Genomic DNA, 57671 nt, shown 5'->3' on the forward strand with positions numbered 1-57671 from the left:
TCGAGCCCAGCGGTAATCATCGGGTCAATGGCGGAGCGACCGTCGGCATTGTAGGCAACTCCGGCCCCGGCGTAGGGGTAAAGAGCCTGATCGAGGGCGTAGTCGACAGAGATAGGCAGCCGCAGTTCGGTGCTGTTGTCAAAGACGAGGGAGGGACGCACTGAGAGCGTGGTGCGATCGCCCAATTCAGTAATTCTAGCCTTAGAGTCAATCACAAATGAGGCGCTGTCGTTAAACCCAGCGCGCACACCAGCACCCACATAGTAGTCGGGGACTTGCTGGGCCTGGGCTTGGGATGCCACAGCACCCACCACCGCCACAGACAATAGGGCTACATTCAGTTTCATCATCACTCCTCCTCACTAACAGGTTGAGTCAAGCTTGCTTGCTTGATCAGTTCGATTTTCAGCCGCTTTGGGGCAAAATCCTGCCAAAATTTGGATTAGAGCGGGACGCCTAGGTAAAGGTTTTGTGAGGTTTCGCTGACGGCGGAGGCTAAAGCAAGCGATGTCAAAGACAGGTCTGGATGGCGATCGCCGTCGGCAACCGATGACAATAGATGCGATCGACTAGACACAGGGCAGTAGCACTGATAGGCCAGCGGTGAATATTCACCAAAAGTAGCGGGCTAGGGCGATCGCCCACAACAAAATTTGGGTTCACAGGGACCAGGCCAGCCTCGTAGCGATGAGTCCTAGGACGTGTAAAAGCACTTTCATAATTCCTTGGACCGCAGCTTAAACATTGGCCAATCTGGCTTTAATGTATTGAGAATAGCCACAAAAATTGGCCCATTTCTTGCATAGAAAGCCGCTAAGTTTAAGCCGGCATGACAATCCGTTTTGCCAATCTCTTGGCACACTAGAATAGTGATTCCCTTACTATCGTGCCAACCGCGTGCTAGACCTCGCCAAATTATTTCCCTTTCCCCTCGATGATTTTCAATACCAGGCGGCGGCGGCGCTCGATGCCGATAAGTCTGTGGTGGTGTGCGCCCCCACTGGCTCTGGCAAAACCCTCATCGGCGAATATGCCATTTACCGTGCTTTAGACCACGGCAAGCGAGTGTTTTACACCACTCCCCTTAAAGCACTCTCTAACCAAAAGCTGCGCGATTTTCGCGATCAGTTTGGCTACGAAAAGGTTGGTTTGCTAACGGGCGATCTTTCCATCAATCGCGACGCCCCGATCGTGGTGATGACCACTGAAATCTTTCGCAACATGCTCTACGGCACTCGCATTGGCGAGACGGGTACCACGCTGCAACAGGTAGAAGCCGTGGTGCTCGACGAATGCCACTACATGAACGATCGCCAGCGCGGCACCGTTTGGGAAGAGTCAATCATCTACTGCCCACCCGAAATTCAGCTTTTGGCCCTCTCCGCCACAGTTGAGAACAGCGGCCAGCTCACCGACTGGCTGCAAAAAGTTCACGGCCCTACCGAGCTAATCTATTCTGACTTTCGCCCAGTGCCGCTACAGTTTCACTACTGCACCGGCAAGCGACTCGTACCGCTGCTAGACGCGTCTCAAAAGGCCATGAACCCCCAGCTTAAAAAGCAGCGGGCTCCCCAGCGCCAGCCGGGCAAGCGGGGCAGCGGCCGGGTGAGCCTCCCCTTTGTGGTAGGTCAGCTGCAAGAGCGGGATATGCTGCCCGCCATCTACTTTATTTTTAGCCGCCGGGGCTGCGACAAAGCTGTGGATGAGGTCAGCTATATGTCGCTGGTAACGGACGAGGAAGCGCAAGAACTCAAGCTCCGCATTGATACCTTTCTCGGCCACAACCCCGACGCCGGCCGGGCCGGTCAGGTGGGGCCGCTATACCGAGGCATTGCCGCCCACCACGCAGGCATTTTGCCCTTGTGGAAAGGGTTGGTCGAAGAATTGTTTCAGGCTGGGCTGATCAAGGTGGTATTTGCCACTGAGACCCTGGCCGCAGGCATCAACATGCCCGCCCGCACTACGGTAATCGCCAGCCTCTCCAAGCGCACCGACAGCGGCCACCGCCTGCTCACCTCCTCAGAATTTTTGCAGATGGCGGGGCGAGCCGGACGGCGCGGCATGGATCTCCAGGGTCATGTGGTCACTGTCGAAAGCCCCTTTGAAGGGTCGCGAGAGGCGGTGCACCTGGCTACCTCTGGGGCCGATCCATTGGTCAGCCAATTTACCCCTGGCTACGGCATGGTGCTCAACCTGCTGCAAACCCATTCGCTAGATGAAGCAAAGGACCTGATCGAGCGCAGCTTTGGCCAGTACCTCGCCACCCTGCATCTAGTGCCCCAGCAGCAGGAGATCGATCGGCTGGAGGGGGCGATCGCCCATCAGCAGGCCCAGCTCGCTGCCTTCGACGAGGGGTTGCTAGCTGAGTACGCCAAACTCAAAGAGCGCCTGAAGGAAGAACGGCGACTACTGAAAACCTTACAGCAGCAGGCGGCCCAGGTGCTGGCCGACGACGTAGCCAAGATGGTGCCCTTTGCGATCGCCGGTACGTTGCTTTCCCTCAAGGGCAAGCACATTCCCGTCAGTGAGCCGGTACCCGCCGTGCTGGTCACCAAGGTGCAGGGCTCAGGCCAGTTCCCTTATCTGGTATGCCTGACCAAAACCAATCAGTGGTGCATGGTCACCGCCGCCGATGTGGTCGGCCTGCACGCCGATATTCCCCGCTTGCAGTCGGTCGATACGCTGGCCCCACCGACGGATCTCGCCCCCAGTCCGGGCCAGCGCCGCCGGGGCGATGACTACACCGCTGCGATCGCCGCTACCATGGCCACGCCTCCCACCCTCGAAATGCTGGCCCCCGAAGTGCAAGACCAGCTCGATCGCATGCGCGAGGTCGAGCATACCTTAGCCATGCACCCCGCCAGCCAGTGGGAAAACGCCAAGGGGCTGCTCAAGCGCCAAAAGCGGCTGCGCGATCTAGAGGACGAATGGCGCGATCGCCAGCAAAAACTCTCCCAGTACACCGGCCGCTACTGGCAAGAATTTCTCCACATCATGGAGGTGCTGAAGCACTTTGGCGGCCTTGAGGACAACCGCCCCACCAAGCTGGGCGAAATGGCCGCCGCCATTCGCGGCGACAATGAGCTGTGGCTAGCCCTGGCCCTAGAGTCGGGCGAGTTTGACCATCTCGATGCCGCCCAGCTAGCTGCCGCCTTCGCGGCTTTAGTCACCGAAAATTCGCGCCCCGACAGCTGGTGTCGCTATAAACTCTCCGGCACCGTTGAAGAAGCGCTGGGTGGCTTGCACAGCCTGCGCCGCCAGCTCTACCAGCAGCAGCACCGCCGCCACATCACCGCCCCCCTCTGGCTGGAGTATGACCTGGTAGGCTTAGTCGAGCAGTGGGCCCTGCAAGTCGATTGGGTCACCCTATGCAGCAACACCAGCCTCGATGAAGGCGACATCGTTCGCATTCTGCGTCGCACCCTCGATGTGCTATCTCAAATTCCCCACGTGCCCTACATCAGCGACAGATTGCGCACCGCCGCCCGCGACGCCAAGGACCTCATGAACCGCTTCCCAGTTAACGAGGAAATCGGCTGAGCCACGGCGATCGCATCGGTCAACCTTAAGGTCAGCGGCGAAGGTGGGCAAGCTATAGGAGTGCGTTTCCGTTCTAGGTATAGCCATCGCCACTTGGTGATGACCAGTGAAGACAACACGCAGTAAGTAGCGTGGCGAGCCAGATAACGTTCCGTTTTTTGGCTTTGTTAGCTTCTCTAGTCCTCAGCTATTTGGCCAGCGCTATAGATACTCCCTGGCCGCTGGCCCCGTTTGGCTCCGTAGACCCATGCTCGACCACCGTCCCAAGCCCGTCGCTGAGCCTCCTGTTGCTGTGGGGGCACGACCCAAAATTTCAATTTTAGTCAGTGATTTGTCGAGTCGGGGCGCTGGACGCTGGGGCAGCGCCGTGCGACCCTTTTTGCTGGGGCAAGCCCTGCAAGGCATGGGCTATGCAGCAGAAATCGTGGGGTTTTTGACAGAAGGCGATCGCCAAACTGCGCCTTTAGAACCTTCCGCCACCGCCATCCCCCTGCATACCATTGCCATCCCCTCGCCCTACCCAGGGCCCAAGGCGGTGGGCGAATTATTTCAGCAGCTCAGCGGCGATATTATCTACGCCTACAAGCTCAAAGCCAGCAGCTTTGGCTTAGCTTTGGCCCATCGTATGCGCCACCGCCGCGCCGTTATTCTCGACATTGACGATTGGGAACTCAGCTGGCATGGGGGAGACAGCTACCGCTACCGTCCTTCTGCCCGACAGCTAGGGCGGGACCTGTTGAAGACGGGCGGCGCTCTGCGAAATCCCGACCATCCCCTCTATTTACGGTGGATGGAACGCTGGGTTGCTCAGGCTGACTTGGTGACTACTCATAACGGGTTCTTGCAACGGCGCTTTGGCGGCACGATCATCCCCAACGGCAAAGATACCGAGCTATTTGACCCCGATCGCTACTCCCCCGCCGCCAGCCGCGCTACCTACAATCTGGCCGGCTACCGAGTGCTCATGTTTCCTGGTGCGCCCCGCCCCTACAAAGGCGTGGAGGATCTGCTGACGGCCATGGATCGGCTGAATGAGCCCGACCTAAAGCTGGTCATTGTGGGCGGCAGCCCCTACGACGACTACGATCGCACCCTCTGCAATCGCTGGCCCCAGCACATTATTCACCTGGGCAAGCAGCCTTACGAGGAGATGCCCAGGGTGATCGCTGCTGCCCACGTCATCGTCGTGCCCCAGCGCCAGACCCCCGCCGCCCAGGCCCAGTTTCCGCTGAAGCTGACCGATGGTATGGCGATGGCAAAACCGATTCTGGCGACGCGAGTGGGCGACATTCCCGAAATTCTTGGCGGCTGTGGGTATATGGCCGATGCCGATGCCCCAGCGCAGCTTGCAGCGCAGATTACCGCCATTTTTGCCAACTACGACCATGCCCTTGAGTTGGGGAAACGAGCGCGCGATCGCTGCCTCACCCACTACAGCATGGCCGCCATGGGCGTAGGTCTGCACCAAGCTATTCAGCAAAACATTCTCGCAAAGGTGCATCGGCAGAGCAATATTTTGGGACATGCTAACCCACCCTGACCGCCGAAATTCTCAGAATTGGTGCATTGGCGGAGCAATGTCCTGGGAGCATCCCTACTTTCCCTGACCGCCGAATGCACCCTACCACCCCTTACCCATTCACTCCCCAACGCTCCATGACCGCCCAAAAGCTGCTCTTCAACCACGCAAAACGCTACCCCTGGCGAATTCTGGCTGCCATCGGGCTGGGTTTTTCGGGAGCGGTATTTAACGGGGTGGGCACCACGCTGATTGTGCCAGCGGTGTTTGAGCTGTTGGGCACCGGGGCCGGCAGTGCTGGGGCGATCGCTCTACCTCCCCTGCTAGAAAAGCTGCTGGAACCCGTTTTGGGCATCCCTGGGCCGGGGCGAGCGGTGCTCATGCTGAGTTTTATTGTGTTGACCATTCTGCTCAAAAACCTGGCCAACTACCTCAGCAGCGTCACCAGCGAGGGGCTCAGCCGCCGCCTCACCTGCGATCTGCGCCGAGATGGGCTCGACCTGCTGCTTAAGGTCGATATCGACTACCACAACACCATGCGCACTGGGGATATTATCCAGCGGCTGAACGATCAAATTGGCCGGGCGGTAGCCTCCATCAACGCGGTGATTAACCTGCTGCGGGCGTCGCTGAATATTTTGTTTTTTACGGTGGTGCTGCTGTCGATTTCGGGGTCGCTAACGCTGGCCGCGGTGGTGCTGATGGTCGGGGTGCTGCTGCTCAACCGCTACGTGATCGCCCGCGCCCGTGAGCACGGCAAGGCCCTGGCGGAGGCTTCTAAAGACTATTCGGTGCGCACCCTAGAAATGCTCAACGGCATGCGCCTGGTGAAGGCCACCGCTAACGAAGCAGCAGAATTCGCTCAGGTAGAAGCGCTCATCGAGCAGCGCGAGCAGGCCGCCCTGCGATCGCAGATGAACACCGCCATCATCGGTCCGCTGAACGAAATTCTCAGCATTTTGGCTCTGGTAGCAATTATTTTGATCAGCCAGTTTTGGCTGGGCAGCGGCTCGGCGGCCTCGGCTACCCTGCTGCTGACCTTTTTGTTTGTGCTGTCGCGGGTGATTCAGTTTGTGGGACAGCTCAACTCGGCCCGCAGCCAGCTAGCCAACAGTTCCGCCAGCGTTGACCTGGTCTACGACTTTTTGCGCCGCGACAACAAAGCGTTTATGCCCCAGGGCGATCGCCACCTCACGGCCCTCAGCCAGGGCATCACCTTCGAAGGCATCGCCTTTAAATATCCCACTGCCAAGGATTGGTCGCTCCACGACATCACTCTCTCGCTGCCCAAGGGCACCACCCTGGCCCTGGTGGGGGCCTCCGGCGCGGGCAAGTCCACCCTGGCCGATCTGCTGCCCCGCTTCTATGACCCGATAGCGGGCCGCATCGCCATCGATGGGATAGATTTGCGCGAGTTTGACTTAGGCAGTCTGCGTCGGGCCATGGGCATTGTTAGCCAAGACACGTTTTTGTTTAATGCCACCGTGCGCGACAACATCGCCTACGCCCAGTCGGCGGCCACCGACGCTGAGGTGGTGCAGGCCGCCCAGCAGGCCAACGCCTACGAATTTATCAGCCAGCTCCCCCAGGGCTTTGACACCGTGGTGGGCGATCGCGGCGTAATGCTCTCGGGTGGCCAGCGTCAGCGCATCGCCATTGCCCGCGCCCTACTACAAAACCCGCCAATTTTGATCCTTGATGAAGCCACCAGCGCCTTAGATACGGTGTCAGAGCAGTTGGTGCAAGAAGCCTTGGAAGATTTGAGCCGCGATCGCACCACCCTAGTCATTGCCCACCGCCTCTCCACCATTCGCAAAGCCCACCAGATTGCTGTGCTCGACCAGGGCCGCGTCGTCGAGCTGGGCACCCATGAAGAACTGCTGCAAAAACATGGACGCTACACCTACCTTTACACCGTGCAGTTCGCCCAAGAAACCGGCTCCTGCCCCATCTCTCCAGCCATTACCAACGCCGCCTCCTACGACCTGCGCACCGGGCTGAATATTGTGCTCGGCTCCCTCCAGCTTTTGGCCGACGGCCTGGTCGAAGACGGCCCTGAAACCGAAGAACTCGTCCAAGAGGCTTACCACGCTGCCCTCAACCTCCTCCCCACTCTCGAAGCTATCGAAAAACAGACTGCCTCCGCCAGCGACCCAATCCCTTCCTCTGCCCCACCACCAGAAACTCTCGCCCACCACCCGTCCCTAACCTCCATTCCATCTCCCGTTTCAATTCAAAACTAAAAATTCAAAATTCAAAACTTGCCCCCTCCCCACCCATGACCCGCCCCTACCTCTTCTTCATTCGCGACACTCTACCCCAACCAGCAGCCCACCTGATTCAAACGGTGCAGTGCGCCAACGCTGCTGCCAACTTGGGCTACCCCACCCAGCTCGCCTTTGTCGATCGCGGCGCGACGGCTTGGCAACCCTGGCGCTGGGTCAATCCACAGCCTCAACCAGTGGATGACGCCTTCGCCCAATTTTTCAACATTCAACACCGGCTAGAACTGCTCCCCCTAGCCATGCCCTGGCCCATCGACCGGGTCAAGCACAAGCTCACCAACGCCAGCACTGTAGCCTGCAAATACTACTGGCCGCGGCACCTAGCCATCCGCACCGCCCTAGTCCACACCCGGGACTGGAATTTTGCCAAAGCCGCCCTTAAGCAGGGGGTGCCGGTGGTGTTTGAGTGCCACCACCACACCGAAAAACCCTTCGAGCTTGAAATGGCGACCCATCCTCTTTTGCAGGCGGTCGTCACCGTCATCGACACGGTGAGAGAGAGCATTGTGCGCAGCGGGGTGCCCGAGAAAAAGGTAATTACAGTGCCCAACGGGTTTAACACGCAGTTTTTGACGCGGCATCCAGCAGCAGCGCAGGAGTGGCGCGATCGCCTCCTCACTCCACCCTTCACCCAGCTCGTCGTCTACGCCGGGGCTTTGCACGAGTTCAAGGGCGTCGATTTATTGCTAGAAATCGCACCCCAATTTCCTCAGGTGAAATTTGCCTTGGCCGGTGGACCCGTTGACCAGCAGCAGCACTACCGCGATCGCATTGCGAACCTAGGCTTAGAAAATGTGGATGTGCTTGGATTTTTAGCACAGCAAGACTTAGCCAACCTGCTGCAAGCCGCCGATGCCCTGGCTCATCCCCACCTATTAGGTAAGGCTGCCACTTTTACCTCCCCCCTCAAACTATTTGATTACCTCGCCTCAGGCACTCCGGTCGTGGCCACCCGCATTCCGTCGCTCGAAAACTGGCCCCTGGCGGCACAGATTGCCGACTGGTGCGCTCCCAACCAACCCCCGGCTTTTGCCAAGAGCCTGAGGCAGGTGCTCGCCCAGCATCCCCGCCCAGCTGAGGGTTTTGCCCCCAACGTAGACGCCCTTCGACCCTACTCTTGGGAAGCTCGCACTGAGAAAATTTTGTCCCACGTAGAAGCCCGATACCACCCTCAACTGCCGGGAGGAAACCCATGACCCGTCCTATTGTTGGCATGCTGTCGAGCTACGGCGGCCTAACTCAGTGCGACTGGCTGTGGAAGCAGACGCCCGAGCCCTTTGGGATATGGGGCAACATGCAGCTGCAATCGCAGAATTCAAAGCCCGACTACCTGCTGCTGTATCAGTTCAACTTTCACGAGCGGTTGGCCCCTAAGCCCCAGTCAAAATCGCAGCGGTTACTCAACGCGTTGCCCTTTGCTAAATCTGCCGCTTCGGTGGAAGCTCTCAGCCAGCTGCCTCCCCAGTTCAGTCAAGTACCCAAAGAACGTACTGCCTTTTTGCTGCGCGAGCCGCCGTTGCCTGAGGTGCGCTCGCAAAACCTGCTCAACTACGCCTACGCCCGCGACTACTGCGGCTATGTCTCTGGCCCCGACGACTCAGCCCCAAGCCCTGCCTACATGCCCGCCATCTGGTACGTGAATGTCTCCTTCCGCGAGCTGAATGAAGCGCCACCCCCCGAAAAGCACAGCCCCTGCAGCTGGATTACCTCGGGCATCAACCGCACCGAGAGCCACCGCCAGCGCCTAGCCTTTTTGCAGCAGCTTCAGGAGAGCGGCGCGCCCGTCGAGGTTTACGGACGTGACCTGCCCCTTGGCACCCGTACGGCGGGGGAACTTAGCAATAAATGGTCGGGCATGGCTCCTTACACCTACAACCTGGCGATCGAAAACTTTGCCGACAACAATTGGTACGCCAGCGAAAAGCTCTGGGATGCCCTGCTTGCTTGGTGTTTGCCTATCTACTACGGCGGCAGTGCGGCGGATAAGCTGCTGCCCTCCGGCAGCTTTTTGCGCCTGCCCAGCCTAGACGCGAAGGGGATTGAGTACATCCGCGAAGTGACAGCCAGTCCCGATGCTTGGCTAGAGGCAAAGGATACGATCGCCGAAGCCCGCCAGGTGATCCTCCACAAACTTAACCTAATGAACTGGTTGTCAGAATGGGTGGAAAATCAGGCGTAAGTAGGAGCACAGCGAAGGAGGATGAAGGGGATGGGTGACCTACGGGCGATCGAAAAATCAGAGTTTCTAAAGCAGAAAATTGAAAAGCAAATTAGCTCCTTCAAACGGCGGAAAGAGCACAACCAAACTAAAGCCGTCAGGACGAAACTGATATCAATACTCCTAGCTGCATCAACTACCGTTTTACTTGGTCTGAAAGGGCTAAATGAGTCTGGACAGCTCATTGTGCAGAATCTTGCTTTTGTTTTGAGTGCAGCCGTCACCTTTGTGACCGGGTTAGACGCTTACTTCGACCATCAAGGGCTTTGGGTTCGCTATCAAGGAACACTTAACGATTTGTACGAGCTGAAGACAGATTTAGAGTATCTGCTGGTTCATGCTGCCGGAGAGGTGCCAGAAAACGAACTAGATCAGCTCTATCGGCGGTATCAAGTAATTTTGCGAGATACAAATTCGACCTGGTCGAGCTTAAGAAAAGAGCAGACCTCTTGAGATATCTACAGTAAAGGCAGATTATGGACGGTATTTGTATCCTCGGCAACGATCGCGTTTACGACCAAATCGTCGCCCTGATTAACAGCATTGAACTCTTCGCTCCAGAGATGCCGGTTTGCATTTACCCCTACGACGGCCAGGTGGAGCGGGTAAGGGAACTGGTGCGATCGCGCCCCCAACTCACCCTCTACGACGACACCGCCTCCATCCAGCGGTGGGATGCCTGGGTCGAGCAAATCTGGGCCACCCATCCCACCGCTCGGCAACAGTGGGATGCGATCGGCAGTGCGAGCATTCACCGCATGGGCACCCACCGCCGCTTCTGCGCCTTCGACGGCCCCTTCGATCGCTTCATTTATATGGATGCCGACACGCTGCTGCTGAGCGACCCAGCCCCGGTGTTCAACGCGTTGAATGAGTACGACTGGGTCACTTACGACTTTCAGCACAAAGACCTCAGCCACGTATATGACGTGCGTTCTGGCTGGATGGAGCAATTGTTTTCGGCAGAACAGCTGCAGCGGCAGGCGTTTTGCTCAGGGTTCTACGCCAGTCGTCGAGGGCTGTTTGATCCCGATCAGGGCCAAGACATTCTGAACTGGTTGCAAACTGGGGAAGCGGCGGTGCTGTACCCTATGGCTCCCGACCAGACCATTCTCAACTACTTGGTCATGCGTTGCGAGGTCAACTCCTGCAACTTGGCGCTGATATTGCCAAGCGATCAACGCACCGGCAACTCTGTTACCTCTAAACACTTCACTACTGAGAATCACCGCCTCTATGACAAGGGCGTGCCGCTGCTGTACGTGCACTACATTGGCCTGTCGTCCAAACTTTTCGCCCGCCTCTGCAATGGCGAGAACGTGGACTTGCCCTATCGCGATGTGTTTTTGCACTACCGCTATCTGCACAATCCTGAGACCCGTCCGGCTCTGCTGGGCAAACTAGTGACAGCCAAGCCCCAAGGCTGGCGACGGTACCTAAAACCCCTGGCCCAGTTGCTCCCCTGAGGATTGCTATGACTTCGCGCGGCATTTACATCACAGCCAACGACAAGGTGATCGACCATGCGATCGCCTGCCTCAACAGCATTCGTGCCCACGACCCCAGCATTCCGGTGATGCTGGTTCCCTACAACGACGACTATCACCAGGTGGCCGAGGTGCTGGGGCGCGACTACGGCGTGGAGGTCTACCCCGACCTGGAGTTCATTCAGCGGTTGTCAGAAAATTTGCACGGCATCTTTGGCGAAGGGTTCTTTGCTCGGCCCAACCAGTTTCGCAAGCAGGCCTGCTGGTTTGGCCCCTTCGATCGCTTTCTCTACATCGATACCGATGTGGTGGTGTTTAGCGCGATCGCCAAAGTGCTCGACGCCCTCGATAACCACGATTTCATCAGCTACGACTACCAACACCGGGGCGGCATTCGCAATGTGTTTGCCCCCGCGATCGTCGAGCAGGGTGTTTTCACCGCCGCCGAGCTAGAAGATATGTTTAACTGCGGCTTTTGGGGGTCCAAAAAAGGGCTAGTCAGCGAGCAAGACCTTTACGACACCTTTGCTGAATGTGCCGCCCACCCCGACTACTTCGATTTCTCTGAAAAAACCTCCGACCAGCCGATCATCAACTATTTAATTCTCAAACGGGTGGCGCGACGGTTCAACCTGGTACGCCAGCCCGGTGGTGGCCCCGGCAACTGGGCTGGCAGCCCCCACTTTGTCCAAGAGGGCATGGCCTTAAGCGATCCGAATGTGAACAAGCCCCTCGACTATCTGCACTGGGCCGGCTACCGCATTCAGCCAGGCTGCCCCTACTGGGATATCTGGGCCCACTACCGCTACCTGCGCGACCCCGACAGCCGTCCGGTGGAAGTTCCAGCAGCAGCCCCATCTCCTATGAAAACCCTAAGCCGCAAGGCAGGCAAACTGCTGAGCCGTTTGGGGAAATAGTCAGTACCATTCGGCCCTAAATTCTATCCTCGCTAAAACAAGCGACCCTGCTGAACTTCCTCCAAGGCCGATCGCGCCGTACCGGAAGACGCCAAGCGATCGGCGTAGCGAGTGGTTTCGGGCAGACGGTATTTCGTGCTGCACCGTAACACTAGGTCGATGGCAGTCTCCAGCGTTGTGTAGTGGCCGGGGGAAATGTATAGCGGTTTAGTATTGGCGCGGTTGCGCAGCACGGCTCCGATGCGATCGCCCCGGTCAACCAGCGGTACCCAGGTGCCTTTGTCGGGCGGCACCTCGATGTGGGTGCCCACCAAGCGCGACTTAGCCACGCCGACGGTGGGGCGATCGCACAACAACCCCAAATGCGACGCAATTCCCAACCGCCGAGGATGCGCTATTCCCTGACCATCACAGAGAATCACATCCGGCTCGGTTTTGAGCTGCGCCAGGGCCGCCAGCACCGCAGGCACCTCCCGAAACGACAGCAGCCCCGGCACGTAGGGAAAAACGGTAGGCTGCCGCACCAGCACCTCATCTACCGGAGTCAAGTCGGGGAACGACAGCACCACCACAGCGGCGCGGGTGGTTTCGCCCTCATCCTCAAACCCCGCATCCACTCCGGCGACATAACGAATGGGGTTAGGGATACGGTCTTTGAGGACAACCTGGGGAGCAAGGGTTTGCTGAAGGGCGATCGCCTCGGCGGGCGTGGTCGGCCAGCTCTCTGGAAACTGAATCTGCATGGTACTGTGCTTTGCCGATCCTAAATAAGTGCTTGTAAACGCTTTGTACCCTTACCCTCAATCTCAAACCCTAGACCGTAAACCCTCCAACTACTGCCATGCTAGGGTGATCATGCCCTTCACTGCCTCACCTTTATGACTAATCGTCTGGCAGATTCTTCCAGTCTGTATTTACGCAAGCATGCCGAAAACCCGATTGACTGGTGGCCCTGGTGTGACGAGGCGCTGGAGCGGGCTAGGCAGGATGACAAGCCAATTTTTCTGTCAATTGGTTACTCTAGTTGCCACTGGTGCACAGTGATGGAGGGAGAGGCGTTTTCGGATGAGGCGATCGCATCCTACATGAATGCCAACTTCATCCCCATTAAGGTCGATCGCGAAGAGCGACCCGATGTCGACAGCATCTATATGCAGGCGCTGCAAATGCTCACCGGGCAGGGGGGCTGGCCACTAAACGTGATGCTGCACCCCGAAACACGGGTGCCGTTTTATGGGGGCACTTATTTTCCGCTAGAGCAGAAGTACGGACGCCCTGGTTTTTTACAGGTGCTCACGACCCTGCGCCAGTTCTACGACACCGAGAAAGCTCGCTTAGCCGAGATCACCGAGGCGGTGATGGGCAATCTGCACCAGGGAGCGCAGCTGCCGGAAACTCCGGCAATTCCATCGGCGGATGTGCTCTATGCAGGTCTGACGACCAACGCCAAAATTCTTATCCCCTCAGGCCAGGGCACCTGCTTTCCGATGATTCCCTACGCGGCAGCGGTGCTGGGTGGGTTGCGGTTTGATCTGGAGCTGGATGTAGCCCACATCTGCGGCCAGCGGGGGCAGGACATGGCCCTGGGCGGCATTTACGACCACGTGGGCGGCGGCTTTCACCGCTACACCGTCGACCCCAGCTGGACGGTGCCCCACTTTGAAAAAATGCTCTACGACAACGGCATGATCGTGGAATATCTGGCTGACCTGTGGGCTAGTGGGCAGCAAGAACCGGCCTTTGAGCGGGCGATCGCCCTCACCCACACCTGGCTAAAGCGCGAAATGACCGCCCCAGAAGGCTATTTCTATGCGGCCCAGGATGCCGACAGCTTCGTTACCGCCAACGACGTTGAGCCAGAAGAAGGCGCATTCTATGCCTGGCCCTACAAGACTTTGGAATCGGCGCTAACCCCTGACCAGCTGCGGGGATTGGCGAACGCCTTTGCTGTGACCCCAGAGGGCAACTTTGAGGGGCAAATCGTACTGCAACGGTTCGACCTTGGCCCCCTGCCCACTGAGGTCGAGGTGGCCCTCGATCAGCTCTTTACCCTGCGCTACGGCACCCCGGCGGCAGAGCTAGAGATCTTTCCCCCAGCAACCGATAACCAGGCGGCTAAAACCCAGACTTGGCCAGGGCGCATTCCTCCGGTCACCGACACCAAGCTAATTGTGGCGTGGAATAGTTTGATGATTTCTGGCCTAGCACGGGCAGCAACGGTATTGCAGAACCCCAACTATCTAGCTACCGCTGTAACTGCCGCTGAGCACATTCGTCAGCATCAGTGGATCGGCAGTCAGCTGCACCGTCTAGGCTACGACGGTATGCCCCAAGTGCAGGCCCAATCGGAAGACTATGCCCTGCTGATCAAAGCGTTCCTCGACCTGCATCAAGCTAGCTTGGCCACGCCAGGCTCTGCCACCGATACTGACTGGCTGACGCTGGCGATCTCTACCCAGCAGGAGTTCGACCATTTACTGTGGAGTGCTGACCAGGGGGGCTATTTCAGCACCGCCGCTGGCGAAGATTTGCTGGTGCAGGAGCGCCCTTATCAAGACAGCGCGACACCAGCGGCGAATGGGGTTGCTGTTGCCAACCTCGTGCGTCTATCTCTGCTCACCGATAATTTGGACTATTTAGACCGCGCCGATCGCACCCTGCAAGCCTTTGGCACTGTCATAGAGCAGATTCCTCGCGCCTGCCCCAGTTTGCTAGCGGGCCTCAACTGGTTTCGTAATGGCACTGTGGTCAAAGCTGTGGCAGAAATTATTCCTGAACTAGCGGCAGAATATTGGCCAACGACTGTTTTCACGGTTTCCCATAATCTGTCCGCTGACGCTGTGGGCATGGTGTGCCGAGGCACTACCTGTTTAGCGGTGGCAGATTCTGTGGATAAACTACGGCAGCAGTTACAAACCCTTCGGCCTCGCTAATTTATGCCCCACAACCCAGATTTGTACCAGGTGCTGTGCGATCGCATCCACCAATCGCCCCAGGGCCGCATCCCCTTTGCCGAATTTATGGAGCTGGCCCTCTACCATCCCCAGGGCGGCTACTACAGCACTAAAGACGCCATTCTTGGGTTTGAGGGCGACTTCGTTACCTCTGCCCACTTAGGCCACGACTTTGGCGAACTGCTGGCCATCCAGTTTGCCGAAATGTGGGAGCATTTGGGCTGCCCCAATCCCTTCTCGCTGGTAGAAATGGGAGCAGGCCAGGGGCTGATCGCCGCCGATGCGCTGGGCGCTCTACAAAACCATTTCCCCGACTGCTTTGCCGCCCTGAGTTACCAGATCGTCGAGAAATCTGACCTGCTGCGGGCCGCCCAAGAGCGACGCTTATCTGGCTGGACTGGGCGAGTGAGCTGGCTAAGTTTGGAAGACATCCCTGACGACAGCATCACTGGCTGCCTGTTCTCGAACGAACTGGTAGATGCTTTGCCGGTACACCAGGTGGTGATGACAGAATCCGGCCTGCAAGAGGTCTACGTCACCCTGAGCGACAGCCCGGCATCCCTTCTGCAAGAAGCAGTGGAGACTCCTTCTACCCCGCGACTGGCCGACTACTTTGCCTTTGTCGGCGTTGACCTGGCCGATCCTCAGTACGCTCCCGGCTACCGCACCGAAGTTCACCTGGCCGCGCTCGACTGGATGAAAACCGTCGCCGCAAAGCTGAATCGGGGATACGTACTCACGGTTGACTACGGCTACCCCGCCAGCCGCTACTACAGCCGCGGCCGCGCCCAGGGTACGCTCCAGTGCTACTACCAACACGCCCACCACAACGATCCCTACAGCCATCTGGGCCACCAAGACATTACCGCCCACGTCAACTTCACCGCGCTAGAGCGTCAGGGTGAGCAGTGTGGGCTAGAAACCGTGGGGGCAACGCAGCAGGGAATGTTTTTGATGGCGCTGGGTTTAGGCGATCGCCTCGCCGCCCTGGGCCAGATTCAGGCTAACGACCCCACCACCGTCAACCTTGCCATTCAGCGGCGCGACAAGCTGCACCAGCTGATCAACCCCATGGGCCTGGGGAATTTTGTGGTGTTGGTGCAGGGCAAGGGGCTGACGTCTGCGGCCAAGACACTGAAGGGGCTGACGGTGCCGCCGCTGATGTAGAGCGCGATCGCATCCACTCAACCTTTGAAACTGGGGTCTTTAAGGGACAGGCAAGAAAATAAGTACCAGCTAACTTTCCTGCTGGTGCATTGCTTCGCGAATGCACCCTACAGTGACCAACGCTTCCGGTACTTTATTTAGGCGCACGCCCCTAAGCTCACGCTTCCCTAAGCCTCTACAGGCTCTAGCGGTTTAGCCTGCTGCTGCTCAACCCGGCGGGGTTGACCCCAAATCACGGTTTCGTGTTTGTAGATCACCATGCCGGGGCGCGCTCCCTTGGGCTTGTAGACGTGGCGGGGCTGGGTGTAAATCACCGGCACTTGGTCGGCCTGACGGGCGCGGCTAAAGTAGGCGGCTAAGTCGGCCACGTAGGCCAGGTCGCGATCGCTCGGCACATCCCCCGCCCCCAGCCGCAGCAGCACGTGGCTACCAGGAATTTCCTGGGTGTGAAACCAGAGGTCGTAGTCGGTAGCCACTGTAGAAATCAGCAGATCGTTTTGGCGGTTGTTGCGGCCCACTAGCACCGGCAAACCATCGGGGGTCTGTAGGCGACGGAAGCCTTCATCATTGGCCTTGCGATCAGTGGGGCGATAGTCGGGCGAGGCCATATAGCCCTGCTGAATCAGCTCGTTGCGGATATCGACCAGCGCCTCCAGATCCGCCGGTTCGTCGTAGGTAGGGATCTGGGTCAGGGCCGCCTCTACCTGCTCTAGGTAGGCCAGTTCGCCCTGCACCTCGGCCAGCAGTGGGGCAACCGCATCCTTCGCTCGCTTCAGTTTTTGGTGCTGTTTATAGAGGCGCTGGGCCTGCTGAATCGCCGTTTTATCGGGGTCGATGGCGAGGGTGACGGGTTCTCCGGTGTCAAAATCCTCCACCGTGAGCTGGGTGAGACCGGGCTGCCACTGGTGGCCGTAGGTCATCAGCAGATCGGCCTGCTGGCGGTACTGGTCGGCCTGGGCCGACTGATCGAGGCGCTGCTCAAAGGTGTTGGCCTTGAGCCGCAGCTTGTCGAGCACGCCCTTGAGCCGCTGCTGAATCTGGTTTTTGAGGCGATCGAACTGCTGTAGGGCAATCTCGCGGCCATAGTACTTATCCAGCAGCTGATGCACATCCGCCACCGGAGCCACCCCTTCCCAGTCGAGCACGGTGTAGCCGCCCTCGGCCCAGCCAGGATAAAACTCGCCCTTCTCAAGACAGACCAGCCAGCGCTGCCAGGCCTCAAACAGCCGATCCCAGTCACTTTGAGTCAGGCTTTCGGCGACTTGGTCAGGGGTTAAGCGGGCGGCAGAAAGGAGCGATCGCACCAGTGATGAACTCAGCCCCCCATAGCTCTGCATCAACATCTCTTTGAGCGTAGTGGGCACTAGTGTCACCCGCTCCTGCCAGGAGGCTCGGGATTCCTTCAGGCTAGGCAGCGTATTCATGATGGCTGGCGGCAGCACGTAGGTGTCGCCAGTTTGAATGGGCCGCACCCGCGACTGCTGATCGCTCACCTGGTGGGCAGCCGTAACAATCTGATTTTGGGCGTTGGCCAGAATGACATTGCTGTACTTGCCCATGATTTCGACGTACAGGTGCCACTGAGGCGGGTCGCCGGGGCGAGGGCCAAACTGCAAATCGATCGCCCGCTCCCAGGAGGCTACCGGAGCGATCGCCACCAGCGCCAGCTGGCTAATCTGGTGCTTCAACTGCTGGCTAAACGTAAACGTATCCTGCCCCTTGGGTGGCGCATCGCCCAGGTGCAGCCGCGCCGCCTGGGGATGCCATGAGATCGTCAGCCAACTGCGGCGATCGAGGGTTCTGAGCGCCAGCGCCAAGGTGGTCGTATCAATCTGCACCACTGTCTCGCAGCGGGCAGGCACCCAGTCGGCCTCAAGGCTCTGGCACAGGGCCATCAGAGTAGTAAAGTCAACCGGCTGCACAACACAATCCTCCAGGCTGAGACAGGGTAAGCAGGGCACCCCAAGGCTAGGTTAGCCAGAGATACCCAAAAAAGGGCTAAGAAGACCCGATTGGGCTGCCTTTAGGTCGAGGGATGTAGCCCAAGGAACGAAAACGCCAAAAACCTAAAATTTCGCCGGATATTCACCCTCAGCACCAGACGGATTCGTTAGTATGGCAATAAGTCATCTGGGCTCAAATGTAGAGCATAGTGCCAAAAAGCCCCGGGTTTTCTGGCTTGTCGGGGGTTAACCCTGGCGTTAGCACCAGCACCTCCCGTTATCGCCCTTCTATATATTATGGACATTAAGCTCATCAATATTGGCTTTGGCAATATCGTATCGGCCAATCGGGTAATTGCCATTGTTAGCCCCGAGTCTGCCCCCATTAAGCGCATTATCTCTGATGCCCGCGAGCGAGGGCAGCTAGTCGACGCCACCTACGGTCGCCGCACCCGTGCCGTCATTATCACCGACTCAGGCCACACCATTCTTTCCGCCATTCAGCCCGAAACCGTTGCCCACCGCTTCGTCAGCGGCAAAGATAGCGACGGCAAAGCGTAGAGAGAGATGGGGAGTAGGGGAGTGATGGGGTAGGAAGTAGGGGAGCGAGGTTAGCGTACATAACGGCCATATAGAATCCTCTTTTGGCCCTTCCATCACTCCCCTACCCCATCACTCCCCCGCCTCCACCCCATCACTCCCACTTGATAGACTACTCAAGAAACGTCTCCCCACCCGCTGCGCCATGCCCGCCGATCGCCCCGAGTCTATTGAGAAAATTGTGGCCCGCTTTCAGAAGGCCGCTGACCCTAAGCGTCGCTACGAGCAGCTGCTGTGGTTTGCCAAGAAACTCGACCCCCTGCCCGAGGAGTACAAAACGCCGGACAACAAGGTGCCGGGCTGTGTCTCCCAGGTGTTCGTGGTGGCTGATTTAATTGATGGCAAAGTAGTCTATCAAGCCGACTCTGACGCTCAGATCACCAAAGGGCTGGTGGCGTTGCTGATCAAAGCTCTCAATGGTCTTACCCCCGACGAAATCGTCACCCTCACCCCCGACTTCATCAAAGACACTCAGCTCGATGTCAGCCTGACACCGTCGCGGGCCAACGGCTTCTACAACATCTTTAAGACCATGCAGCAAAAGGCTCGAGGACTGCACGATGGGGCGGCACCAGGGGCGCTGCTGAGCTAAACTCAGCCCCGCTCTAACCAGGGCAAACGATCCACAACTCTGGCACTTCGTCAAACTTTGGTAAACTTTGGAATGCGATTCAGCCTCGGTTGAATTCTGCCTGCATTCCTTCTGCCACTGGTTGGGCCTAATTCCATGAGCGAGTACAGTATTTTCACCTCTGAGTCGGTGTCTGAAGGCCATCCCGACAAAATGGCCGACCAGATTTCCGATGCCGTTTTGGATGCCATTCTCAAAGAAGACCTGCATGCCCGAGTAGCGGTTGAAACCTTGGTTAAGACCGGTATGGCCGTCATAGCTGGGGAAGTGCGCACTAACACCTACGTCGATCTAGAAGACATTGTCCGCAATGTAATTCTGGCCATTGGCTACGACAGCTCCGATGTGGGCTTTGACGGGGCCTCCTGCGCGGTGCTCAACGCCATTGGCAAGCAGTCGTCTGACATTGCTATGGGGGTCGATGTGGCCACCGACAAAGATCTGGGCGCAGGCGACCAGGGGTTGATGTTTGGCTACGCCACCAACGAAACCGACACCCTCATGCCCGCCCCAATTTACTACGCCCATCGGCTGGTAGAGCGGCAGGCCTACCTGCGTAAGCACGGCGTGCTGCCCTGGCTGCGCCCCGACGCCAAGAGCCAGATTACCCTGCGCTACGAGCATCTAAAACCGGTGGCGGTGGAAGCGGTGGTGCTCTCGACCCAGCACGACCCCGATATTTCTCAAGCCGACATCCGCGAAGCAGTGATGGAAGAGATCATTAAGCCGGTGCTGCCCAACGGCTGGCTCCACGCCGATACTCAATATCACATCAACCCCACAGGGCAGTTCATCATTGGCGGCCCTGTCGGCGACTGCGGCCTTACCGGGCGCAAAATTATTGTTGATACCTACGGCGGCATGGCTCGCCACGGCGGCGGCGCATTCTCGGGCAAAGATCCCACCAAGGTCGATCGCTCGGCGGCCTATGCTGGGCGCTACGTGGCCAAGAATATTGTGGCGGCAGGTCTGGCCGAGCGCTGCGAAATTCAGGTCTCCTACGCTATCGGCGTGGCTCAGCCCACCTCGATCTCAATCAACACCTTTGGCACGGGCAAGATTTCTGACGGGGCGATCGCAGAGCTGGTGCGCAAACACTTTGACCTGCGCCCCCAGGGCTTAATCGACATGCTCGATCTGCGCCGCCCAATTTACCAGCAGACGGCTGCCTACGGCCACTTTGGTCGCGAGCTGCCCGACTTCACCTGGGAAAAAACCGACAGAGCTGACCTGCTCAAGACCGCTCTTTAGAGCGCGGCTCAAGCGGGTAGAACACAAAGGCGAGGGGCGGTCAGCTGACCGCCCCTCGCCTTTGTAATTGCGTTCCTAAGTTGGTAGGACCTTCTACTGATTGATGACGGTGGTCTGGTGGGGCAGAGCGCGTTCTTCGTCATGGGGCTCGCTCTGGGTGCCGTGGTCGTGGTCTTTCATATCTTCGGTGCGGCGACGGCTCAACAATTCCTTGAGGGGGTCGCGCTTTTCTTCAGACATGTGAATTTGAATGTTGGGCCCCGATCGCGCCAGACGAATCACAATGCCGTCTTCTACAGGGACCTCGGTAATGCGACGACCGTCGAGATAGGTACCGTTGGTACCGATGCTTTTCACCGCCCAGCCATTGTCGGCGCGGTGAATTTCAACGTGGTGGCGGGAGACCACAGCGCTGTATAGAACCACGTTGTTATCGGTCGATCGACCAATGCGAATCACCGATTCTTGATCAAAAGACCAGCTCTGCACTGGAGTTTTGTGGAGAGGATGGAGCAGCGAGAGGGTAATCACATTACTCAATCAAAAACGATCCCTGTAGTGTCTAATCATAGAAGAGTCTGACGAAGCCCAACCCCCATTTTAGGATTCTCAGCCGCTGACGGTCGGCAGGCGCCATTTATCTCCAGGACTGTCGAGCAGCCTGCTTAGATAATAGTTCAGCACCGCAGCAATTCAGAGAGGAGTGAAACCCCTGGTTGAAAGCTTTAGCTAGAGACCATTGCTGCCAAGTCAAGGTCGCCCACCGCTGAGCGATCGAGCAGCCAGCGCAGTTCTCCCTGGGGGCGCACCATCCGGGAGGGATAGGCCTCGTCGTCGCCATCGGGGGCAAATACCTGGGCCAGGGCGGCCTGTTTGTCCGACCCGGCTACTAAAAACATGACCCGATGGCTGTGGTTAATTAGCGGGGCGGTAAAGGTGAGGCGAGGGTCGCTGCCCTTTTGGCCCACGGCAATCAGTCGATCATTTACTTTCAGCGCCTCGGTGTAGGGAAAGAGGGAGGCCGTATGGCCGTCATCGCCCATGCCTAGCAAAATGAGGTCGAAGCGGGGCACCTGATCAGGGCCAAGGCCCTGAAGCCCACCAAAAATTGACTTGACCATCGCCTCGTACTGACGGGCCGACACGGCTGGATCCCCCTCTAGGGTAGGGGCATAGAGAATGTGGTCGGGCGGAATGGGCACCCGGTCGAGCCAGGCGGCCTTGGCCATGCCCCCGTTGCTGTCGGGATGGTCGAGGGGCACGTAGCGCTCGTCGCCCCAAAAAATGTAGAGTTTTTCCCAGGGCAGATCTTGCTCGGCCAGGCCGCTGTAGAGGGGTTTGGGGGTGCTGCCACCAGCCAGGGCCAGGGTGCAGTAGTCGTGGTCGGCTACGGCGCTGTGGATGGCCTCGACCACCAAGGCTAGGGCCCGCTGCACCAGGGCAGGCTTGTCGGACAAGATCTCAAGCTGCGGCGCGGTCATAGGCAGGGGTTACCAAATAGGGGTTCTAGCGGGTCTTGGGGGCTAGATGTTAGAACGTTTTGATTGTTTCTCATCAGCAGACTAACGTAGTTATTACCCCAGCGCCGATGGCTTAAGCTTTAATTTTGAAGCCAGAACTCAATCAGGTGAAGGCCTTGGTTGACAAGCCGCCCAAAACCTTGAAAGCTTACGGTTAGCTCTGTACCCTGCGATCGCATCTTGCCCCATGCAACTGACCCCCCAGGAAAAAGACAAGCTGCTAATTTTTACCGCTGCCCTGGTGGCCGAACGCCGTAAAGACCGCGGGCTGAAGCTCAACCATCCCGAGGCCGTTGCCTACATTTCTGCGGCCATTTTAGAGGGGGCGCGCGATGGGCGCACTGTGGCCGACCTGATGAGCTACGGCACCACTCTGCTCAGCCGAGCCGAGGTCATGGATGGAGTGGCGGAGATGATTCACGATGTGCAGGTGGAGGCTACCTTCCCCGACGGCACCAAGCTAGTTACTGTTCACGAACCCATTCGGTAGGGCAATCCATGGCTGTTTCTGGCTCTAACCCAGGGGATATTGTGCTAGATGCTGAGGCGATCGAGGCTGTGCTAGGAGCACTGGTCACCCAGCTCGATGCCTACGTATTTCCCGAGGTGGCGGAAAAAATTCAGAACGACCTTGAGCAGCGCTTAGAGGCAGGGGGTTACGGCGACTTGACCGGCGGGCAGCAGCTGGCCGATACGCTAACGGCCCAGCTCCAGCAGATGAGCGGCGATCGCAACCTGCGCCTGCACTTCAGCCCCGCCCTCCTGCCCCACCTAGAGCCTGACACAGCGCCTGATGCCGCGGAGATTGAGCGCCAGTACAAAGCCAGTCGTCGCCGCAATTTTGACTTAAACAAAGTTGAGCGCTTGCCCGGCAACGTGGGTTACATCCAGCTATTTAGCTTTGAGCCGCCAGAGTTTGCCGGCGAGACTCTGGCCGCCGCCATGACCCTGGTGGCCCATACCGACGCCCTCATCTTTGACCTGCGCCACAACCAGGGGGGCTCCCCAGCTACAGTGGCGCTGCTGTGCAGCTATCTACTTCCCGCCCATCCACCCGTTCACCTCAACGACCTGTACTGGAGCGAAACCGACGAAACCCACCAGTGGTGGACGGTGCCCTACGTGCCGGGGCAGCGCTACCTCGACAAGCCCGTCTTTGCCCTCACCAGCCCTGAAACCTTCTCAGCGGCGGAGGAGTTTGCCTACAACCTGCAAGTGCTGAAGCGCGGAGCCGTGGTGGGTGAAACCACTCGCGGTGGAGCCAATCCGGGACGCGGCTTTCGCCTACACGACCATTTCTGGGTCTTTATGCCCACGGGTCAGGCAATCAACCCCACCACTGGCAAAAACTGGGATGGTACAGGGGTGATCCCCACCGTCAAGGTGCCGGCGGAGACGGCCCTCGATACGGCTCACCTGATGGCCCTCAACCACCTGCTAGAGGCCGGGCCCGAGGGCGTGGCCCGCCGCGAGCTGGAGGAAACCCTGCCCAGAGTTGAGCGATCGCTTCAGCAAAAGCGCCAAGACTTAATTGCCAACCTAGGAGGCCCGTCATGATTCCCGGAGAACTGCTGCCCGCCGAGGGCGAAATTGAGCTGAACGCGGGCAAAGAGACAGTAACGCTGGCGGTGGCCAATACGGGCGATCGCCCTATCCAGGTCGGCTCCCACTTTCACTTTTTTGAGGTGAATGCGGCGCTGAGCTTCGACCGCGACCAGGCCCGGGGTATGCGGCTCGATATTCCTGCCGGTACTGCTGTGCGCTTTGAGCCGGGCGATGAGCGCGACGTAACTTTGGTGCCGTTGGCTGGGGAGCGACGGGTCTACGGGTTCAATGCCCAGGTCGAAGGGGCACTGTAGTCCCTAATTGTAGGCATTTCCCATGATGAAGATACTCGGGTTATCTCCCCTGCCTCCTTTAGAAAAATGGGGTGAACAATTGTGCTTGTGATGGCGGATGTCGGGGAATTTTCTGCAAGATGACCTGATTGTTGACCTTCCCCATGCCTCACAGCTCTGTTAGGGCTTCAAAGACATGGGGAAGGCGATTTGAGGAAGAATTAACAATCGAGATCAGCGGCGGTAGACAGCCTTAGGAACACATCAGCATTGTGTTCCCGTTACCACGCGGCGTTAGCTGGAGACGCTAATCCAAGCACTGAAATCCCTTTTCTCCCTTCAATTTACCGTCGAAGCTTGCGGTTTCTGTACAACCCGCCTGCCGAGAGACGGCTCCAATCAGGTAATCAGAAAAATCTGCTTTGCCCTGTTTATATCGCTGAAGGGCTTGGTCAAGGGTTGAACGGCTTTCAAACTCAAAGGCAGCGCTGTGGAGCATTGCCTCTAGAATATCGACTACTTCAGTTTTCTGAAAGCGATATTTGGCACCTCTAAGCACCCAAACCAGTTCGCACAAAACGATGTTGGCAATAAAGCAGGGTTGGTTTTGCTGAATGACTTCAGAGGCTTGCTGCCATTGCGGCTCGTGGTCACGGGTAAGGTAGCGCACCAAGATATTGGTATCAAGCCCAATCATTAGCGCCCTCAGAAATGGCAGCATCCATGTCATCTTGGGTAGCAGGGGAGGTGTTAGGCCGATGGAGGACACCTGACAAGGATTCTATGGCAACGGTGAGGGGAAAGATTTTGACCTGACCGCTTTCGTCAATGACGAACTCGACTCGACTGCCGCTGACAAGTTTGAGATGCTGCCGGATTTCGTCAGGCAGAGTGATCTGCCCAGTGTCGGTGACAGTGGTGCTGAACATAGCGAAAAGAGGGGGGTTTACTGCTATTTTAGTGGAGCTTTAGTCAAGCCAGTCGGATGAGCAAGAGCGTTGACGATGCTCATGATGTAGAGGGGCGATTAAGTGAATAATGCTAGTCCCTCACGACTTTGCCTCGGATGCGGCGGTAGATTTTTTCGGCTTCGACCCAGACAAACAGCAAGGTGCTAAAGCCAAAGCAGATTAGCAGTTCGAAGGAACTGAGCAGGTGGGTGCCAAAGAAATTTCGCAGCGGCTCTACGTAGATCAGCATGAGTTGAAGTACGCAGGTGAGAAGCACGGCCCCCAGCACAAAGGGGTTTGACCAGGGCGACATTTCTATAGTGAGGCGACTGCCAGAGCGCACAGCGATCGCGTGGCCCATCTGAGCCAGACAGAGGGTAGTAAACACCATCGTCTTCCAGCGATCGGGGTCGCCGCCCTGCTGAGCGTGCTGATAGGCCCACACCATCATCGACACCGAGATAATGGCAAACACCACGCCGATGCGCAGCATATAGGCGCCTAACCCACGGGCAAAAATGCCCTCTTGGGGGTCGTGGGGCGGCTGCTCCATCACATCGGGTTCGGCTGGTTCTACCGCCAGGGCCAGCGCTGGGAAACCGTCGGTGACCAGGTTCATCCACAAAATCTGCAGCGGGCTTAGGGGCACATCCAAGATCGGCAGCAGCAGCGGCGAGAGGGCAATGGTGAGCAGTTCGCCAATGTTAGAGCCGAGAATGTATTTCACAAACCGGCGAATGTTGGTGTAGACCACCCGACCCTCTTCGGTGGCGGCGACGATGGTGGCAAAGTTGTCGTCGAGCAGCACCATGTCACTGGCCTCTTTGCTCACGTCGGTGCCGGTAATGCCCATAGCAATGCCAATCTCGGCCTGTTTGAGGGCTGGGGCATCGTTGACACCGTCGCCGGTCATAGCGACGATCTGGTGGTCTTTTTGCAGGGCTTTAACAATACGCAGCTTGTGCTCGGGCGACACTCGGGCATAGATGTTCACCTCTTTGACTACGGCCTCTAGCTCGGCCTGGCTCATGGCCTCTAGCTCAGCGCCGCTGAGAGAGCGGGCATCGGCATCGGCAATGCCCAAGTCTTGGGCGATCGCCATGGCGGTCAGCTGGTGGTCGCCAGTAATCATCATGGGGCGAATGCCAGCGGCCCGACAGCGCTGCACCGCCACCCGCACCTCGGGCCGCAGGGCGTCGATCATGCCCACCAGGCCCAGCCACACTAGATCTCGCTCGGCCAGATCGGGGTCGCCCTCATCGGGCACGGTGGTGATGGAGCGATAGGCAAAGCCCAGTACCCGCAACCCTTGGGCAGCCATAGTGGCACTGTCGGCTAGAATGCGCGATCGCGTCTCCTGATCCAGCTCAAACTGCTCTGTTCCCTTCAGGCCGCTGGTGCAGCATTCAAGCAGCATTTCCGGCGATCCCTTGGCCAGCATGAGGTAGGGGGCGTTAGAGAGGTCTTTGGACAGTGCCAGATCGGCGGCGAGGGCATTTACGCCGCTAAACACCACGCTCATGCGCTTGCGCTCTGATGAGAAGGGAAACTCTACGACCCGCTGCAATTCGTGGCCTAGACGGTGGCGATCGAGGCCGCTTTTAGCCGCCATCACCACCAGGGCTCCCTCGGTGGGGTCGCCCATGATCGCCCAATCGCCCCCCTCTTTTTGCAGCACAGAATCGTTGCATAGCAGACCATCTACCAGCAGCAGACCAACGTCAGTTACCTGGCGAGGGTCCAAGGGCTGCCCTTCGCTGACAAACTCACCCTCAGGGGCGTAACCCTCCCCAGTAATTTGCAGCGATTGGGAAAGGGAGCGCACTCGCTGCACCACCATTTTGTTTTGAGTTAGGGTGCCGGTTTTGTCAGAGCAAATCGTGGTAACCGAGCCCAGGGTTTCCACCGCAGGCAGGCGACGAATGAGGGCCTGGCGGCGCACCATGCGCTGGGTGCCAATGGCTAGGGTGACGGTAATCACCGCCGGCAGGCCTTCGGGCACCACCGCCACCGCCATACTCAGAGCCACCTCTAGCAGACGTTCAAAGGCTCCCCAACCGCCAAAAAACACGCCAGCAACCACTACGATTGCCACCAGGGTCAGCGACCCACTAACCAGCACGTTGCCCAACTGGGTCATGCGCTGCTGTAACGGAGTGGGTTCGGTTTCGACCCCTTGCAGCATGGCAGCAATGCGGCCCAGCTCGGTTTTCATGCCAGTGCCGGTCACCAGTACGCGACCTCGGCCCTGCGCGACCTCCGTGCCCTGAAACACCAGGTTCTTGCGATCGGCTAGGCTTGTATCAACCGCTAGGGTGCGAGTGGCCTGTTTGTTGACCCCTTGGGCTTCGCCGGTCAGAGCGGACTCGCGCAGCTGAAGATTGCTAGCCTCTAGCAAGCGACCGTCGGCAGCCACCTGGTCACCGGCTTCGAGCAACATAATGTCGCCGGGCACCAGATCTTGAGAGGGCACCTCTTGCAGACGTCCGTCGCGCTGCACCCGCACGCTGGGCGACGCCATTTGCTTCAGGGCAGCTAGGGCTTTCTCAGCTCGGCTCTCTTGCAGATAGCCCAGCACGCCATTAAGAATAACGATCGCAAAAATCGCGATCGCATCCTTGGGAAATTCTTGATTTCTAAAGGACAGCACCCCCGATACCACCGCCACCGCAATCAGCATCAGCAGCATGATGTTGGTGAACTGGTCGAGCAAGATGCGCCAGGCGGGGCGGCCGCCGACTTCTTCTAGCTCGTTGGGGCCGTACTGGCTGCGGCGATCGAGCACAGCTTGAGCCGTGAGGCCGATGTTGTCATTGCTGTCTAACTGACTGAGGGCCTCCTCAATGCCAACCGAATGCCAGGCGGTCGTAGAATTTGGAGAGGAGTCATTCATGCAACGCTACCAGCTACCGTTGGATCTATGGCTCTAAATCTATGGCTCTAATGGTATAGCCTTGGCCGGAGCTACGAAACTGAGCACAAAGATTAATCTTTGGAGCGATTTTGGCACATGACGTTGGGGTTAATCACGGGCCAATGCAACCTGTTCACATTAATCTGAGGAGAGTTCTAAGGAGATCGCTGCTGCTGCTGCTGCCTCTGCTGCTGAGCGGCTGCCTGCGCTACGACCTCACCCTGCGCTTTGACCACCAGAGCCACGGTCAGATTTCGCAGACGATTGATCTAAGCGATCGCGGTGCAGCCTTAGCCCAGCCCACCCTCGAACCCTGGCTAGATGATCTGAAGGTGCGATCGCGCCCCCTCGGCGGCCAGCTCAGCCAAAACTCGCAGACCGTTACCCTCACTGTGCCTTTTGGTACCGCTGCCGACCTGGGCGATCGCTTTCAGCAGCTCTTTGCTAGTGCCGCCGACCCAGATATTGAATCCATCCCTGCCGAAGAACCGTCCCCCCCAGACCGTCCCACCTACCTACAACTGCCCGGCTGGGAGCCTGTCCCTTTTACCCTAGCCATCGACCAAACCAACTGGCTGCTGGCCAGCCGCACCCACCTCACCTACACCCTCGACCTAAGCCAGCTACCCCCCAACCAGGATGATTCGGCTGATTTGGCCCCTTGGGCTGACCTGCACTTTCGGCTGCAAGTGCTCTGGGGCCTATCCCAACTGGCTCCTACTGCCACCCCTCCTACCCAGCAAGACGCCACCGGAGCCACTTGGCAGCTTGAGCCAGGCCAGATCAACTCCATTGATGCCACCTTTTGGCTGCCCAACGCGATCGCCCTCGGCACCCTCGGCATAACAGCCCTAGTGCTCGCTGGCTATGGCCTCCGCTACCGCATCTTCAAGCCCAAGTTCCCCGCCTCCTAAGCAAGCCCTCACCCTTTTCCCTTCGACTTATAAAGCCGCTACGTCAACAGAACCTAAACTCCCTCACCTTCCCCATCTTCCTCATCTCTTGACTTTACTCGCCTCTCATTTCCTAAAAACCTTTACCCAAAAACAGAGCTTGCCTGGTTAAATAGACCTAGCGATTTTGACTAGCGATGGGAGGCCCAGAGCCATGAGGCAGATAAATTTCGTCGTTATCTTTGTGATTGCCCTAGCCCTGGTGCTATTTGGCATTGAGAACACTGAGCGGGTACTAATTCACATTGCCCCTGGCCTGGATGTAGAAGCCCCGCTGTGCGTCGAGCTAATTATGGCCATGGGCATCGGCGCGGTGTTTGCCTGGGTGTTTAGCGTTTGGGCGCAGGTGCAGGGCTACATGTCCTTCGGCAAGCAGGTGCAGCAGCGCGAAATTCGCATTCAGGAACTGGAGCAGGATGTGCAGCGCTACCAGGTCAAGCTCGAAGAACAGAGCCTGCTGCTGCCCGCTGCTCAAGTCGAAGATGGGGAAGCGGTCGCTTAGGTACGGCTAGCGGAACCGGAGGTGCGAGCCAGATTGCATTGACCTCAGTTGTTATGATTTAGCTGATGTTGCGCTAGAGAAAGCGTCATGATGTCTGGCGACGATGACCCTACTCAGACTACTCAGCGCTCATCACTCAGGTGGGCCTCGCGGTTTGCTGGGGGTGCTGCCCTAGGCGCTGTGCTAGTTGCACTGCCGCTCTCCTACGGCTCTCCATTCAGCTTTGATCCAATGCAGATCGCCAAGGCCGGTTTCGTGATCCTCGGGTGTGGGGCAACGGCGATGATCTGGGGACAAGCGCTAATCAATGCGGTGATGGAGTCGTTAGGTAAAACGGGCCTTTGAGCTATCATGGGCCGATAGCCGCGTCATGGCGGCTTAGACAGCGGGGGCTGTCTAGCGATCTCTAAGCTTTTGCACCGCCCGATCTATGTCATCGTCCCTGGCTCAAACTGCGATCGCATTTCTCATCGACCTGGCCGATCAGGGCGAAATCGACCCGTGGGATGTCAAGGTGATCGACGTGATCGATCGCTTTTTGTCGCTGCTCAAGAGCCAGGCCGAAGCCTTGGCCAGCCAAGGCCGCACCCCCTACGAAGCCAATCTATCTGAGTCGGGTCAAGGGTTTCTCTACGCCTCCATGCTGGTGCTGCTCAAGGCCGACACCATGGTGCGAGCCGAAGCCGAAGCCGAGGCCGAAGCCAACCCCGAAGAGGTCTGGGAAGAGGAAATTCCTGACCTCATACCCCTACCCCGCAACCTGGAGCGGCACCTGCACCGCCGCGCCGTCGCCCCCATTCCTCAGCGGCGGCAGGTCACGCTCCACGAGCTAATTCAGCAACTCGAGACCATGGCCACGGTGATGGCCGACCACACCCCGCGCCTGCGAGCGCGACGCGCTCGACCCCAGCCCCAGCGCCAGGCAGTACGGGCGATCGCTCAGCTAGCCCACCAGGAAAACCTCTCTGAAATTGCCGCTGCCCTAGAAGCCTTTCTCGATCAGTACTGGGACGAGCTAGGCGAAGACACCCTGTGGATCGACTTTGAACTGCTGCTGGAGCACTGGCCCCAGTTTAAGCCCGCCGATCTCGAAGACGCCCACGACTTTGACACGCCCCACGCCGCCGCCGTCCACGAAAAGGTGGGCGTGTTTTGGGGGCTGCTGTTTCTCTCAGCCCAGTCGAAGGTAGAGCTGGGTCAAAATCAGTTCTACGGCGATTTACGGGTCAGAAATCTTAATCGCGCCCCTCTTACCGCAGCAGAGGCCGAACTGCCGGCCTTTATTCTGCCTGACTAAGACGAAGAAGCAGTGACGAAGATCACCGTTTCTAAGAATGCCGGGCTATTTTAAAGGAAAGTGTAAGAACTCGTTGAAGGTTAATGGGTTACCAGTGCTCTGGTTTGGGGCGCTGTTAGCATGACCAAGTGCAATTGCCCTAGGTTGACGTTATTTCGAGCTTTTTCTAGGTAAACGGCTATAGCCCTAACTAGAAAAACTGCTCTACAGATCATACCCCCATAAATTTTAAGGATCCTATTCATATGAAAGCCATGATCTTGGCTGCCGGTAAAGGCACCCGTGTACGGCCCATCACCTACACTATTCCCAAGCCCATGATTCCGATCATGCAGAAACCGGTGATGGAGTTCTTGCTCGAACTGCTGCGCCAGCACGGGTTTGACCAGATTATGGTGAACGTTAGTCACCTAGCCAACGAAATTGAGGGCTACTTTCGCGACGGACAGCGCTTTGGGGTTGAGCTGGCCTACTCCTTTGAGGGCCGCATCGAAGAAAATGGCGAACTGGTGGGCGACGCCATCGGTTCCGCCGGAGGGATGCGCAAGATTCAAGACTTTTCGCCCTTCTTTGACGACACCTTTGTGGTGCTCTGCGGCGATGCGTTGATCAACCTCGACCTCACTGAGGCCGTGCGTCGCCACCGCGAGAAGGGTTCCATCGCCACCATTATTACCAAGACCGTGCCCCTCAAGCAGGTGCCCAGCTATGGGGTCGTGGTCACCGATGCCGAAGGGCGGGTCAAGTCATTCCAGGAAAAACCCTCCGTCGAAGAGGCGCTCAGCACCGAGATCAACACCGGCATCTATATCTTTGAGCCTGAGGTGTTTGACTACATTCCCTCGGGCGTGTCGTTTGATATTGGCGGCGACCTGCTGCCTAAGCTGGTGGCCAACAACGCCCCCTTCTACGGCATTCCCATGGAGTTTGAGTGGGTCGACATCGGTAAAGTACCCGACTACTGGCGCGCAATTCAAGACGTGCTCACCGGCGTGGTCAATCTGGTGGATATCCCCGGTCAGGAGATTCGCCCCGGCGTCCATGTGGGTCTCAACGTGAAGGCCAACTGGGACAAAGTCAATATCGAAGGGCCGGTCTACATCGGCGGCATGACCCACATCGAAGACGGAGCCACCATCATCGGCCCCAGCGCCATTGGCAACAACTGCTCGATCTGCAGCGGGGCGATCGTCGACAAGAGCGTGATCTTCGAATATTCGCGCATTGGCCCTGGGGTGCGCCTGGTAGATAAGCTGGTGTTTGGCCGCTACTGCGTGGATAAGACCGGCGCCTCGATCGACATGAAGGCCGCTGCCCTCGACTGGTTGATTACCGATACCCGTCAGGAGTTTCCACTGGTGCCGCCTGTGGAGCACCGGGCGATCGCCGAGTTGCTAGAGCAGCATATTTAGAGCGATCAACTCGACGTCTAAGCAAATATCCTTCGCCCCAGAGTTAAATTAACTTTGGGGCTTTGTTTTGGTTAATCTCTATCCTCAGATAGTGGCGGAGAGCCCGGAAAACTGTGGTTTTTGATACAACTACTTCAGAGGCTTTTACCAATTCTTAGAAGATGGTGTAAAAGCTAAGGGCAGCTGTTCACGAACCGAGATAATCTCACAGGCGATTCGGTTCGTAACCGGAGCTGTAAGTCCAACACTTTTATTGTTTGCCCCTGTACCGGAGAAAGTTCCACAATGAGCGATCGCAACCGTTCTTTTCGCCTATCGCGACGGCAGGTGATGCGGGGGCTGCTAGCCTCCTCCGCCTTTGGGCTGACGGCCAAACTGAGCACCGGCTGCGCCCAGTCGCCCAGCACCGAGGGCAGTGCGGCCACCGATGGTTCTGCCCCAGAAGAAATGGTCGTGGGCTTTATCTACGTCGGGCCTAAGGATGACTTTGGCTACAACCAGGCCCACGCCCAAGGGGCCGCTGCCATGGTCGCCAACGTGCCCGGCATTCGCCTGGTAGAAGAAGCCAGTGTGCCGGAAACCACAGCGGTGGCCGAAGCCATGCGCAGCATGATCGAGATCGACGGGGCCAAGGCGCTGTTCCCCACCTCCTTTGGCTACTTCGATCCCCACATTCTCGCCATGGCAGAAGAGTTTCCCGACGTGCAGTTTTTCCACGCCGGGGGGCTCTACCAGGAGGGTGTGCACCCCAAAAATATCTGTAGCTACTTTGGCTACATTGACGAAGCCCAGTACGTCGCTGGGGTAGTGGCGGCCCAAATGAGCCCAGCGGGCAAGCTGGGGTTTGTGGCGGCTAAGCCCATTCCGCAGCTGCTGCGCAACGTCAACAGCTTTACCCTGGGGGCCAGGTCGGTGAACCCAGATGCCACCACCCAGGTGATCTTCACCGGCGACTGGTCAGTGCCGGTGAAAGAGGCCGAAGCCACCAACAGCATGGCCGACCAGGGCATTGAAGTGATCACCTGCCACGTCGACAGCCCCAAGGTGGTGATGGAGACCGCCGAACGGCGCGGGGTGATGACCTCAGGCTACCACGCTGACCAGAGCCCCCTGGCTCCCAAGGGCTACCTCACCGGGGCCGAATGGGACTGGTCCAGCATTTACACTGCCCTCGGCAAAGACTTCATGGCGGGCAAAACCCTCATGACCGACGGCATTCCCCACATTTTGCGGGGTGGGCTAGCCGATAACTTCTGCAAGCTATCGGCCTACGGTCCTGCCGTCAGCGACGAGGCCAAGGCCGCCGGTGATGCCGCCATCGCCGGTATCAAATCTGGCGAGATCGTGATTTACCAGGGGCCACTTAAGACCAACACCGGGGACGAAATTTTGCCCGCCGACCAGCAGCTCAAAACCGACAATGTCGAGCTTGAGAAAATGGACTACTTTGTCGAGGGTGTCATTGGGTCCATCAGCTAGGACATCACTATGGCGTCTACAACAACCTGGCGGCGATCTTTAGAATCGGTGGCGCTGCCCTTCGGGGCAGTGCTGTCTGCCCTGGTGATCTTTGGGGGGTTTTGCGCTCTGGCTGGAGCCAACCCTTTGGCCGTGTACGCCTCTATCTATCGGGCCGCCTTTGGCAGCTGGAGCGCCTGGCAAAATACTCTGCTGCGGGCCTCACCGCTAATGCTTACGGCCCTGTGCACGGCCCTACCGGCTCGGCTGGGGCTAGTGATTATTGGCAACGAGGGGGCTCTGGTGATCGGGGGGCTGGCAGCGGTGCTGGTGGGGCTGGCCATGGGATCGAGTCTATCCGGCAGCCTCGTACTGCTGGCTATGGCCCTGGGCAGCTTGGTAGCCGGCGGCCTATGGATTACGGTGGCAGGAGCCTTGCGCCACTACCGGGGGGTGAACGAAACCATCAGCAGCTTGCTGCTGAACTACGTTGCGATCGCCCTAATGAACCACCTTGTTCAAGGCCCCCTGCGCGACCCCGCCTTTGTCAGCAAGCCCTCCAGCTTTGAGATTGCTCCAACAGCTTGGCTGGGCAACCTACCCGATACCCGGGTTCACTGGGGGTTGGTTTACGGTCTGGTGGCCTCGGCCCTGGCATACATTTTGATGCAGCGCACCACCTTTGGCTTTGCCGCCCGCACCGCCGGGGGCAACGTGCGCGCTGCCCGCATTGCTGGGCTGCCGGTGGGCAAGCTCACCCTAGCGGTGTGCTTCCTGGCAGGTTCCTGCGCTGGGCTGGCGGGCATGGTCGAGGTCGCCGCTGTGCAAAAGCGGCTGAACGAGTCGATTGTCTCAAACTATGGCTATGCCGGCATTTTGGTAGCCTTTGTGGCCCGCCACAACCCGCTGGCGACAGTGCTGGTGTCGGTGCTGCTGGGGGGCATTTTGGCCAGCGGCGGCATTTTGCAGCGATCGCACAACCTGCCCGACGCCACCGTGATGGTTTTTCAAGGCATCGTCTTTCTCTGTGTGCTCTACAGCGAATCGCTCTACGGGCGCTTTAAGGTGTTTCAGGAGCGGGAGGTCCAGGCTGAAGGTGCGGCTGTGGCTGGGTAGTAAGTGGATGGGTGGCGGGTAGGCGGGTGGATGGGTTGGGTACTCAGCACCTACGGAATGCTCAGCGGAAAGCTTACCGATATCCGGGCCTGAATTATCAACACGTGAGGGGGAGCAATGGCGACGGAAGCACTGGGCTGGTGGGGCGTACCCCTGGGCATCTTGGCCGGTACTTTGCGGGGCAGTGTGCCCTTTCTGCTGGTCAGTTTGGGTGAGTGCCTGACGGAGAAAAGCGGCAAAATCAACCTTGGCCTAGAGGGTACCCTGCTGATGGGAGCGATGAGCGCCTACGCCGTCTCCTACCTAAGTTCGGGCATTGTTGGCCCTACCCTAGCGCCTTGGCTAGGAGTGCTGACGGCGGGGGTAGCGGGCATGGGGTTGGGGGCAATCCACGGGTGGCTGGCGCAGCAGCCCCGGGTCAACGATGTGGCGGTGGGCATCGCCATGATTATCTTTGGCGGCGGACTGGCCAACTTTTTGGGCAAGCCTTTCATTCAGCCCCAGGCTCCCCAGTTGCCCACGCTGGCGGCTGGTGGCTGGAGCAGCCTATCCCAGGTGCAGTCGGCGCTGCAAATTAGCCCGCTGTTTTTGCTGGGGGTGGCGATCGTGCCGTTAATGAGCTGGTTTTTCAAATCAACCCGCTGGGGTCTCTACGTGCGGGCCGTAGGCGACAGCCCCGATGCCGCCTTGGCCATGGGCATTTCGATCTTCTGGGTGCGCATGGCCAGCATTGTGGCGGGTAGCTTCTTGGCGGGAATTGGCGGGGCCAGCCTGTCGCTGTTTTACCCTGGCGTATGGACCGAGCGCATTTCCAGTGGGCAGGGGTTGATGGCGGTGGCCCTGGTTATTTTTGCGCGGTGGCAGCCGTGGCAGTGTCTATGGGCCTCACTGCTGTTTGGCGGAGCCCAGGCCCTAGGACCTGCGTTTCAGTCAGTGGGCATTGACTCGTACTATTACCTGTTTAACGCCGCCCCATACATTCTGACCCTGCTGATCATGATTGTCACCTGCTCACCTAAGCGCACCCTGACGGGCGCTCCGGGGTCTTTGGGGCAGAGCGATTAGCGGCCTGCCTTCTCATCTGAGGACCAAAGTATTCGCAGGATCACTGCAGTGGGATAATGAAAACCGGCGACCCTGAGGTGTTTGTCTTCCAACCCTGGCCGCCCTTGTACCTAGTTTGAGATATTCCCATGACCCAAGCTGAGCAGCTCATTCGGATGGCAGAAGACGAGCTGACAGAGTACAGCACTGACGCCCGCAAGATTGAGAAACTGCGCCGCAAGTTTAGCTTTGCTGTGCCCTATCCCCAGCAGCAGGCCGTGCGGGAGGAAGTGGCAGCAAGCATTCCCAACAACTTTGTCGCAAAGCTGATTGAAGAAAACCGCCAGACGGTAGCCCTGCCCTTTTGGGGCATTGGCGGGTTGGGACTGCTGCTAGGTATTTCAGGCCAGCAACCCCTGGATTTCATTGCTACGGGCATTGGGTTTTACGTAGCCTTTCAAGTGCAGAAGCTGGGCTGGGACTTGCAAGCCAAGCGTCTGGTGCTGCAAACTCTCGATGAGATCGATGCCAGCGTGAAGAATCCAGAGCCGGGGAAGGCCTCTTAGGAGTTTTTCTGACTAGAAGCTGCCACAAAAGAGGTGCGGGGCCTGCACTCTTGAGAAGAAGCAAACAATGCAGATGTTTTCGCTCGCGGAATGGTCTTTGAGGCGATCGCCCAAGGAAACTATTGCCCCAAGTTCTGAGCCTGATGCGTTACGCTGGCGCGGTAGCGCATTCTGCACAACTCTAAAACCTACCTCGATAGCGATCCCCTGCTTTACGGCTGGGGCTGTTGCTAAGTGATATTGACAATCGGTATTTATTTTTCTCTGCTATGGCTGCACCGCTCGCAAACCAAACCGTTTTGATTACCGGCGCTAGCAGCGGCATTGGGGCCGCCTGCGCTCGCCAGCTTGCCGCCGCTGGAGCGAGGCTAATTTTGGTTGCCCGTCGCCAGGCACCCCTAGAGGCGCTGGCGGCAGAACTTCAGCAACAGCACTCCACTGAAGTACTGACGGTGGTGTTAGATGTGCGCCAGTCGGGAGCCGTCGGTGAAGCGATCGCAAACTTGCCTGATCCCTGGCAGGCGATCGACATTTTGATCAACAACGCTGGGCTCAGTCGGGGGCTCGACAAACAGTACGAAGCGCCCCTAGAAGACTGGGAAGCCATGATCGACACCAACGTCAAAGGATTGCTCTACGTGACGCGGGCTGTGGTGCCGGGCATGGTGGCGCGCGGGCACGGCCACGTAGTGAATGTGGGCTCGATCGCTGGGCGGCAGACCTACCCCGGCGGCAGCGTCTACTGCGCCACCAAGGCCGCCGTTAGATCCCTATCAGAGGGGCTGAAGCTCGACCTATTGGGCACCCCGGTGCGGGTCACTAACATTGACCCAGGCTTAGTCGAAACCGAGTTCAGCCTGGTGCGCTTTGATGGCGATCGCGATCGCGCCCAGGGCGTTTACCAGGGTATGACTCCCCTGACCGGCGACGATGTGGCCGACGTCATTGTGTTTGCCGTCACTCGCCCAGCCCACGTCAACATCAGCGATGTCATGCTGATGCCGACCGCCCAGGCCTCTGTATTTCACACCCATCGGCAAGCTGAGTAGTTCCCATTAGGTTGTTTTTTTGAGTTGGCCGCAAACACCTGAGCAGTCGATCACCGCTATACAATGGGCGATGGCACAATCATCCCTTCACTCGCAATACCGACTATGACCCTTTCCGTTGGCAACCCCGCTCCCGACTTTAGCCTGCCCGATGCTACCGGCAAGACCTATAGCCTGGCCGACCTCAAGGGTCAGCGAGTGGTGCTGTACTTTTATCCCCGCGACAACACCCCCGGCTGCACCAAAGAAGCTTGTGGGTTCCGCGATCGCTACGCCGACTACCAGGGCAAGGATGCCATCGTGCTGGGGGTGAGTACCGACGATGCCAAGTCCCACAACAAGTTTATCGACAAGTTCAGCCTGCCCTTTCCGCTGCTGGTGGATGAGGGCGGCGAAGTGGCCAGCCGCTATGGCGTTTATGGCCTGAAAAAGTTCATGGGTAAAGAATATATGGGTATTACCCGCAGCACCTTTATCATCGGCCCCGACGGCAATCTGGAGAAAGTCTATCTCAAGGTCAAAGCCGAAACCCATGCCGACGAGGTGCTGGCCGACTTGGAAACCCTTTAGCCCATGGCTTACTTCGCCCATATTTTACGCACCCTGCTGGGGTTGCTGCTACGCCGCCCCATTCTCGGCACCTGCGTCATTCCGCTGCTAGCCAATGGCAATATTGTGCTGGTGCGCCGCCGTGACAACGGGCTGTGGAGCCTGCCCGGCGGCATTGTTGACTGGGGTGAAGATGTGATCACCTCTGCCGCCCGCGAGCTCAAAGAAGAAGCTGGGCTCCAGACCGTGGGACTAGAGCGTTTGGTGGGGGTATACTCCCAGCCGGGACGCGATCCCCGGTTTCATTCGGTGTGCGTGACGGTGGCGGTGCGGGTGACGGGCAAGCCTTATCCTGCTGATCCCCGTGAAATTTTAGAAGCCTCCGCCTTTAACCCCGACGAACTGCCCTGGGATCGCCTCTCCCACGACCACCGTCAGCATTTGCAAGATTTCTTTAAGGGAGAAACGGTTTTAGCCTAAGCTTTTGGGTAAGTTTGTTGGGTCTGACGGACTGGGCACTGCCCTCCGGTTACCCTAGTGCCATCTACCCACCGAGACCCTATGCCGTTACCCGCCGAGATTCCGATTCGCACTGGCCGCATGAAGCTCCCCAGCGGCAACGTGTTTTGGCATGAGGGCGGTAAATCTCAGGCAGAAACGGTGATTTTCCTGCATGGGTCTTGGCAGGACAGCACCCAGTGGCTACCGGCCATGCAGTGCTTGGCTCCTCAATACCACTGCCTAGCTCCCGATTTGCTGGGTTTTGGCGAGTCGTGGCGAGAGGGAAAAGCTTACTCGGTAGCCTTTCAGGTGGAAGCATTGCACAGCTGGCTGAGCGCTCTGCGCATTCATCGCTTTCGGTTAGTGGGCCATTCTCTAGGAGCCTGGGTAGCAGGCCAGTATGCTCTCACCTACTCCGACCAGGTGCAGAGCCTAACGGTGCTGGCCCCCGAAGGAGTGAACGATCGCGCTTTACGAGGCCGCTGGCAGCGCGATCGCTGGCTGGTTGCCCCCTGGTCGCCCCTGTCTTTGGTGCTGCCCTGGCTGGGTAATGCCGCCTGGGTCAAAGCACTGCGCGATCGCCGCCGCTGTCTGCGCCAGTCTCCTGCCGCCTGCAAGACGCTGTTTCAGCGTCGCACTGCCGCTATCAATGGTGAACTGCTACACCAGGGGCTAGAACAACTTTGGCTGCCGACCTTGGTGCTAGAGGCTGCCGCCGCTGACTCCGTGACCCACCAGCTCACCCATGCTTGGCTGCGCCTACTGCCCGATCCGCAGTACCGCGAACTCACCGCCGTCGATACGCCCTTAGGCGTCGATGAGCAGGAGTTTGCGGCAGCGATCGATCAGCTCAAGCTCCCCGATTTACCCTTTCAGGTGCGTAAGGTACCCCCCGCCCCGCCCCGGTCGACAGTGCCTTAGCTCTCCACGGGGCTAGTGGCCAACGTCGCCATCAGCAGTTGAGACAGTTCTTCGGCCCGATTGAGCACCATGAGATGGCCGCCACCGGGCACAACCACATCGGCACTGCGGTAGCCAAAGGGAAAGATGCGATCGCTGCTGCCGTGAATGTGGACTAGATGCTCAGGCACCACCTGATTGCGCCAACCCACCACCTGATTGATAGCCCACTTGAGAAAACAGGGGTCAGTATCGACCAACACCTGCTTGAACAGGGAGCAGTCATCGCGGTTGTTGAGGCCAAATAGCCAGTTTAAAAGCCCGTGTACCACCCACAGCAACTGCTTAAAGGGCACCACCAGCTGCACCGGCAGCCAGCGAAACACCTTGTAGTAGGCCGGAATCTGCGCCCCCGTAGTCGCGCTAGAAATCACAATCACCTGCTGCGGGCGGCAGAGCTTCGCCATTTCAATCGCCATCAACCCACCAAAGGAAAGCCCCACAAAAATAGGGTTTTCTACCGTGACCTGGGTCAGCAACCGCTGGGCATACTGCTCGATGGACTCGTGGCGCTCGGGGCGCTGCCATAAAATATGCACCGGGCGATAGCCCTCTAGCTGCAAGCGCTGAAACACTCGCCAGTCGGCACCGAGACCGCTGATGAAGTAGATTTCGCGCTCGGCGATCGCAACGTTGCCCTCAGTTGCGATCGCCGGATCTTCAGTCTTGCCCTTAGAAGGGGATGTGGCGGTGCCAACCATACTTGCCTTAGCTCTTGAGCAACTCGATCTCGCGACGAATTGCCGCCAACTCTAGGGTCAGTGCCTCTAGGTCGCTCTGCACACCGGTGTCGACTACGGGGCTGGCCACGGTGGTAATCGTGGTCTCACCGGCGGCCGGACCAGAGCTGCCAAAGGGGTTAGGCATTTGGCTGAGCAACCCATCCACAAACTGCCGGGCCTCGCGCTCGGTGATCTCGCCTTTAACCTCTAGCTCTTCGGTGAGACGGTTGACATCGCCGCCCAGGGCAGAAAATTTTTGGTTCGAAGTTTCGGGATCCTGTATGGCCTCAATTAACGATGCGGTGGCCCCGAGAGTAACGCGAATTCCCTTCTGCAGGGTTTGAGACAGGTCATCAGGGTTCATAGCTTGCTGCCTTAAAAACTTCAAATCAAGCGCTTGAGGGTCAAAGCGGACCGCGCCAAGCGCAACCAGTACCGCTTTGGCGGCCTTTGGCGCTCATATTCTATCGCGCCCCTCCCGTCAGATGTAGCATCTCAGGCTACTATCCCACCTGAGGTAGAGGGAGGCGATCTATGGCCCCCTTAGCCCAGGTAGGTGATGACGTCGTCGTAAATCTGCGACAGCTCGGCCTCAGTAGTGACGCGAATGCGATCGTCCCGCAGGGTCAATAGCACCTTAGCCGCAAAGGGGCTAGGCCAAATATTAGGATTGCAAAACACCTCCAGAAACACCTCACCGCTGTGGCGATACTCCATCGGCGACTGGGGAGTCCGACGACCGGTCTCTCCACCTTGGGCAGCGGCGCTTTTCAGCGTGGTCATCAGCTCGTCTAGGGAGGCCTTGAGAGACTGGGCCGCTTCGACCGAAAAGGTAAAGCGAACAGATCCCTGGGGTAGGTTGAGGGTGAGGGGGGCGCTCATGGGTGCAGTACTCGTTGCGATCGGTAAATAAATATGGCCGTCGATTTGGCTTTGCCCCTGAGGCCAAAAACGCTTCATTCAGTGGAAGTTAGTCCAGCCAAACGGCAAGGCCACCCCATTGTGTCACCTGGCGGCCAGAGTTGGGCACCCAAAGCGGCGATCGCCCCCACTCCATCACCCCTTTCGCCCAGCATCGCCCTGGGTCTCTATCGTCAAACATAACGATAAGTTACGTTATATATCCTGCTGTGGCACAACGCTGGTTTGTATATAGCCACCTAGAGCGAGAGTTAAATCCCAAAGAAAACCCTAAAGCTTTGCCAAATCAAGGGTTGACCTCTCTAAAGTGGTAAGCAACGACCCAGGTACGAGGACTAAAGTGTGTATTTAGTTCTGTAATCCTCCACCTGAGTGTTTACTCCTACAGGTCTTCGACCGGAGCAGCTTGGGAGCAACACCCAAAACCGCCGTCCGAAGCCCGCCCCCAGATCGCATTGCTCACCGCTGGAGATGGCATGGCCGCAAATTTCCCCTCACTTTTATCTCCGGCTACAGCCCGTGAAGCGCTGTGGCCCAACGCTAACGCTGCCCCCACCCCGGTCGATCGCATTCGTCGACTGGTCTGGAAGATTGCCGTGGCCACCCTCGCCCTGATGGCCGTAGGCAGCGCCACTCGAGTGATGAATGCAGGTTTGGCCTGCCCCGACTGGCCCCTGTGCTACGGCCAATTGGTGCCCCAGCAGCAGATGAACCTCCAGGTATTTTTAGAGTGGTTCCACCGGCTCGATGCCGCCCTAATTGGTCTCAGCACCCTGTGGCTGGTTGCTCTCAGCCTATGGTATCGGCGGCAGGTACCCGGCTGGCTGCCCTGGGCAGCGGTGGGCGCACTAGCGCTCATTGGCATGCAGGGAGCGCTCGGAGGCCTGACGGTAACCCAGCTGCTGCGCTTCGACATTGTCACCGCCCACCTAGGTACGGCGCTGCTATTCTTTAGCGCCATGCTCGTCATTGCCTGCTGTCTGCTGCCCTATCGCAGCACTGGCACGGTGGGCCGTCTGCCCTGGCTGGGCTTAGCAACGCTGGCCGTGGTGTATACCCAATGTTTGTTGGGGGGCTTGGTGGGGTCACGCTGGGCCGCTCACCAGTGCCTGGGGCTCAAGGAGCTGTGCCAGGTGATGAATAGCCATCTGCTAGGCATTTTGCCCACCACTGCTATGGTGCTGGCGCTCACCTGGACGGTGTGGCGGACCCCTGCGCTTACCTATCCCCTGCGGCGATTGGGCAGCTTGGTTAGCATGCTGCTGGTGCTTCAACTCGTCATGGGAATTGCTACTTTTCGGCTCCGGCTGCAGATCGAACCTTTGACCGTAGCCCACCACACCCTGGGGGCAGCGCTGGTCGGCACCCTGGTGTGCTTCACCGTGCTGGCCTGGCGCGATCGCCTCGACCCTATCCCCAGTGAGCCTCGCTTCGGCGCTGACGATACACTGCTAGCCTCTACGCCTTCTGCTGTCGAGGCATAACAGCGCTTTCTATTACAAGAGTTTTCATCCACTCCTCTAGGCGTATTTAGCTGTCAACTACGGTTTTTAGAACCATTTAGGACTTTTTGCATGAATCAGACCACCACATGGAATGCCCCCACTCGGCACCACGAGACCTTTAAGGCCGTTGTGCAGAGCTATGTGCAGCTTACCAAACCCCGCATTATTCCCCTGCTGCTGATTGAGACAGCGGCGGCCATGTGGGTGGCGAGCCAGGGCGAGATCGACCCGGTGCTGCTGATGGTAACTCTGCTGAGCGGCACCCTGGCAGCAGCTTCGGCTCAGACCATCAACTGCGTCTACGATCGCGACATTGATTTCGATATGGAGCGCACCCGTCACCGTCCCATTCCCTCCGGGCGCATTCAGGTGCGCGACGCGCTAGTGTTTGCTGGGGTGCTGGCAGCCCTGTCTTTTGGCCTCCAAGCCTGGGTAGCCAACCTGCTCAGCGCCGGGCTGGCCATGCTGGGCATTGTTATCTACGTAGGAGTCTACACCCTATGGCTGAAGCGGTCTTCGCCTCAAAACATCGTGATCGGCGGTGCCGCTGGAGCGATTCCGCCCCTGGTAGGCTGGGCTGCAGTGACGGGCGATCTACCCCTGGCCGCATGGTTGTTCTTTGCGATCGTGTTCATCTGGACACCGCCCCACTTTTGGGGGCTGGCCATGCTAATTCAAGATGAATACGCCAAGGTCAACGTGCCCATGATGCCGGTGATCGCAGGCGACGAGGCCACAGCGCAGCAGATCTGGTACTACACCCTGGTGTTGGTGCCCCTGACGCTGATGATGACGTTTCCCCTGGGAGCAACCGGCGCAGTGTATGCGGCGATCGCCCTAATGCTGGGAGGTATGTTTATTCAACGAGCCTGGGCATTGCTGCAAGCGCCGAGCGATCGCGACCTGGCTAAGGGACTGTTCAAGTTCTCGATTCTCTACATGATGCTGCTATCGGCCGGCATGGTGGTCGATAGCTGGCCCGTGACTCGTGCCCTGGTGGCCAGCGTATTGGGTCATCTAAAGCCGTTGGTGAGCATGCTGCCGTTTTAAGTTGAAATGGTGGGACATCCGTGCATTTCTTTAGGCAGGTCTAGTAAACGCGGCAGCTGCCCCATGGACACAATATGTCGTTGCGGTAGACCCTCCGTAGTGTGAAGGTTGTATGGGTAGGTGGGCTACTCGGTGAAATCCAAAATTCCCGATTTAGAAAAAAATCCTGCCCCCCTTCGCCCAAAGGAGTTCTGTAGAATAACCAGTGTAGGAACCAATACGTTTGGGGTTAGCTCTACAGATGGCCGCGGCGGTAACAATTCAAAACTTGAAGAAGTCCTACGGGGCGGTAGAGGCAGTGCGCGATGTGTCGCTCACCATTGAGTCTGGCGAAATTTTTGGCCTGCTGGGACCCAACGGAGCGGGCAAAACCACCACTATTCGCTGCCTCTGCACCCTGACCACCCCAGACAGCGGCACGCTTGAAGTCATGGGGGTTTCGGTAGTCGAGCAGCCTCGGCTGGTGCGCCAACATCTTGGCTACATCGCCCAGGAGGTTGCCCTTGACAAGGTGCTTACCGGACGCGAGCTGTTACGGCTTCAAGCCGATATTTACCACATGCCTAAGAGTGTGTCTGGTCCTCGCATCGACCAGATGATCAACCTGCTAGAGCTGGGTGACTGGGCCGACAAAAAGACCGGCAACTATTCTGGGGGCTTGAGAAAGCGCCTAGATTTGGCTTTAGGGCTGCTGCATCAGCCCGATCTGCTGGTGCTTGACGAGCCCACAGTTGGCCTTGACATTGAGACGCGATCGGCGGTGTGGAGTTTTTTGCGGCAGCTGCGGGCGGCAGGCACCACAATTTTAATCACCAGCCACTACCTTGAAGAAGTTGATGCCCTGGCTGACCGAGTGGCGATTATTGACCGAGGCCGAGTGATTTCGGCCGGCACCCCCAGCGAACTGAAGGATAAGATTGGGGGAGATCGCATCACCCTGCGCATTCGCGAATTCACCTCCGATACAGAGGCCGCTGATGCCCGCACGATGCTAGCTGAGCTGCCCTTTGTGCGCGAGGTGATCGTCAACTCGGCCCAGGGCAACTCTCTCAACTTAGTAGTTGACCGTCAGCCAGACGTGCTGTTGACGGTGCAGCAGGCGCTCAAGGCCGCCGATCTGCCTGTGTTTGGCATTGCCCAATCGCGCCCTAGCCTTGACGATGTGTATTTGGCTGCCACAGGCCGCACCTTGATGGATGCGGAGCTGGCCGCTGTGGGTCAGCGCGACCTTAAGAAAGAAAAGAAACAGGCTATGAAGGGACGCTAGGATAACACCATGAGCACCACTATTCCCACCCCATCCCCAATTCGCGAGGCTGCCCCCAGCCTTGAAAACTCAGACCTTAAAGCCTGGAAGGCTGACCTGATCAAATCCCAAGGGCTGGTCTCTGGGGCCTTTGTGCAAGAGACCCTAGCCATGACCCAGCGACTGTTCATTCAGCTTCAGCGTCGCCCGACTACCCTAGTGGCTGGCGTAATTCAGCCGCTGATTTGGCTAGTGCTGTTTGGGGCGCTGTTTCAGAACGTACCGGCTGGGTTGTTTGGCGAAAGTCGCAACTACGGCCAGTTCCTGGGGGCAGGCATCATTGTGTTCACGGCCTTTGGGGGTGCGCTCAACGCTGGGCTACCAGTGATGTTTGACCGCGAGTTTGGCTTTTTGAACCGGTTTTTGGTGGCACCCTTAGCCTCGCGCTACTCCATTGTGGTGGCGTCGGCGCTGTTTATCGCCGCGCTGAGCCTGATACAAACGGCGGCGATTTTGGCCCTGAGCGCTGTGCTCGGTGCCGGGTTACCTAGCCTGCCGGGGCTACTGCTAGTGCTATTTATTGTCATGGCGCTGGTGCTGGGTGTGACGGCCCTTAGCCTAGGGTTGACCTTTGCGCTACCCGGCCACATTGAGCTGATTGGGGTGATCTTTGTAACCAACCTGCCCCTACTATTTTCAAGTACGGCTCTGGTACCGCTAGATTTTATGCCCCAGTGGCTCCAGGTGGTGGCTAGCTTAAACCCACTCACCTATGCCATTGAGCCTATTCGCTATGTCTACCTGCACCCAGTGTGGGGCTTGGGTGACACAGTGCTGCAAACGCCGTTTGCGGCAGTTTCGCTAGGGGCTTGTTTGGCAGTTTTAGTGGTTTTCTGTGGTCTGTCGCTAGGGCTAATTCAGCCCCTGCTGCGCCGCCGGATTGCCTAGCGACCAGCTCTACTCCACCAGTTACAGAGCTGGTCTGGTAGGGGTCGGCAGCTGGCGAGTTAGCCGCTACAATGGCAAGCGTAGGCAGCACAGTTTTTCTGTGCCCAAAGTCTTAGTTGTTATGGTGTCAAGGAGTGCTCCTATGGCTTACCCAAATTTTCTCTCTAGACCGGTAGCAGCTGCGATCGCAGCTGCCAGCCTGTTAGTTCTGGCTCCGGCAGCCTTGGCCCAATCTACGGCTACTGACCCAAGCCGCACTCCGCGCGTCGATACCAATGAAGGCTTTGGCGACAGCGATGCCAACGACGGCATTTTTGGCGAAAGCAGCAGCCCTTTTGATCTGATTCACCGGGCGGTGCTGATGAATGACCGTAGCTCTACCGACTTTAGCCGTCAGCATCGGGGCCGTATCAGCGACGAGGCACTTAATTTCCGCACCCTCCAGCAAGATGCCCTGCGCCGTCAGCAGTCCCAGCCTGTGCAGACTGAGGCGACTGAGGTCATTGCTCCTGAAACTGGAGAAGAGTAGGCCATTGTTTCCAAAGCAGAAGGCAGACGGCTGTCTGTTCTGGTAAAGGAACACAATCCAAAATCACGAAACATGGCCGCTAAACGTTTAGTGGCCATGTTTTTTGAACGGCTGCTTCGAGCAACTGCCTGAAAGACGGCATAAATGTGCCTAAACCCCACGTTTTCCAAGCTTCTAACCTGTTTGTAGACCGCTATAGCTGGCAGGTAAACAGACGGCTGAGAAAGTAGTTGACCATTTTGGCTCCATAGGGAGAATTCCACCAGACGATGGGATAACAGCCTACGGGATCATCTAGATCGTGGCGGGCCTGGTCAATTGTTTTCCACTGGTCATCTTGCCGCCAGCCCACCTGTTCGCCTAAGCGGTTGAGAATGGCTGTGTCTTGAATCAGCGCTGATTCAAGGGTGCCGCCTACGGATTGGTAAATCTGGAGCTGCACACTAAAGCCGAAGCGGCCGCCCGTGTAGGTAGTCCACAGGCGATCTACTACCCGCAGTACGCTGCACGAAAACAGGCGCACGGCGTCGGGAGTTAGGTCTTCGCGATCAGGGGTGCCGGCCTCCTGCAAAATTACCCGCACGGTTTCTTCGTCAGCCTCTCTTAGCTTGCCAGTTTTAAGCAGCCGCTGAAGTGGTTGATAGCGTTCAACATCGGTTACCAGGGTTAGCGCATCTTCCATGCGAGCGATGCGCTCCGTTATCCCCTGCTGAATGAAGCCTTCTACCCTGGCCTCTAGCGCCTCTATGCGAGCAGCCAGTTCAGCTTGCGACCCTTCTTCATCCATATCGACTCCTTAAGTATTGAGAGCCAGAACCATGCCCTGAGGCGGTTCCTTGGTCATCCGATGCCAAACGAAGTTGGTCAACGCTACAAATTCTAGTATTACCTAGTCGCAATAATTGCGATCGCAGCCCTAGGCGGGGTTCTCCCCCTGCGATTCCCGAGGGGGTTGCTCCGCAAATCGCATCGGTGCCATGGCTTCAGCTTCGTCTAGAGAACGAGAGCCATCGTTGCTGAAACTGGTTGAGACAGTCCCAGCGGGCGGTGCCCCGGGTCCACTGTGAAACAGTCGATCTTCTAAGCCCTTGAGTATCACATAGAGCACCGGCACCACCAGCAGGCTAAGCACTGTCGCCACCAGCAGCCCCCCAAACACGGTGTAGCCCACCGACCAGCGGCTGGCACTGCCCGCCCCAGTGGCAATCAGCAGCGGAAAGGTCCCCACCAGCGATGAAATTGCTGTCATGATAATCGGGCGAAATCGCTGCTCGGCGGCGGCTATTGCAGCAGGCACCAGCCCCAAACCCTGACTTCTGGCCTGGTTGGCAAATTCTACAATCAGAATGGCATTTTTACTGGCGAGGCCGATCAGCATGACCATCCCCACCTGGGCGTAGACGTTAAGCTCCAGGCCTCGGAAGAACAGGAACGTCAGCGCCCCCAGCACCGCCAGGGGCACCGTCAGCAAAATGATGATGGGATCGACGTAGTTTTCGTACTGGGCCGCTAGCACCAGAAACACCACTAGTACCCCAAGCCCAAAGATCAGGATTGAGAGACCGCCGGAGGCCAACTCTTCCCGAGCTGTGCCCTGCCAAGCCTGCCCTACCACCGGTAAAGCGGCTTGGGCATGGGCTTCAGTCATGTCTGCAATCAGCTGGCCCGAGCTCGCCCCCGGTGCGGGTAGGCCCTCCAGCTTAATGGCCCGCAGCAGGTTGAAGTGATTGATGGTAGACGGCCCGACTATTTCCTTGAGAGTGACGACTTCTCCTAGGGATACCATGGTGCCCTGGCGCGATCGCACGTAAATGGCATTGATGTCGCTGGGCTCATTGCGAAAGCCTTCGTCGGCCTGCACATAGACTCGGTAGTTGCGCCCGCCAGAGGTGTAGTCGTTGACGTAGCGGGAGCCCAGGTAGGTGCTGACGGTGGTGAGCGCCTCGCTAACATCCACATCTAGAGCTTTGAGGCGATCGCGGTTGAGTTCCACCTGCACCTGGGGCGAACTGGCTGTGAACTGCGTGAACACTCCCGCTGAGGCAGGCGACTCGTTAGCCGCCCCCATGATTTCGTAGGCGTTACCTAGAAACTCGTCGATGCTCATCTGATTACCGCTGCGATCTTGCAGCTGCATTTCCAAAGCCCCAGTAGGGCTAAAACCAGGCACCGGGGGAGCGTTAAAGGCAATTACCAGTGCCTCTTGAATACTTGAGAGAGCTCCATTGACCTTGGGCAGCAGCCCCGCTACCGACGACTCACGGCCTCGCCGCTCTTCCCAAGGGGCCAGGGTCGCAAAAAATACCCCTCGGTTAGGCGAGGGGCCATCAAAGCCAAACCCAGTCAGCATAAAGGTACTGGTCACCTCTGGAAACTGAGAAATCAGGGTATCCGCCTGGGCCATAACCGATTTGGTATATTCCAGCGAAACACCATCGGGGGCCTGCACAATCCCCAAAAAGTACCCCTGATCTTCTTCTGGCACAAAGCCCGTCGGCACGATGCGGAACATGCCTACCATCAGCATGGTGCCCACCGCAAACAGGGCCAGCACGCCGTAGCGCAGCCGCACTAGCACTTGCACCGCCCGGCGGTAGCGCTCGGTCACCCAGCGCAACAGGTCGTTAAAGCGGTTGAAGAAGCCCCCCAGCGGCCCACCCCGGCCCCCCGGAGGGTTGGGGCGGAGCAGCAGCGCCGACATGGCGGGGGAAAAGGTGAGGGCGTTGAAGGTGGACACCAGAACCGCAAAGGCCATGGTGAAGGAAAACTGTTGGTAAATTTTGCCGGTGCTGCCGGGGAAAAAGGCCACCGGAATGAACACCACCATCAGCACTAACGAGGTGGCCACCAGCGCCCCAGACAGCTCCTGCATGGCGTCGAGGGCGGCCAGGCGGGGGCGCATGCCCTGGTCAATCTTGGCGGCGATCGCCTCCACGATCACGATCGCGTCGTCCACCACCACCCCCGAGGCTAAAATCGCCCCAAACAGGGTCAGGGTGTTGATGGAAAAGCCAAACAGCAGCAAAAACGCCATCGGCCCAATCAGCGACACCGGAATGGCGATCGCCGGAATGATGGTGGAGCGCCAGTCCTGCAAAAAGATAAACAAAATCAGCAGCACCAGGGCGATCGACGTCACCAGGGTGATCAGCACCTCCTTGAGCGACACACGCACAAAGTCGGTGGTATCAAATACCAGCTCAGCCTGGTAGCCCGGCGGAAACGATTGCTGTAGCTCAGCCATGCGATCGCGCACCGCCTCGGCCACCTGCAAGGCGTTGCTGCCCGGCAGCTGGTAAATGATCAATCCTGCCGCCGCCTTGCCCTGGGTCTTAGCGTCAAAGCTGTAGTCTTGCGCCCCGACTTCGGCCCGTCCCAAATCGCGCAGACGCACCAGGTTGCCATTAGCCCCTACCTTGACCACCAGGTTCTCAAACTCTTCGGCTTCTTCCAAACGACCCGGCAGACGCACAGTGTACTGATAGGCCTGATCAACGCTGGTAGGGGAAGCGCCGACCGACCCAGCCCCCACCTGAATGTTTTGCTCTTGCAGGGCCGCCACCACATCGCCGGGGGTAATCGACTGACTGGCCAGGGCAGTGGGATCAAGCCAGAGTCGCATGGCGTAGCGACCCGACCCAAATATCTCGGCGCTGCCGACGCCGTCGATCTGCTTCATCTCGTCGAGAATGAACAGGTCAGCGTAGTTGCTCAGGAACAGTGAGTCGTAGCGATCGTCATCAGTAAAGAAGCGATACACCAGCAAAATGCTTGGCGACTGAGCCGTCACTGTTACCCCCAGTTGGCTGACCTCCGGCGGCAGTAGGGGCGTTGCTCGCGACACCCGATTTTGCACATTCACCTGGGAAATATCTTTGTCTTGCCCAGGGCCAAATACTACGTTGATAGTGCTCTGGCCAGTGTTAGTGCTGCTGGAAGTAATGTATTGCATACCTTCCACACCGTTAATTTCGCGCTCCAGCACCGTGGTGACATTGCTCTCTACGGTTTCGGCATCGGCCCCGTTATAGTTAGCCGCCACCGAGATTTGTAAAGGCGCAATCTCCGGCAGTTGCTCAATGGGCAGCAAAGGGATGGCGATCGCCCCCGCCATCACAATCAGCAGGGTGCACACGGTAGTGAGCACCGGGCGACGAATAAAGTTGTCAGCAATGGAGAACAGCGCCATGGGTGAAATACCGGGGGCTTAAGGGAGGTTAGAAAGTTGTGATTCCTGGAGAATCGCTTTACGAATTGCGCCATGCAGACGCTAAACAGTCGTCAAGCAGCAAATAGTTTCGTCAATCAGGCGAGGGCGTAGCTGAAGCTTGGGCCTCAGGGTCAATCGGCCTGCCGTCCTGCAGCTGTAGAATGTTTGTCACAATTACCTCATCTCCGGCTTCTAGACCCTCAATCACCTGGTAGTTTCCTCCCTGGATTGGCCCCAGCTGTACCGGTCGCTGGGTGGCTACCCGCAGGGTTTTGCCGTCTTCTTGGGGCTGATCGGTGGCCACAAACACAAAGCTCTGTCCGGCGATGCGGGTAACTGCCACCGTGGGCACCAGCAGCGTAGCAGTGGTGCTCCAGATCAGCCGCGCTCGCACAAACTGACCATCGCGCAAGTTGCCCGCCTCATTGGGAAAGCGAGCCTTGACCAAAATCGATTGACCCTCGCCATCCACCTCAGGCGAGATAAAACTGACGCTTCCCGTAGCTAGGGGTTCACCGGTGTCGGGGCTAAGCAGCTCTACCGGAATGCCCGTTCGCAACTGACTAGCCCGGGTCGTAGGCACCTGAATGCGCAAAAGCAGGGCGCTGTTTTGAGTAATGGTAGCCAGGGTATCGCCCGCTTGCACATAGTCGCCGACTTTGAGGGACACATCGCCCAAAAAACCGGCCACCGGAGCTAACACCTGCTTAAAGCCCACATCTGCCTGGCTGACATCCACCTGGGCCTGGGCCTGCTCAAAGGTTGAGAGCGCCTGCTGTAGCTGAGCCTGGGCAGCCCGCACATTTTCTGAGGCCTGGCGTTGGGCAGCCTGGGCAACGTTTAGCTGATTTTGGGCATTGTCTAACTCTTGGCGGCTCAGCGCCCCCGCCCCCACCAAGCGCTCAGTGCGGCCAAAGTCAACCACAGCTAGCTCGACATCGGCTTGGGCGCGGGCCAGCTCTGCCTGAGCTGCATCGACTTGGGCCTGAGCGGCATTGCGCCCAAAACCAGCTGCCTGAGCAGCCGCCTGGTTTGCCGCCACCTCAGACTGCACCTGGTTGGTGCTGAGCTGCACCACAGGCTGCCCCTTGGCAACAGCACTGCCAGAGTCTGCTAGCACCTGAGTGACGCGGCCTTCCACCTCTGGTTTGAGCTCAATGCGCTGCTCAGCCTCTAAAGCCCCAACGAAATCAGAGCTTTCCTCAAAGGTACCGGGCTGAAGCTCCTGCACCTGCACCTGCACCGCTTGGGGGCCGGACATAGCGTCTGGTGCCGGTTTACTACAGGCCGCTACAGCTAGTGACAGAGTGAGAGCGGCCCCTAAAACCTGTCGCGATCGACGAGTATTCACTGGCAGCATAGGGTAACTAAACTTTGAGTGCTGGTTAGACATCGGATGCCATTGCTTAATGGTAATTCAGAGGACCTAGAGTCATAGCGTCGTCGCCGCCTCAGCTAACAAACGACGCCCCGTCGTCTCGAATCCGTTGGGAGGTTGAGAAACGGTGTTGCTCAATTCAGCGAACGTAGCGAACCTCCGTAGGTGAGGTAGAGCTTTAACATGTCAATCAGCAGCCGAGCATGGTCACGAAACGAGCAACTCTGCGGTTCATAGATGCGGTGCAGCAAAATGCCATCTACTACGCAGCTGAGGAAACGTACCAACTTTGGATCGTCTAGCCCTAGCAGGGCAATTATCTGCTGCTCGCTCTCTTGCCAAACCCCATGAAACACCTCGGTTGGAACACCACTCTCTCGGTGCTGATGCTGATAAAACTCAATCCAAATCAGCATTTTCTTGCTTAAAAAGTCTTCATTTTGGGCGACATACTCCAGGGCGGCCTCTACACGGCCCAACACACACTTTTCTTGGCTCGCAACGGCGATCGCGCTTTGAATATCTTGCAGCGTAGTTTCACGCACCAGTTGCTCGAACAGCCCTTCTTTACTGGGAAAGTAGTGATAAAGCGTGCCTGTTGACACCCCTAGGCCTTGGGCAATTTGGCGCATGGTCAGCGCAGCGTAGCCCTTTTCAGCAAATAGGTCAAAGCATTCGTTCAACAGCTCCCTGCGGTACTCGTCATGGTCAACGATTTTGGGCATACACGCTCAGGCGCTGCGGCCTACCTCATAAGCAGCTTCAAAAGCCTATCCCATCACCGCAAATTTTATGTTGGACGATCGGTATAAAAACCATAGCCCCTTTGTTCAGCCTTGTAAACCCTTTGTGCCTGGTAGCCTACAGGTGGTCTTACAGGTTTCCGGTGGCCTGCCAGCAGCCTCTAACTCCAGCACAAAACAAATTTTATAGAGCTAGGCAGCTGTACTAAACGGAGCCCTAAGCGGACTAGAGCAAGGTCGCATTTTTTAATGCTTAGGTGTTGCTTTTCCCTATAAATATGTGTATTTGGTTTAGAGCCTAGACATTGGTCCAAATTTGGCTTTACATGGGCATGGATTAAGGACTGGCTTAATCATTCGCACACCGCTGGCCATAGGCTTTCCAAGCCTCTTTCCAAAATTGTTGGCAGATCGCCCATCCGCTGCAAAGCATTTCTATAAGAAGGGCAAGCTCTTTAACGGCAAGAGCAGGTGTGGAGTTCATTCATCAATAGGTACGGGAAAGCAGTACAGGTGCAAAATCTGCTAGCAAGGTCAGCATTTCGCTATCAGGTCCTCTGGTCGTCTTTTCTCAATACTTTGACTGTGGGTCGTTTAGCTAGCCCAGGGTTGTCACGACGGCTGAAGACCCAACGCCCAAGCCAAAGTTGGGAGAGGTTGTCCGATTTGTGGACGCTATGGGAAAGCATCCGTCCTGAAGCGCTTGATAATTATGTCGGTTATGGGGAGGCAAATTGAACATTTATAAGCTTAAGCTTCGACGACTAAAACCTCGCAATTTGAGACGAGAGTGGCTATCCAACCCCAAGGCAGACATTATGGCCGGGGCAGTGGTAGGGCTGGCACTGATACCAGAGGCGATCGCGTTTTCGATCATCGCCGGAGTCGACCCCAAGGTGGGGCTTTACACCTCGTTTGTTATTGCGGTCACCACCGCGTTTCTAGGTGGACGCCCAGGGTCAATCTCAGCTGCCACCGGGGCCATGGCCCTACTGATGATTGATCTGGTGCGAGACTGGGGATTAGAGTACCTGTTGGTGGCTACCTTCCTCACCGGCATTCTTCAGGTAATTTTTGGGGTACTAAAACTGGGGCGCCAGATGCGCTACGTGCCTCGGGCAGTGATGGTGGGCTACATCAACGCCTTAGCAGTGCTGATTTTTCTGGCCCAGTTGCCCCAGCTCACCAATGTTCCCCCGGCAGTGTATGCGATCGCAGCCCTTTCCCTAATCATTATCTATGGCTTGCCTCGGTTAACCAAAGCAGTGCCCTCGCCCCTAGTAGCCCTGTTTGTCATGACAACCGCAGTAATTGCCCTCGGCATCGAGGTGCCCACCGTGGGCGACATGGGCGAATTGCCCACCACCTTACCCATTTTTGCCCTACCCAAAGTACCTTTTACGCTCGAGACCCTGCGTATTGTGCTGCCTTACTCCCTAACCATGGCAGTGGTAGGCTTGTTAGCCTCGTTTCTCACCGCCTCACTGGTAGATGAGCTAACCGATACCCCAAGCGACAAAAACCGGGAGGCCAAAGGCCAAGGTGTTGCCAATATCATCACCAGCTTTTTCGGCGGTATGGCCGGCTGTGGCATGATCGGCCAGTCAGTGATCAACGTACAGTCAGGCGGGCGAGGACGCTTATCTACTCTATGCGCTGGAGTGTTTTTGCTGTTTGCCATTCTCGCCCTCAGCGGTTGGGTGCGCCAGATGCCCATGGCCGCCCTAGTGGCGGTAATGATTATGGTCTCGATCGGCACCTTTCGGTGGGCCTCATTTCGCGACATGGCGCGCATTCCGCGCAGCGAAACAGCGGTAATGCTGACCACTATGCTAGTGACCATTTTCACCCGCAACTTTGCCTTGGGAGTAGCAACAGGCATTGTGATGAGCACAGTATTTTTCTCGCGCAAAATTGCCAGGCTGGTATTTGTTGACAAGGTGCTACACGATGATAGTAGCCACCGAATCTACAGCGTATCGGGGCAGATTTTTTTTGTGTCTGTCGATGAATTTTTAGAAGCCTTTGACTTTAATGAATTTGTCGATCGCATCACTATTGACCTAACCCACGCTCACCTCTGGGATCAAGGGGCTGTCGCCGCCCTAGATAAAGTAGTGAACAAATTTCGCCGGGCCGGAGCGGAGGTGGAAGTGGTAGGCCTCAACGAAGCCAGCGCTACTCTAATGGAAAAGCTAGCCCCCCATAGCCAAGCCAATGGATCTCTACCCAAGTCGCAACCCGAAAGTCAGTCATGAAGCGCCTCCTACTGTGTACAGATGGCTCAATATATGCCCAGAGCAGCTACCGCTATGGAGCCTGGTTTGCCAAGCAAGGAGGAGCCAGCATAGACGTACTCTACGTCAGCGACAGTCGAGACGAGGTCATTGCAGAGACCGCTGATCTCAGCGGTAGCATTGGCCTAGGAACCTCAGAGAGCTTACTTAAAAAGCTAGTCGAAGTAGAGCACGAGCAGGCTAAGCGCAATCACCAACAGGCCAAACTAATTTTGGCCGAGGCCCAACAGGCCATTGCCAATCACGGGGTTAAGTCAATACAGCTGCTTCATAAAACCGGGTTCTTGATTGACCACTTAGAAACTTTAGAAGCCAGCACTGACCTGATTGTGATCGGTAAACAAGGGGAATCAGCAAACTTTACCTTGGAGCATCTAGGCACCAATGCCGATCGCATCGTGCGCAGTAGCACTAAGCCCTGTTTAGTTACACCTCAGGAATTTGTCCCCATAGAACGACTATTAGTAGCTTATGACGGCAGTTCTACTGGAAAAAGCATGCTGACTTTTTTGGCTAACATGCCTGGTCTCCACCATCTCGAAATTCACCTGCTAATGGCCGCCAAGGCTGAGTCAGACATCACTACAACCGAGTGCATAGCCGAGGCAGTGTCACTGCTGCACCAAGCTGGTATTAAGCCCGTAATAACCATCCCTCCCGAGGAACCCGAAAAGTTGATTTCTCAATACGTTATGGAGCAAAGCATTAGCCTACTACTGATAGGTGCCTATAGTCATCGTTCAATTCTTCATACGGCCATTGACAGCACTACAATCCAGCTGTTGAGAAGCAGTCAAATTCCGGTACTGCTATTTCGATAGGTTGGGCCGCTTCTATTCAAGCTTTCATCAAATAACAGATCATGCAAATTAAAAATTGCGCTGTAGTTGACTTAAACTTTCGAGATCGTCTTTAAAGCAGGCTTTTTCCAAAATAGACAAGGGGTAAATAGACTACTGCATAAGCGATTCCTCCCCTTTTACAAACCATTGTTATACTAAACAACTCCCAGAGCGGGCACCTTCGCCGGAATAGGGTAATAGAAGCTAACGTTTATTAATTTTATAAAGTAGGCACCACAATCACTTTTGGCTAGAGGTTTGGCTAAGCAATAAAGTTGTTTACCAGAAATATAGCCTTTCTGATAAGCAATTTACTCTACACAAGCGATCTTTAAGCCCTAACGTTCTTCTAAGGTCTGCATAAGCTAGACGCTTGCACACTGGCTACCATCACCAAACAATTGTTCAAATAAGGGTAGCGAATCAGGGGTAGAAATTATCAAAACTTTCTGAATGCCAGCTAACATCAATACCGACAGAGGATAGTAAATCATCGGCTTGCTGTACACAGGCATAAGTTGCTTATTTACCGTGAGCGTAAGGGGGTAAAGACGAGTTTCAGTCCCACCGGCTAGGATGATACCCTTTGTAGGAAGTGCTCCAAAAAGTTTATAAAATCATTTATGAAAGTTTTGTCAGAATTTCTGTTAGCTTTTAACCAACCGACTGGAATAATTATCGTGAATCCAATTATGGTAATCATCGGATTGCACTTGTTCAACCCAGTCAACATTTTTGAGATACCACTTAACGGTCTTCAACAGGCCGCCATCAAAGCTTTCCTTAGGTTTCCAGCCTAATTCATCATGAATTTTTTTACAGTCAATGGCATAGCGTTTGTCATGACCAGGGCGATCTTTAACAAAAGTAATTAATGAAGAATGTTTAATGTCAGCTTTAGGTGCTAGCTCATCTAGCAAAGCACAAATGGATTCAACTACAGCAAGATTAGTCTTCTCATTAAGACCACCAATGTTATAGGTTTCACCTATATTTCCTTTTTGAACGACTCGATAAATTGCATCACAGTGATCTTCAACATAAAGCCAATCCCTAATGTTTTGGCCATCTCCATAAATCGGCAATGGTTTGCCTTCAAGGGCACTCAGGATAGTCAAAGGAATTAGTTTTTCTGGAAACTGGTAGGGGCCATAGTTATTCGAGCAGTTAGTGGTAAGTGTAGGTATTCCATAGGTGTGATGATAGGCTCGGACTAAATGATCCGATGCTGCTTTACTCGCGGAGTAAGGACTATTAGGTGCGTAGGGAGTGGTTTCACAAAACGGCGCATCTTCAGGACCGAGAGAGCCATAAACTTCATCGGTAGAAACATGGAGAAAACGAAACGCTATCTGGTCCTCTAACGACAGCTCATTCCAATAACTACGAGTAGCTTCCAACAGTCGAAAAGTACCTAAAATATTAGTCTGAATGAATGCTTCGGGTCTAACAATGGAACGATCAACGTGGCTCTCCGCAGCAAAATTTAGAATGACATCAGGACGATGGCGAAGCAAAATACTAGAGACTAGCTCGAGATCGCCGATACTTCCGTAAATGAACTGATAGCCTGGATCATCTTTCAAAGTATCCAAACTATTAGGATTACTAGCATAGGTAAGCTGATCTAAATTAATAATATTAGCCCAGTGCTCTTTTCTGGCCTTGAGAACAAAATTAGAACCGATAAAACCAGACCCACCAGTAATCAAATAAGTTTTCATACGCTATATCATTGGCGTTACAGCTAGGTGATGGCCTTTGCAGTAGTAATGCTAGGACTACTGCAAATTCCGTTTGGCCTGACACTCTGTAAGGCAGTACATCGCCACCACTGCTTTACATGCTTTATAAGCATATTGGGCATCAAGGTAATTAATTACATTGTTACAGCTGCTGCAAATGCTTAGTCACTAAGAATAAGGCGTTTTGCAATTACCCTCAACAGAGAGAAGTTTGCAGCGTGACTTGTGGCTAGCCGTCCGTTCAAAGTCTCTAAAATCCTAGTCGAGCGCTGATGGTGGCTAACACCGACTCGCTAAGCGCGTTGTAGTCGTATCCACCTTCAAGGCCAAACAGAATTTTGTCGGTGACGTTTAAGCATTGGCGGGTAAAGATGCCAAAGTCTTTGGGGGAGAG

The 57671-nt window shown here is 57.0% G+C and carries 56 protein-coding genes (2 of these 56 running past the window's edge); 36 read left to right on the forward strand and 20 right to left on the reverse strand.

Going from position 1 to position 57671, the window contains the following annotated elements:
* Both NC979_RS18025 and NC979_RS18030 read right to left on the reverse strand, forming a co-directional pair.
* Positions 1-347 carry the 5' portion of a hypothetical protein gene (locus NC979_RS18025; RefSeq protein ID WP_206755257.1) on the reverse strand. It extends 106 nt beyond the left edge of the window, so 347 of the gene's 453 nt are visible here — the first part of the coding sequence; it begins with the start codon at positions 345-347; its stop codon lies off the left edge, out of view.
* 163 nt (positions 348-510) lie between these two features.
* Positions 511-663: a hypothetical protein gene (locus NC979_RS18030; protein ID WP_190519444.1), complete on the reverse strand. Its 153-nt coding sequence runs from the start codon at positions 661-663 to the stop codon at positions 511-513.
* 234 nt (positions 664-897) lie between these two features.
* Between NC979_RS18030 and NC979_RS18035 the strand changes: the two genes are divergently transcribed.
* The 8 genes from NC979_RS18035 (at position 898) to NC979_RS18070 (ending at position 11966) form a co-directional block, all read left to right on the forward strand.
* A complete protein-coding gene (locus tag NC979_RS18035; RefSeq protein ID WP_190519449.1) occupies positions 898-3540 on the forward strand; it encodes a DEAD/DEAH box helicase in 2643 nt (880 codons plus the stop codon).
* A gap of 247 nt (positions 3541-3787) precedes the next feature.
* A complete protein-coding gene (locus NC979_RS18040) occupies positions 3788-5080 on the forward strand; it encodes a glycosyltransferase (RefSeq protein WP_190519451.1) in 1293 nt (430 codons plus the stop codon).
* 116 nt (positions 5081-5196) lie between these two features.
* The gene (locus NC979_RS18045; RefSeq protein ID WP_190519453.1) at positions 5197-7302 is read left to right on the forward strand and encodes an ABC transporter ATP-binding protein; all 2106 of its coding nucleotides are present in this window, start codon (positions 5197-5199) and stop codon (positions 7300-7302) included.
* Positions 7303-7337: 35 nt separating this feature from the next.
* Positions 7338-8540 carry a glycosyltransferase family 4 protein gene (locus tag NC979_RS18050; RefSeq protein WP_190519455.1) on the forward strand — a complete coding sequence of 401 codons (1203 nt, stop codon included), beginning with the start codon at positions 7338-7340 and terminating at the stop codon, positions 8538-8540.
* Positions 8537-9523, forward strand: a complete 987-nt coding sequence (locus tag NC979_RS18055; protein WP_190519458.1) for a glycosyltransferase family 10 domain-containing protein — start codon at positions 8537-8539, stop codon at positions 9521-9523. The genes NC979_RS18050 and NC979_RS18055 overlap by 4 nt, the downstream gene beginning before the upstream one ends.
* Positions 9524-9553: 30 nt before the next feature.
* Positions 9554-10015, forward strand: coding sequence for a DUF4231 domain-containing protein (locus NC979_RS18060; protein ID WP_190519460.1), 462 nt, complete (start codon positions 9554-9556; stop codon positions 10013-10015).
* Between the two features lie 23 nt (positions 10016-10038).
* The gene (locus tag NC979_RS18065) at positions 10039-11028 is read left to right on the forward strand and encodes an Npun_R2821/Npun_R2822 family protein (RefSeq protein WP_190519462.1); all 990 of its coding nucleotides are present in this window, start codon (positions 10039-10041) and stop codon (positions 11026-11028) included.
* A gap of 8 nt (positions 11029-11036) precedes the next feature.
* Complete coding sequence (locus NC979_RS18070) at positions 11037-11966, forward strand: Npun_R2821/Npun_R2822 family protein (protein ID WP_190519465.1); 930 nt, start codon at positions 11037-11039, stop codon at positions 11964-11966.
* A 32-nt stretch (positions 11967-11998) separates the two neighbouring features.
* Here NC979_RS18070 and nfi read toward each other — a convergent pair whose 3' ends face one another.
* The gene (gene nfi / locus NC979_RS18075; protein ID WP_190519467.1) at positions 11999-12709 is read right to left on the reverse strand and encodes a deoxyribonuclease V; all 711 of its coding nucleotides are present in this window, start codon (positions 12707-12709) and stop codon (positions 11999-12001) included.
* 135 nt (positions 12710-12844) lie between these two features.
* On the opposite strand from nfi, the gene NC979_RS18080 reads away from it, so the two are divergent.
* Both NC979_RS18080 and NC979_RS18085 read left to right on the forward strand, forming a co-directional pair.
* A complete protein-coding gene (locus NC979_RS18080; RefSeq protein WP_190519469.1) occupies positions 12845-14899 on the forward strand; it encodes a thioredoxin domain-containing protein in 2055 nt (684 codons plus the stop codon).
* A gap of 3 nt (positions 14900-14902) precedes the next feature.
* Positions 14903-16087 carry a class I SAM-dependent methyltransferase gene (locus NC979_RS18085; protein WP_190519470.1) on the forward strand — a complete coding sequence of 395 codons (1185 nt, stop codon included), beginning with the start codon at positions 14903-14905 and terminating at the stop codon, positions 16085-16087.
* Positions 16088-16254: 167 nt separating this feature from the next.
* Here NC979_RS18085 and NC979_RS18090 read toward each other — a convergent pair whose 3' ends face one another.
* Positions 16255-18009: an NFACT RNA binding domain-containing protein gene (locus NC979_RS18090; protein WP_190519472.1), complete on the reverse strand. Its 1755-nt coding sequence runs from the start codon at positions 18007-18009 to the stop codon at positions 16255-16257.
* 318 nt (positions 18010-18327) lie between these two features.
* Between NC979_RS18090 and remA the strand changes: the two genes are divergently transcribed.
* From remA to metK, 3 genes are all read left to right on the forward strand, one after another.
* Positions 18328-18591: an extracellular matrix/biofilm regulator RemA gene (gene remA / locus NC979_RS18095; protein ID WP_017298145.1), complete on the forward strand. Its 264-nt coding sequence runs from the start codon at positions 18328-18330 to the stop codon at positions 18589-18591.
* Positions 18592-18775: 184 nt separating this feature from the next.
* The gene (locus NC979_RS18100; protein WP_073606828.1) at positions 18776-19222 is read left to right on the forward strand and encodes a SufE family protein; all 447 of its coding nucleotides are present in this window, start codon (positions 18776-18778) and stop codon (positions 19220-19222) included.
* Positions 19223-19357: 135 nt separating this feature from the next.
* A complete protein-coding gene (gene metK, locus NC979_RS18105) occupies positions 19358-20512 on the forward strand; it encodes a methionine adenosyltransferase (protein WP_190519474.1) in 1155 nt (384 codons plus the stop codon).
* A gap of 93 nt (positions 20513-20605) precedes the next feature.
* On the opposite strand, the gene NC979_RS18110 is transcribed toward metK, so the two are convergent.
* Both NC979_RS18110 and pgl read right to left on the reverse strand, forming a co-directional pair.
* The gene (locus NC979_RS18110) at positions 20606-21043 is read right to left on the reverse strand and encodes an FHA domain-containing protein (RefSeq protein WP_190519663.1); all 438 of its coding nucleotides are present in this window, start codon (positions 21041-21043) and stop codon (positions 20606-20608) included.
* Between the two features lie 194 nt (positions 21044-21237).
* The gene (gene pgl / locus NC979_RS18115; RefSeq protein ID WP_190519476.1) at positions 21238-21993 is read right to left on the reverse strand and encodes a 6-phosphogluconolactonase; all 756 of its coding nucleotides are present in this window, start codon (positions 21991-21993) and stop codon (positions 21238-21240) included.
* A gap of 226 nt (positions 21994-22219) precedes the next feature.
* Between pgl and NC979_RS18120 the strand changes: the two genes are divergently transcribed.
* The 3 genes from NC979_RS18120 to NC979_RS18130 are packed head-to-tail and all read left to right on the forward strand — an operon-like array spanning position 22220 to position 23891.
* Entirely contained in the window at positions 22220-22522 is a 303-nt protein-coding gene (locus tag NC979_RS18120; protein ID WP_190519478.1) for an urease subunit gamma, read from the forward strand.
* A gap of 8 nt (positions 22523-22530) precedes the next feature.
* On the forward strand, positions 22531-23589 hold the full coding sequence (locus NC979_RS18125) for a S41 family peptidase (protein ID WP_190519480.1): 1059 nt from the start codon (positions 22531-22533) through the stop codon (positions 23587-23589).
* Positions 23586-23891, forward strand: coding sequence for an urease subunit beta (locus tag NC979_RS18130; protein ID WP_190519487.1), 306 nt, complete (start codon positions 23586-23588; stop codon positions 23889-23891). Before NC979_RS18125 ends, NC979_RS18130 begins: the two co-directional genes overlap by 4 nt.
* Positions 23892-24177: 286 nt before the next feature.
* On the opposite strand, the gene NC979_RS18135 is transcribed toward NC979_RS18130, so the two are convergent.
* The 3 genes from NC979_RS18135 to NC979_RS18145 all read right to left on the reverse strand — a co-directional run bounded on the left by NC979_RS18135 (position 24178) and on the right by NC979_RS18145 (position 27713).
* Complete coding sequence (locus tag NC979_RS18135) at positions 24178-24567, reverse strand: type II toxin-antitoxin system VapC family toxin (protein WP_190519489.1); 390 nt, start codon at positions 24565-24567, stop codon at positions 24178-24180.
* Positions 24554-24799 carry an AbrB/MazE/SpoVT family DNA-binding domain-containing protein gene (locus NC979_RS18140; RefSeq protein WP_190519491.1) on the reverse strand — a complete coding sequence of 82 codons (246 nt, stop codon included), beginning with the start codon at positions 24797-24799 and terminating at the stop codon, positions 24554-24556. The genes NC979_RS18135 and NC979_RS18140 overlap by 14 nt, the downstream gene beginning before the upstream one ends.
* A 112-nt stretch (positions 24800-24911) precedes the next feature.
* Complete coding sequence (locus tag NC979_RS18145; protein ID WP_190519493.1) at positions 24912-27713, reverse strand: cation-translocating P-type ATPase; 2802 nt, start codon at positions 27711-27713, stop codon at positions 24912-24914.
* 143 nt (positions 27714-27856) lie between these two features.
* On the opposite strand from NC979_RS18145, the gene NC979_RS18150 reads away from it, so the two are divergent.
* From NC979_RS18150 to NC979_RS18210, 13 genes are all read left to right on the forward strand, one after another.
* Positions 27857-28648, forward strand: coding sequence for a DUF3153 domain-containing protein (locus NC979_RS18150; protein WP_190519495.1), 792 nt, complete (start codon positions 27857-27859; stop codon positions 28646-28648).
* A 193-nt stretch (positions 28649-28841) separates the two neighbouring features.
* Positions 28842-29189, forward strand: coding sequence for a lipopolysaccharide assembly protein LapA domain-containing protein (locus NC979_RS18155; protein ID WP_190519497.1), 348 nt, complete (start codon positions 28842-28844; stop codon positions 29187-29189).
* Between the two features lie 87 nt (positions 29190-29276).
* The gene (locus NC979_RS18160; RefSeq protein WP_190519499.1) at positions 29277-29534 is read left to right on the forward strand and encodes a hypothetical protein; all 258 of its coding nucleotides are present in this window, start codon (positions 29277-29279) and stop codon (positions 29532-29534) included.
* An 85-nt stretch (positions 29535-29619) separates the two neighbouring features.
* Positions 29620-30486 carry a segregation/condensation protein A gene (locus NC979_RS18165; RefSeq protein ID WP_190519501.1) on the forward strand — a complete coding sequence of 289 codons (867 nt, stop codon included), beginning with the start codon at positions 29620-29622 and terminating at the stop codon, positions 30484-30486.
* A gap of 245 nt (positions 30487-30731) precedes the next feature.
* On the forward strand, positions 30732-31898 hold the full coding sequence (locus NC979_RS18170; protein WP_190519504.1) for a nucleotidyltransferase family protein: 1167 nt from the start codon (positions 30732-30734) through the stop codon (positions 31896-31898).
* 285 nt (positions 31899-32183) lie between these two features.
* Positions 32184-33377 carry a BMP family ABC transporter substrate-binding protein gene (locus NC979_RS18175; protein ID WP_190519506.1) on the forward strand — a complete coding sequence of 398 codons (1194 nt, stop codon included), beginning with the start codon at positions 32184-32186 and terminating at the stop codon, positions 33375-33377.
* Positions 33378-33386: 9 nt separating this feature from the next.
* Positions 33387-34472 (forward strand): ABC transporter permease, encoded by a 1086-nt coding sequence (locus NC979_RS18180; RefSeq protein ID WP_190519508.1) that lies wholly within the window; start codon positions 33387-33389, stop codon positions 34470-34472.
* A gap of 117 nt (positions 34473-34589) precedes the next feature.
* Complete coding sequence (locus NC979_RS18185; protein ID WP_190519510.1) at positions 34590-35537, forward strand: ABC transporter permease; 948 nt, start codon at positions 34590-34592, stop codon at positions 35535-35537.
* Positions 35538-35665: 128 nt separating this feature from the next.
* Positions 35666-36082: a hypothetical protein gene (locus NC979_RS18190; RefSeq protein ID WP_190519513.1), complete on the forward strand. Its 417-nt coding sequence runs from the start codon at positions 35666-35668 to the stop codon at positions 36080-36082.
* Positions 36083-36351: 269 nt separating this feature from the next.
* A complete protein-coding gene (locus NC979_RS18195) occupies positions 36352-37131 on the forward strand; it encodes an SDR family oxidoreductase (protein ID WP_190519515.1) in 780 nt (259 codons plus the stop codon).
* Positions 37132-37236: 105 nt separating this feature from the next.
* Entirely contained in the window at positions 37237-37701 is a 465-nt protein-coding gene (bcp, locus tag NC979_RS18200; RefSeq protein WP_190519517.1) for a thioredoxin-dependent thiol peroxidase, read from the forward strand.
* Positions 37702-37704: 3 nt separating this feature from the next.
* On the forward strand, positions 37705-38160 hold the full coding sequence (locus NC979_RS18205; RefSeq protein ID WP_190519520.1) for an NUDIX domain-containing protein: 456 nt from the start codon (positions 37705-37707) through the stop codon (positions 38158-38160).
* Between the two features lie 81 nt (positions 38161-38241).
* Positions 38242-39102 carry an alpha/beta fold hydrolase gene (locus NC979_RS18210; protein WP_190519522.1) on the forward strand — a complete coding sequence of 287 codons (861 nt, stop codon included), beginning with the start codon at positions 38242-38244 and terminating at the stop codon, positions 39100-39102.
* Here NC979_RS18210 and NC979_RS18215 read toward each other — a convergent pair.
* From NC979_RS18215 to NC979_RS18230, 4 genes are all read right to left on the reverse strand, one after another.
* Positions 39099-39842, reverse strand: coding sequence for an alpha/beta fold hydrolase (locus NC979_RS18215; protein WP_190519524.1), 744 nt, complete (start codon positions 39840-39842; stop codon positions 39099-39101). The two genes, NC979_RS18210 and NC979_RS18215, sit on opposite strands and share 4 nt — an antisense overlap.
* Positions 39843-39849: 7 nt before the next feature.
* Positions 39850-40227, reverse strand: a complete 378-nt coding sequence (locus tag NC979_RS18220; RefSeq protein WP_190519527.1) for a hypothetical protein — start codon at positions 40225-40227, stop codon at positions 39850-39852.
* Between the two features lie 179 nt (positions 40228-40406).
* Positions 40407-40745 carry a hypothetical protein gene (locus tag NC979_RS18225; protein WP_190519529.1) on the reverse strand — a complete coding sequence of 113 codons (339 nt, stop codon included), beginning with the start codon at positions 40743-40745 and terminating at the stop codon, positions 40407-40409.
* A gap of 88 nt (positions 40746-40833) precedes the next feature.
* Positions 40834-40965, reverse strand: a complete 132-nt coding sequence (locus NC979_RS18230) for a hypothetical protein (protein WP_255524819.1) — start codon at positions 40963-40965, stop codon at positions 40834-40836.
* A gap of 295 nt (positions 40966-41260) precedes the next feature.
* Between NC979_RS18230 and NC979_RS18235 the strand changes: the two genes are divergently transcribed.
* From NC979_RS18235 to NC979_RS18255, 5 genes are all read left to right on the forward strand, one after another.
* Positions 41261-42268 carry a COX15/CtaA family protein gene (locus NC979_RS18235; RefSeq protein ID WP_190519531.1) on the forward strand — a complete coding sequence of 336 codons (1008 nt, stop codon included), beginning with the start codon at positions 41261-41263 and terminating at the stop codon, positions 42266-42268.
* Positions 42269-42358: 90 nt separating this feature from the next.
* A complete protein-coding gene (locus NC979_RS18240; RefSeq protein ID WP_190519533.1) occupies positions 42359-43339 on the forward strand; it encodes a heme o synthase in 981 nt (326 codons plus the stop codon).
* Between the two features lie 223 nt (positions 43340-43562).
* Positions 43563-44606, forward strand: coding sequence for an ABC transporter ATP-binding protein (locus NC979_RS18245; RefSeq protein ID WP_431191083.1), 1044 nt, complete (start codon positions 43563-43565; stop codon positions 44604-44606).
* Positions 44607-44615: 9 nt separating this feature from the next.
* Positions 44616-45533, forward strand: coding sequence for an ABC transporter permease (locus NC979_RS18250; protein ID WP_190519535.1), 918 nt, complete (start codon positions 44616-44618; stop codon positions 45531-45533).
* 142 nt (positions 45534-45675) lie between these two features.
* A complete protein-coding gene (locus NC979_RS18255; protein ID WP_190519537.1) occupies positions 45676-46062 on the forward strand; it encodes a hypothetical protein in 387 nt (128 codons plus the stop codon).
* A gap of 193 nt (positions 46063-46255) precedes the next feature.
* Here the strand turns inward: NC979_RS18255 and NC979_RS18260 are convergent, their stop codons facing one another.
* From NC979_RS18260 to NC979_RS18275, 4 genes are all read right to left on the reverse strand, one after another.
* Entirely contained in the window at positions 46256-46849 is a 594-nt protein-coding gene (locus tag NC979_RS18260) for a GUN4 domain-containing protein (RefSeq protein ID WP_190519539.1), read from the reverse strand.
* A gap of 129 nt (positions 46850-46978) precedes the next feature.
* Complete coding sequence (locus NC979_RS18265) at positions 46979-50251, reverse strand: efflux RND transporter permease subunit (RefSeq protein ID WP_190519542.1); 3273 nt, start codon at positions 50249-50251, stop codon at positions 46979-46981.
* Between the two features lie 112 nt (positions 50252-50363).
* Complete coding sequence (locus NC979_RS18270) at positions 50364-51533, reverse strand: efflux RND transporter periplasmic adaptor subunit (protein WP_190519544.1); 1170 nt, start codon at positions 51531-51533, stop codon at positions 50364-50366.
* A gap of 251 nt (positions 51534-51784) precedes the next feature.
* Entirely contained in the window at positions 51785-52375 is a 591-nt protein-coding gene (locus NC979_RS18275) for a TetR/AcrR family transcriptional regulator (RefSeq protein ID WP_190519547.1), read from the reverse strand.
* A gap of 836 nt (positions 52376-53211) precedes the next feature.
* Between NC979_RS18275 and NC979_RS18280 the strand changes: the two genes are divergently transcribed.
* Both NC979_RS18280 and NC979_RS18285 read left to right on the forward strand, forming a co-directional pair.
* Positions 53212-54651: a SulP family inorganic anion transporter gene (locus NC979_RS18280; RefSeq protein WP_190519549.1), complete on the forward strand. Its 1440-nt coding sequence runs from the start codon at positions 53212-53214 to the stop codon at positions 54649-54651.
* Entirely contained in the window at positions 54648-55511 is an 864-nt protein-coding gene (locus tag NC979_RS18285) for a universal stress protein (RefSeq protein WP_190519551.1), read from the forward strand. The genes NC979_RS18280 and NC979_RS18285 overlap by 4 nt, the downstream gene beginning before the upstream one ends.
* A 386-nt stretch (positions 55512-55897) precedes the next feature.
* Here the strand turns inward: NC979_RS18285 and NC979_RS18290 are convergent, their stop codons facing one another.
* From NC979_RS18290 to NC979_RS18300, 3 genes are all read right to left on the reverse strand, one after another.
* Positions 55898-56113 carry a sugar phosphate nucleotidyltransferase gene (locus NC979_RS18290; protein WP_190519667.1) on the reverse strand — a complete coding sequence of 72 codons (216 nt, stop codon included), beginning with the start codon at positions 56111-56113 and terminating at the stop codon, positions 55898-55900.
* Between the two features lie 66 nt (positions 56114-56179).
* Positions 56180-57256 carry a dTDP-glucose 4,6-dehydratase gene (rfbB, locus tag NC979_RS18295; protein WP_190519553.1) on the reverse strand — a complete coding sequence of 359 codons (1077 nt, stop codon included), beginning with the start codon at positions 57254-57256 and terminating at the stop codon, positions 56180-56182.
* A gap of 271 nt (positions 57257-57527) precedes the next feature.
* A protein-coding gene (locus tag NC979_RS18300) for a histone deacetylase (protein WP_190519555.1) crosses the window boundary here: on the reverse strand, positions 57528-57671 show its final stretch. The gene runs 801 nt beyond the window's last position; 144 of the gene's 945 nt are visible here — the last part of the coding sequence; its start codon lies beyond the right edge, outside the window; its stop codon occupies positions 57528-57530.

Origin of the sequence: Leptolyngbya subtilissima AS-A7, assembly GCF_039962255.1 — a bacterium.
Lineage (GTDB): Bacteria > Cyanobacteriota > Cyanobacteriia > Phormidesmidales > Phormidesmidaceae > Nodosilinea.

Coding starts and splice junctions, on each gene's coding strand:
- NC979_RS18040 (WP_190519451.1), top strand. CDS start 3,788: ATGCTCGACCACCGTCCCAAGCCCGTCGCTGAGCCTCCTGTTGCTGTG.
- NC979_RS18045 (WP_190519453.1), top strand. CDS start 5,197: ATGACCGCCCAAAAGCTGCTCTTCAACCACGCAAAACGCTACCCCTGG.
- NC979_RS18050 (WP_190519455.1), top strand. CDS start 7,338: ATGACCCGCCCCTACCTCTTCTTCATTCGCGACACTCTACCCCAACCA.
- NC979_RS18055 (WP_190519458.1), top strand. CDS start 8,537: ATGACCCGTCCTATTGTTGGCATGCTGTCGAGCTACGGCGGCCTAACT.
- NC979_RS18060 (WP_190519460.1), top strand. CDS start 9,554: ATGGGTGACCTACGGGCGATCGAAAAATCAGAGTTTCTAAAGCAGAAA.
- NC979_RS18065 (WP_190519462.1), top strand. CDS start 10,039: ATGGACGGTATTTGTATCCTCGGCAACGATCGCGTTTACGACCAAATC.
- NC979_RS18070 (WP_190519465.1), top strand. CDS start 11,037: ATGACTTCGCGCGGCATTTACATCACAGCCAACGACAAGGTGATCGAC.
- nfi (WP_190519467.1), bottom strand. CDS start 12,709: ATGCAGATTCAGTTTCCAGAGAGCTGGCCGACCACGCCCGCCGAGGCG.
- NC979_RS18080 (WP_190519469.1), top strand. CDS start 12,845: ATGACTAATCGTCTGGCAGATTCTTCCAGTCTGTATTTACGCAAGCAT.
- NC979_RS18085 (WP_190519470.1), top strand. CDS start 14,903: ATGCCCCACAACCCAGATTTGTACCAGGTGCTGTGCGATCGCATCCAC.
- remA (WP_017298145.1), top strand. CDS start 18,328: ATGGACATTAAGCTCATCAATATTGGCTTTGGCAATATCGTATCGGCC.
- NC979_RS18100 (WP_073606828.1), top strand. CDS start 18,776: ATGCCCGCCGATCGCCCCGAGTCTATTGAGAAAATTGTGGCCCGCTTT.
- metK (WP_190519474.1), top strand. CDS start 19,358: ATGAGCGAGTACAGTATTTTCACCTCTGAGTCGGTGTCTGAAGGCCAT.
- pgl (WP_190519476.1), bottom strand. CDS start 21,993: ATGACCGCGCCGCAGCTTGAGATCTTGTCCGACAAGCCTGCCCTGGTG.
- NC979_RS18120 (WP_190519478.1), top strand. CDS start 22,220: ATGCAACTGACCCCCCAGGAAAAAGACAAGCTGCTAATTTTTACCGCT.
- NC979_RS18125 (WP_190519480.1), top strand. CDS start 22,531: ATGGCTGTTTCTGGCTCTAACCCAGGGGATATTGTGCTAGATGCTGAG.
- NC979_RS18130 (WP_190519487.1), top strand. CDS start 23,586: ATGATTCCCGGAGAACTGCTGCCCGCCGAGGGCGAAATTGAGCTGAAC.
- NC979_RS18135 (WP_190519489.1), bottom strand. CDS start 24,567: ATGATTGGGCTTGATACCAATATCTTGGTGCGCTACCTTACCCGTGAC.
- NC979_RS18140 (WP_190519491.1), bottom strand. CDS start 24,799: ATGTTCAGCACCACTGTCACCGACACTGGGCAGATCACTCTGCCTGAC.
- NC979_RS18145 (WP_190519493.1), bottom strand. CDS start 27,713: ATGAATGACTCCTCTCCAAATTCTACGACCGCCTGGCATTCGGTTGGC.
- NC979_RS18150 (WP_190519495.1), top strand. CDS start 27,857: ATGCAACCTGTTCACATTAATCTGAGGAGAGTTCTAAGGAGATCGCTG.
- NC979_RS18155 (WP_190519497.1), top strand. CDS start 28,842: ATGAGGCAGATAAATTTCGTCGTTATCTTTGTGATTGCCCTAGCCCTG.
- NC979_RS18160 (WP_190519499.1), top strand. CDS start 29,277: ATGATGTCTGGCGACGATGACCCTACTCAGACTACTCAGCGCTCATCA.
- NC979_RS18165 (WP_190519501.1), top strand. CDS start 29,620: ATGTCATCGTCCCTGGCTCAAACTGCGATCGCATTTCTCATCGACCTG.
- NC979_RS18170 (WP_190519504.1), top strand. CDS start 30,732: ATGAAAGCCATGATCTTGGCTGCCGGTAAAGGCACCCGTGTACGGCCC.
- NC979_RS18175 (WP_190519506.1), top strand. CDS start 32,184: ATGAGCGATCGCAACCGTTCTTTTCGCCTATCGCGACGGCAGGTGATG.
- NC979_RS18180 (WP_190519508.1), top strand. CDS start 33,387: ATGGCGTCTACAACAACCTGGCGGCGATCTTTAGAATCGGTGGCGCTG.
- NC979_RS18185 (WP_190519510.1), top strand. CDS start 34,590: ATGGCGACGGAAGCACTGGGCTGGTGGGGCGTACCCCTGGGCATCTTG.
- NC979_RS18190 (WP_190519513.1), top strand. CDS start 35,666: ATGACCCAAGCTGAGCAGCTCATTCGGATGGCAGAAGACGAGCTGACA.
- NC979_RS18195 (WP_190519515.1), top strand. CDS start 36,352: ATGGCTGCACCGCTCGCAAACCAAACCGTTTTGATTACCGGCGCTAGC.
- bcp (WP_190519517.1), top strand. CDS start 37,237: ATGACCCTTTCCGTTGGCAACCCCGCTCCCGACTTTAGCCTGCCCGAT.
- NC979_RS18205 (WP_190519520.1), top strand. CDS start 37,705: ATGGCTTACTTCGCCCATATTTTACGCACCCTGCTGGGGTTGCTGCTA.
- NC979_RS18210 (WP_190519522.1), top strand. CDS start 38,242: ATGCCGTTACCCGCCGAGATTCCGATTCGCACTGGCCGCATGAAGCTC.
- NC979_RS18215 (WP_190519524.1), bottom strand. CDS start 39,842: ATGGTTGGCACCGCCACATCCCCTTCTAAGGGCAAGACTGAAGATCCG.
- NC979_RS18220 (WP_190519527.1), bottom strand. CDS start 40,227: ATGAACCCTGATGACCTGTCTCAAACCCTGCAGAAGGGAATTCGCGTT.
- NC979_RS18225 (WP_190519529.1), bottom strand. CDS start 40,745: ATGAGCGCCCCCCTCACCCTCAACCTACCCCAGGGATCTGTTCGCTTT.
- NC979_RS18230 (WP_255524819.1), bottom strand. CDS start 40,965: ATGTTTGACGATAGAGACCCAGGGCGATGCTGGGCGAAAGGGGTGATG.
- NC979_RS18235 (WP_190519531.1), top strand. CDS start 41,261: ATGGCCGCAAATTTCCCCTCACTTTTATCTCCGGCTACAGCCCGTGAA.
- NC979_RS18240 (WP_190519533.1), top strand. CDS start 42,359: ATGAATCAGACCACCACATGGAATGCCCCCACTCGGCACCACGAGACC.
- NC979_RS18250 (WP_190519535.1), top strand. CDS start 44,616: ATGAGCACCACTATTCCCACCCCATCCCCAATTCGCGAGGCTGCCCCC.
- NC979_RS18255 (WP_190519537.1), top strand. CDS start 45,676: ATGGCTTACCCAAATTTTCTCTCTAGACCGGTAGCAGCTGCGATCGCA.
- NC979_RS18260 (WP_190519539.1), bottom strand. CDS start 46,849: ATGGATGAAGAAGGGTCGCAAGCTGAACTGGCTGCTCGCATAGAGGCG.
- NC979_RS18265 (WP_190519542.1), bottom strand. CDS start 50,251: ATGGCGCTGTTCTCCATTGCTGACAACTTTATTCGTCGCCCGGTGCTC.
- NC979_RS18270 (WP_190519544.1), bottom strand. CDS start 51,533: ATGTCCGGCCCCCAAGCGGTGCAGGTGCAGGTGCAGGAGCTTCAGCCC.
- NC979_RS18275 (WP_190519547.1), bottom strand. CDS start 52,375: ATGCCCAAAATCGTTGACCATGACGAGTACCGCAGGGAGCTGTTGAAC.
- NC979_RS18280 (WP_190519549.1), top strand. CDS start 53,212: ATGGCCGGGGCAGTGGTAGGGCTGGCACTGATACCAGAGGCGATCGCG.
- NC979_RS18285 (WP_190519551.1), top strand. CDS start 54,648: ATGAAGCGCCTCCTACTGTGTACAGATGGCTCAATATATGCCCAGAGC.
- rfbB (WP_190519553.1), bottom strand. CDS start 57,256: ATGAAAACTTATTTGATTACTGGTGGGTCTGGTTTTATCGGTTCTAAT.